Raw genomic sequence first — 56,217 nt, 5'->3', positions numbered from 1 at the left:
CGTCGACTATGCCAACAACAAGGCCGCCCACTCCCTCTGGGTGAAAGAGGTCGATGGCAAGGGCGACGGCCATCGCCTGGCCATTTCCGATGGCGGCGCCAGCACGCCGCGCTGGTCGGCCGATGGCAAGAGCCTCTATTTCATGTCCGGCCGCTCCGGCAGCCAGCAGGTGTGGAAGACGGATGCGGCTGGCACCCAGGCCACCCAGGTGACCGCGCTGCCGCTGGACGTGGGCAGCTTCAACCTGGCGCCGGACGGCACGCACATCGTCGTGTCCATGGCCGTGTTCCCGGGCACCGAGACGGGCGACAAGCCGGCCAAGCGGGCGGACATCGCCAAGTCCACCGGCGTCGTCTTCGACAAGGTCTTCGTCCGTCATTGGGATGAATGGGCCGACGGCACCCGCAACCACCTGTTCGCCCTGGCGCTGAACGGCGAGGGTGTGGCCACCGGCGCACCCGTGCCGCTGATGAAGGGCTTCGACGGCGACGCGCCGGGCAAGCCCTTCGGCGACGACGGCGAGATCACCATCAGCCCGGACGGCAAGACGGTGGTCTTCACCGCCCGCCTGGCCGGCCGGACGGAGCCGTGGAGCACCAACCTGGACCTGTGGCAGGTCCCCATGGACGGCAGCGCCGCCCCCATCAACCTGACGGCCAGCAACGCCGCCATGGACACCGGCCCGGTGTTCAGCCCGGACGGGTCCAAGCTGGCCTGGCGCGCCATGAAGCGGCCGACCTTCGAGGCCGACCGCTTCGGCATCATGGTCCGCGACCTGAAGAGCGGTGAGACGCGCGAAATCGACCCCACCTGGGACCGTTCCGCCGACACGCTGGCCTGGACGGCCGATGGCCGCTCCCTGCTGACCACCGCCTATGACGTGGGCCAGTCCAAGCTGTTCTCCGTCGACGTGAAGTCGGGTGCCGTGAAGGCGCTGACGGGTGAGGGCCATGTGACGGCCATCGACCTGGTGAAGGGCGGCGACAAGGGCGTGGTCTACATGGCCGACAGCCTGTCCGGTCCGTCGCAGGCCTACAAGGTGTCGCTGAAGGGCGGCAAGGCGGAGCAGCTGACCCATGTGGGCGCCGGGACGCTGGCCACCGTCGCGCTGGGCACTTATGAACAGTTCAGCTTCCCCGGCTGGAACAACGAGACGGTCCATGGCTATGTCGTGAAACCGGCCAACTACCAGGAAGGCCACAAGTACCCGGTGGCCTTCATCATCCACGGCGGCCCCCAGGGCTCCTTCGCCAACGCCTGGAGCTTCCGTTGGAACCCGCAGGCCTACACCGGTGCGGGCTATGCCGTGGTCATGATCGACTTCCACGGCTCCACCGGCTACGGCCAGGCCTTCACCGATGCCATCAGCCAGCATTGGGGCGACCGCCCGCTGGAGGACCTGCAGAAGGGTTGGGCTGCGGCGCTGGCCAAGTACCCCTTCCTCAACGGCGACCGGGCCTGCGCGCTGGGCGCCAGCTACGGCGGCTTCATGATCAACTGGATCGCCGGCAACTGGAACGGCCCGTGGAAGTGCCTGGTCAACCATGACGGCGTCTTCGACAACCGCATGATGGGCTATTCCACCGAGGAACTGTGGTTCAGCGAGTGGGAGAACGGCGGCAAGGTCTGGGAGAACCCGGCCGGGTACGAACGCTTCAACCCCGCCAACCACGTCGATCAATGGGTGAAGCCGCAGCTGATCATCCACGGCGGCCGCGACTTCCGCATTCCTTTCGAGCAGGGCCTGGGCGCCTTCACCGCCCTGCAGCGCAAGGGCGTGCCCAGCAAGCTGGTCTACTTCGCCGACGAGAACCACTGGGTGCTGAAGCCCCAGAACTCCGTCCAGTGGCACCAGGAGGTCCTGGGCTGGCTGAACACCTGGACGGCCGAGGCCAAGTAAGGCCGGGCCTCTGGCTGAGCTGACGAGGGCAGGGGCCGTCCGCAGGGGCGGCCCTTTTTTTGATGGCGGTTCCCTTGAAGACGGCGCCATTAATACAACCATTGCTGCCGCCTGGATCAACCGCCCATCGTGAAAACGCTATGGATCAGATGCTGCCACCGTCCACCGGGGCCAAGCTAGCCGCCTCAGCGGAGAACTTCCTCATCACGTACGCGGGCGCGCGATATGCCAGCCCTCCCGTTTCCGATCAGGCCTTCGACTGTTCCTACTTCGTGTGGCTTGTCATCAGGACCGTTAATCCGCACTTCGAACGCGAAGCGTCCGGCGCCATCGCTGCGGACCGCCTTCGCTTCCAGCCGGTGCTGGGCGCACCGGAAGCTGGCGACATCGTTTATTTCCCACCGGGCCCAGTGCCCTATGAGGTCAAGAAAGGCCATAAGCGGAATTACCCGGGACACGTTGCCATAATGGTGTCCGCTTCCGAGTTTATCGGTATGCAAAGCAGCGGCGTCGGGAGGGTTCATGTGCCCGACACTTGGTGGTGGCCCCGGACAAAGGAATTCTACCGCTACATAGGACCTATGCAATGAAGCTCGCGCTCACGATCGCTTTTCTTGTCGGCATTTCAGCATCGGTCGGCCACGCGGCCGTGGATGTAGACACCATTCCGATGGGAAATCCTCAAGGCGCCCCCGAAATGTTCGGGACCTGGACAGTCACGAAAGTCCTGTGCAAGGACTGCGCTGCCCGCCGGCCGGAGGAAGTGGGCACCAAACTCATCTTGGCCCCGACGTCGTTCACGGACCCCTTCTCAATCACCTGTACCAACGCCTCTTATCCCAACCGGGCCATACCCGGTGACCAGGTCATGAAACTCTTTGGCACCAACTTACCCAAGAGCGCCAAGAACCTTATTCCTCAGAAGGGCCCGGTTACCGATGCGCGGCTTGCCTGTGACAAGGGGCCTGTTGGTCGAGTTTTGTTTTTGGGCGGTGATAAGGCCATTTATCTCTATGAGGGCGAAGACTATTTCATGGAGCGCGCCAAGACACTGTGATTCCTCACCCCGCCCGGCGCCCTCGCCGCATCGCGCTTTCGATGTCCGGCAGGAACACCGTCAGGATGCCCAGGGCCGGCAGGTAGGCGCAGACTTTGTAGACGGTGGTGATGCTGGTCAGGTCCGCCAGCCAGCCCAGGGCCGCCGCCGCCACGCCCGCCACGCCGAAGGCCAGGCCGAAGAACAGGCCGGCCACGGTGCCGACCTTGCCCGGCATCAACTCCTGGGCATAGACGACGATGGCCGGAAAGGCGGAGGCCAGGCAGACGCCGATGACGCCGCTCAGCACGCTGGTCCAAAACAGGTTGGCGTAAGGCAGGGCCAGGGTGAAGGGCAGCACGCCCAGGATGGACCACCAGATGACGTGCTTGCGCCCGAAGCGGTCACCGATGGGGCCGCCGGCGATGGTGCCGACCGCCGCGGCGCCCAGGAAGATGAACAGGTGCAACTGCGCCGCCTTCACCGACAGGCCGAAGGTCTGGATGAGATAGAAGGTGAAGTAGCTGGTGATGCTGGCCAGGTAGACATACTTGGAAAAGATCAGCACCAGCAGGATGACGAAGGCCAGGCTGACCTGGCGCGGCGTCAGGCCGGTCAGATCCTCCTTCACCGTCTTGGCCGCCTTGGGCTTGGCGTTACGCTTGTACCACAGGCCGATGTTGGCTAGGACGATCATGCCCAGAAGCGCCGCCAGGGAGAACCAGGCGATGCTGCCCCGGCCGTGCGGCACGATGATGAAGGCGGCCAGCAGGGGCCCCAGGGCCGAACCGGCGTTGCCGCCCACCTGGAACAGCGACTGGGCCAGCCCATGGCGCCCGCCCGAGGCCATGCGCGCCACGCGCGAGGATTCCGGGTGGAAGACGGACGAGCCCGTGCCCACCAGGGCCGCCGCCGCCAGCACCAGCGGGAAGCTGGGCGCCGTGGCCAGCAGCACCAGGCCCACCAGGGTGAAGCCCATGCCGATGGACAGGGAATAGGGCTTGGGCTTGGCGTCGGTGTAGAGGCCGATCAAGGGCTGTAGCAGCGAGGCGGTGATCTGGTAGACCAGGGTCACCAGGCCCACCTGGCTGAAGCTGAGGTCGAAGCTGCCCTTCAGGATGGGGTATATCGCCGGCAGCATGGACTGCATCATATCGTTCAACAAATGGCAGAAGCTGATGGCCCCCAGCACCGAGAACACGGTGCCGCCGGCCTTGGCCCCGATCTCACCCATGGCCGTTTGCCCCATGGGGGATGGTGCCGCCGCACCCACGCTTTCAGCCTGACTCACCGGTGACACTCCCGCCGCATTGGGGCCGCGTGACGCCGCGACCTTCCGGTTTCCCAACCGGCCCCCCTTGCAAGAGATCTTGCATTCCGGCGGCCGATGGACAAGCTAGCGCGCGTGCTGGCGGCCTGCTTTCGTCTTTAGGCCAAACTATTGCGGGACTGGGCCAGCAGGGAGAGACACGTCCATGGTCCGCAATGTCCGTTCCCAGGTTTACGAGACGGCGCCGCAGCCGGTCTTCGCGCTGGGCAACGATTATCCGCCTGGGCATGTGCTGCCGCCCCACCATCATCGGCGCTGCCAGCTGCTCTACGGCATCCGGGGCGTCATGACGGTGGCGACCGCACAAGGGTCGTGGATGGTCCCGGCGGAGCGGGCCGTGTGGATCCCGGCCGGCGTGGTCCATGAGGTGGCGGTGGTGGTGGGCCCGGCCGCCATGCGCAGCCTGTACATCGATCCGGCCGTGCTGCCGGCGGCGCGCGGTCCCGACACGCTGGACCCTGGGGGCGAACGCTGCCAGGTGGTGGGCGTCACCCCCCTAGCGCACGCCCTGTTGATGGAGGCGGTGGATCTGCCGGTGGGCGACGCGCCTGCGGACAGCCGCGGGGGAATGATCATGGCCCTGCTGCTGCATGAGCTGGCGTCGCTGCCCGTGCTGCCGTTGTCCATGCCGCTGCCCACCGACACGCGGCTGGCGGCCCGCTGCCGCGCCTTCGTGACCGATCCCGACCCGCACGCCACCATTGACGGCTGGGCCAGTGATCTGGGCATGAGCCGCCGGGCCTTCACCCGTCAGTTCCGGCGCGAAACCGGCCTCAGCTTCGCCGTTTGGCGCCAGCAGGCCTGTCTGTTCGCGGCCTTGCCCCGGCTGGCGGCGGGGGAGCCGGTGACCACGGTGGCGCTCGATTTGGGCTATGACAGCCCCGCCGCCTTCACCAGCATGTTCAAGCGCCTGCTGGGCGTGCCGCCCAGCCGCTACCTCAGCTCATGAAGCGCGAATTGGGGGCAGGGGCGCAATCACGGCAAGCAAGTTTCACGCGTCGATGATGGCCACCGCCCGTGTCCAGCCGGCCGAGGCCCCCTTGATCTTGGCGGGGAAGCAGCTGACGGTGAAGCCGGTGGCGGGCAGGGCCTCAAGGTTATGGAGCTTCTCCAGGTGGCAATAGCCGATGTCGCGGCCGGCTTTATGCCCCTCCCAGATCAGGCCGACGTCCTTAGTCTCGGCGAACTTCTTGGCGGTGTGGGGGAAGGGGGCGTCCCAGCTCCACGCGTCGGTGCCGGTGACGCGAACGCCGCGTTCCGTCAGGTACAGCGTCGCCTCCCGCCCCATGCCGCAACCGGCGCCCAGGAAGTCGCCATGGCCATAGCGGGATCCGGCCCGGGTGTTGACCAGTACGATGTCCAGGGGCCGCAGGATATGGCCGACGCGGGCCAACTCGGCCTCCACCTCGGCGGCGCTGACGACGTGGCCGTCGGGCAGGTGGCGGAAGTCCAGCTTGACCCCGGGGTTGAAGCACCATTCCAGCGGCACCTCATCGATGGTGATCGCCCGCTCCCCCTTGTTCATGGTGCTGGCATAGTGCCAGGGCGCGTCCAGATGGGTGCCGTTGTGGGTGGACAGGCGCACGGTCTCGGCCGCCGCGAACTCCGCGTCCGGCATGTCATTGGGGTCCAGTTCGGGGAAGAACACCGTCAGCTCATGCAGCGTGTCCTTGTGCGTCTGGTACTCGATGTGCGGACGCATGAAGGGCGGGTCGGCCACCACGTCATTGTCGAGGGTGACGGAGATGTCGATGAAGGTGCGGGCCATGCTGCCGGTTCCTGTCCTTGACCAATGCGGATGACGGGACCGCCCTGGTTGTCCCAGGGTGCGCTGGCGTTTCTAATCCTCCCGTCTTCGGGCCGCATTAGACCGGCGGGCGGGGGTAAAAGGAAAATCGATAAAACCCATGCGTCATCATCGATAGGGCGGATAGGTCATCCCCCCTCCGCCACCCGCACGCGCGGGATCAGGGTCCGCACCAGCAGGAGGGCCAGGCCGTAGGCCACCGCGCAATAGATGAACAGCGGGTGATAGCCGCCGCGGGCCGACAGCCGACTGGTGGCCTGCAGGATCAGCACGCCGCCCAGGTTGCCGCAGAAGGCGCCGACGCCGATGGCCGTGCCCACCATGCGGACGGGGAAGGCATCGGCCGCCAGGGCGAAAACGTTGGTGGAGAACCCCTGGTGCGCCGCCAACACCAGGCCCACCAGCAGCACCGCCGGCCAGGGGCTGTCCGCCCAGAGCGCCAGCGGCAGGGGTAGGACCAGCACGGCGGAGGCCGCCATGGGTATCCAGCGCGCCCGGCTGGGCGACACGCCCGCCGCGAGCAGGCGCGCCGGCACGATGCCGCCCAGCAGCGCGCCCACAGTGGCCAGGGCGTAAACGGTGGCCACCGGCGCCCCGATGTGGCGCATGTCGAGGTCGAAGCGCTGATGGAAGAAATCCGGCATCCACAGCAGCATGAACCACCAGACCGGGTCGGTCAGGAACTTGGCGCCCGCCACCGCCCAGCAGTGGCGGTCGGTCAGCAGGCGCCGCCACGGCCAGGCCGGCTGCCCCTCCGCTGCCACCGACGGGACAGCCTGGGCCGTCGGCCGCGACGGCAGCAGGAACCACGCCCCCAGCCAGACCACGCCGGCGGCCCCGGTGATGATGAAGGTGACGTGCCAGCCCCATTCCAGCGCCAGCCAGGGCAGGGCCAGGGGCGTCAGCACCGCGCCCACGTTGGGGGCGGCGTTCATCAGGCCGATGGCGATGGAGCGGCGATCGGCCGGGAACCAGCGCGCCACCGCCTTGGCCGCCGCCGGGGTGTTGGCGGCCTCCGCCACGCCCAGGGCCAGGCGGCAGGCCAGGAACTGCCCGGTGGTGCGGGCGCCGGCGTGGGCCATGGCCGCCAGGCTCCACGCCGCCACCGCCAGGGGATAGCCCCAGCGCAGGCCCACCTTGTCGATGAACCAGCCGGCCCCGACCAAGGCCAGCATGCCGGCGGCCTGGAACGCGGTCATGACCAGGCCGTAGTCCTCCGGCGCCCAGCCCAGATCGGCGTCGATCAAGGGCTTCAGCAGAGCCATGCTTTGCCGGTCGGCGTAGTTCAGGGCCGTGGCGGCGAAGACGCAGGCCAGCACCAGCCAGGGCGCCCAGCCCAAGGGGCGGCGGGCCGCCGCGGCGGGGATCTCCGCGGAGACTCCGGTCGAAGCGGCCGGGCCGGTGTCGGTCTGCGTCGTCATGCCCATGCCTCAGAACTTCGTTCGGATACCCAGGCCCAGGATGCGCTGGGCATCGCGCGGCACGCCCAGGCGGACATAGGTGGTGGAGGGCACGGCCACGCCGTTGACCACGCTGGTGGCGCTGTCCGGCACCTTGGAGACCGTATAGAACTGGTTCAGCAGGTTCTGGGCGTACAGGCGGACGACGAAGCGATCCTCGGGGGCGGCGAAATCCACACCCAAATTCCAGATCCCATAGGCCTTCTGGATGGTGGCCGGGGATTCGCCGATGTCCATCTGCTGGTCCGACCGCCAGGAATAGCTGGTGTCGATGGTGATGCCCACGGGCACGCTGTCCGGCAGGGGCAGCTTATAGGCCGCGTCCGCCGTCAGCTTCCACTTGGGGGCATAGGGCAGGACCTTGCCATTGGGGTAGGAGCAGGTGGCCGGTGCGCCGATGGGGCAGGCGAACCGCACGATGGTGGCATCGGTGTAGGACGCGCCGCCGTTCAAGGTCATGCCGGGCAGGGGCCGCGTCAGGAAATCGAGCTCCACGCCCTGCGTGCGTACCGTGCCGGCGTTGACCAGGGTGCTGACCACGGCACCGTTGATGTTGGTGAAGCTGTTGGTCTGGAAGCCGTCGATGTCGTCGCGGAACAGCGCCAGGCTGGCCACCACCTTGTTGTCCAGGGCGGAGGTCTTCAGCCCCGCCTCATAGGCGTTGGAGGTTTCCGGCGACAGGCGGCCGGTGTTGTTGGCCGCCATGTTGAAGAAGATGTTGTAGGCTGGCCCCTTGTAGCCCTGGGAATAGGTGAAGTAGGCCATGGTGTTGGGGGCCAGGTCGTACTGCACGCCCGCCTTGGCCGAGGCGTCGTTGCGGCTGTAGTTGTTGGCGCTGGCGAAGCTGGCGCCGATGCCGGCGAACCCCGTGGCCGTGGCCACGCGCTGGAAGGTGTAGTCCAGCTCGTCATGCGTCAGGCGGCCGCCGAAGGTCAGGCGGAAATCATCGGTGATGTGATAGGTGCCCTGGCCGAACAGCGCCTCGTTGTTGGTGGTCACGCTGTCCACCGCCGTGCCGGAGGCGCGGCCGTAGGTGGAACTGCCGGACGCGCAGGGGATGTTGCCATTGCCCAGCGCCGCCAGGGTGGAGGCGGTGCAGGTGACGTCCGAGCGGGTGAAGCGTTCCTTGGTGTCGGTGTGGAAGAAGAAGAACCCGCCGACATAATCGAAGCGGCCACCCAGGTCGGAGGCGTAACGCAGTTCCTGCGAATACTGGTTCAGGTCGACGTAGCCGTGGTCGGACAGGCTGGTGCTGCCGCCGGGCACGGACGATGCCACGTAGGCCGGGTAGCTGGCGGTGAAGTCGCCATCCCGCGTTTCCACATTGTGCCAGCCGCGCCAGGCGGAAATGGAGGTGACGGTGCCCGCCGGCAGCGCCCAGTCCACCTGGACGGAAGCGCCGAAGTTGCGATCCTTGGTGCGGGGATCAACGTCGTTGTTGATGTCCTTGTTGGTGGCCGACGGATACACGGGCGACAAGGCCGGGATCAGGCCGCGCACGTTGGCGGCGCTGTTGGAAATGATCTGGATGGATTCGGCGCAGCAATTGTCGTCCGCCTCGGCATAGTCGCCGATGAAGGTCACCTTGACCGCGTCGGTGGGCGTCCACTGCAGCTTGGCCCGGGCGCCCTTGTGGTCATAGCCGTTGATGTCGTGGCCGTTGTGGACGTTGCGGCCATTGCCGTCGGCATGGCCGTAGAAGGCCGCCAGCTGGGCCACCAGGTCGCTGCTGATGGGGGTGGAGATGCTGCTGCGCAGCCGCACCTCGCCATTGTCGGCGCCGGACGCCTCGGCATAGCCGCCGAATCTGGCCTTGGGATCCGCCGTCACGATGTTGATGACGCCGGCCGAGGCGTTCTTGCCGAACAGCGTGCCCTGGGGCCCGCGCAGCACCTCCACCCGGTCGATGTCCAGCAAGTCGGTCACCGCCATGCCGGAGCGGGCGTAGACCACGCCGTCCACCACGGTGGACACGCTGGGCTCGGCGCCCGAGCTGAACGACAGGGTGCCGATGCCGCGGATGTTGAGGGCGGAGTTCTTGTTGGTGGTGCCTTTGCGGAAGGTCACGCCCGGCACCAGGTTGGGCAGGGATTCCGAGGTGCTGACGCCGGCATGGGCCAGGGCGTCGCCCGTCACCACCGACATCGCGACGGGAACGGAGGTCAGGTTTTCCCCCGCTTCTGCGCCGTCACGATGATCTCGGTCAGCGCGTCGTCGTCTGTGGACGTGGCCTCCGCCGCGTGGGCCGCGCCCGCCAGGGACAGCGCCAGGGCGGCGGTGGCCAGCAGGCGGTATGACAAACGTGCTTTACCTGACTGTCCGATGGTGGCCCCGTTGATGGTCTTCATCCCTCGAACTTCCCTTCCATGGCATTAATTAACATCTAATGATGTGTTTATTAGTGATTTTTCACGAGCATATTTGCCAGACAATTTAGGTCGGTCAATGAACTTCGTCGCCAATTTGGACAATTGGCGTATGCACGCGCAACATTCCCCACAAAAAATTAGTTGAAAGCCGCGCCTGCGGGGTGGACAGTGGGCGCGCCTGGACATTGGCCCGCCGGCCCGTCCACATCAAGTTTCCGCTTGATATTCAGATACTTAACTATTTCGTTTCCGGACATGCCCGTCAGATGGAAAGGCCTGAGCCCCCATGTCGAACACCACATCCCCGTCCTCCCAGACGTCGTTGTCAGCCGCTCCCCATTGTGAGGTGAGCTGGTTTTCCGCCCTCTGCGACGACGACTACGAATTCCTGGGAGTGCGCGATCCGGCCCTGCTTTCCAGTTTCGAGCATTGTCGGAACATCGTACTGACGGCGGAGAAGGGCGGGTACGATAACATCCTTCTGCCGTCTGGCTACAGCCTGGGCATCGACACCACCGCCTTCGCGGCCGCCATGGCGCCGCTGCTGCGCCGCCTGAAGCTGCTGGTGGCCATCCGCTGCGGTGAGATGTGGCCGCCGCAGTTGGCTCGCCAATTGGCGACGCTGGACCAGATGCTGCAGGGGCGGCTCAGCATCAACATCATTTCCAGCGACATGCCCGGCGAGACGCTGCCCAGCGCCGCCCGCTACACCCGCACGACGGAACTGATGGCCCTGTTGCGCAGCCTGTTGAATGGCGAGGCGGTGGACTTCAAGGGCGAATTCTATCAGGTCGCCGTGGAGCCGCCGCGCGTGCGGCCCGTCAGCGGCAAGGCGCCGCTGTTCTATTTCGGCGGCCTGTCGGATGACGCGCGCGAGGCCGCGGCCAAGGGGGCGGACGTCTACCTGATGTGGCCGGACCGCCTGGGCGAGGTGAAGGCCATCGTTGACGACCTGTCGGCCCGCGCCGCCCGCCACGGCCGCACGCTGCGCTTCGGCTACCGCGTCCATGTGGTCGTGCGCGAAACGGAGGCGGAGGCGCGGGTGGCGGCCGACCGCCTGCTGTCCCACCTGGACGCGGCGGAGGGGGAACGCATCCGCAAACAATCGCTGGACAGCGCCTCGCTGGGTGTCAGCCGGCAGGCGGGCCTGCGCGAGGCCTCGGACAACGACGGCTACGTCGAGGAGAACCTGTGGACCGGCATCGGCCGCGCCCGTTCCGGTTGCGGCGCCGCCATCGTTGGCGACCCGGACCAGGTGCTGGCCAAACTGCGGGCCTATCAGGCCGTGGGGATCGAGGCCTTCATCCTGTCAGGCTATCCGCATGCGCGGGAATGTGACCTGTTCGCCCGCCACGTCCTGCCACATTTGGACCATGCCCCCCTTTAAAAGGGTTCCTTGAAAGGGAACATCTGTACCCTTAACCCCAGCCGCAACGGCCGGTATACAGGCCGTCGCGGCTGGAATTGGGGATGTGTCGGCCATGCCTGTTGAGAAGTACCGGGAGCGTGTGAAGTCTGAAAAGCGCGCCGCAGCCCTGGCCGCCGCCGGCCGGGCCTTCCTGTCCCACGGCTACGACCGCACCACCCTGGCCCATGTGGCCAAGGAGGCCGGCATTTCCACCGGCACCCTGTTCAAGCACTTCCCCACCAAGGCCGCCTTGTTCGAAGGCATCATGGAGCAGCTGTGGGAGGTTGATCCGGAGCTGCAGCGCCCGCTGCCGCCGGCCGGCAACCCCGCCGCCGGGCTGACCGCCATCGGCCACGATTATGCCGGCAAGCTGCGCCAGCCCCATACCGGCCCCTTGTTCCGCGTCATCATCGCGGAGGCGCCGCGCTTCCCCGAATTGGGGCAAGCCCTGTTCCAGCGGGGCAAGGCGCCCTATCTCGACCGCCTGCACGCCTACCTGCGGTCCGAGATCGCGGCCGGCACCATGGCCATCGCCGACGTGCCCCTGGCGGCGCGCCAGTTCCTGGGCATGATCAACGACCTGATCTTCTGGCCCACCTTCCTGGCCGCCGACCTGGTGGTGGATGACGCCGAAGTGGCCCGGGTGATCGGTGAGGCGGTGCTGACCCTGCTGGCCCGCTACGGCCGCCCGGTCAAGGACGCGGCGGTACGGCCGCGTGAACGCTGATCGAGCAGCCATTCCCGCTAGCCGGGCGCCTCATTAATTACATCGGCCCTTGTTGGCGGCGCCCCACTGTCGTCAGGAGATGCGATAAGGCGGCCCGCATCGACTTGCCTGTCGCCTTATAGGTGCCGGGGTGCGCCCGGTCTCGTCGCGAGCGGATCGTGGAAGTGTCAGGCGGCGCGCAACTGCTGGACCAACAGGTCGAAGGCGCCGAACAGCGCGTTGGTGCGCACCAAGCGTCGGCCGGCATTGCCATCGACGATCAAGGCGGGGACGCCCTCGGCACCGAAGCGCGCCATCTCGGCACGCGCCGCCGACACCCGGTTCCGATAGGCCGAGAGCAGCTTTTCATCTGGCTCCTGCACCCGTTGCGCCGCTTGGGTGAAGCCGGCGCCGGCGAGGGTCTCGGTGACGACGCCGAGGTTGGAGTTGTTGCGGCCATCCTGATAGCGGGCGCGCTGCAGGATCTTCAACACGTCGAGTTCGCGCGCCGGCTCGGTGAGGCCGACGGCGACCAGGCCGAGTGTGGCCGGGGCGGAGTCGAACAGGCCCCCAGCTGCACCGAGCACATGCTCTCGATAGGCATCGGAAAAGGGCTGGCCGGTCAGGCGGGCGATGCGCTGGTCGTTCTGCCAGGCGTAGGCGGCGAAGTGCCTGTCCATCGGCCGCGAAGCCTCGCCCGCGAATAGGCCGGTCGGTGCCAGATCGAGCGTCACATCGTCGAGGTACGACAGTTTCTCAAGCGCCGGACCAGCGCCGTAGCACCAGCCGCAGAGCGGGTCGAACAGGTAGGTAATCCGCATATCCAGTTCCCCGTGTTGTCCGGAGATAGGGATAAGCGATTGGGATTGTGCTGAATATAGCGACTAATTATACACACTGTGTGCTATTAACTCACACTGGGTCTTGGCGGCATGGAGGCGATCAATCTCAATCGGCTTGCCTATTTCGTCGCCGTGGTCGACGCGGGCTCGTTCACGCGCGCCGCAGAGCGTCTTGGCATCACCAAGACGGTCGTCAGCCAGCAGGTGGCCCGGCTGGAGGCGGACCTACGAACGAGCCTTCTCCTTAGGACCACCCGTCGGGTGGAGCCGACCGAAGCCGGCCGCTTGCTGCATGCCCGGGCTGTCATCATCCTGCGCGAAGCCGAGGATGCCTTCGGCGAAGTCGCCGAGGTCACGGCGAGCCCCGCCGGGACATTGCGGATCGCCGCGCCGAATGACCTCGGCACATCGACCATTGCGCCGTTGGTGGCAAAGTTCTGCCGGACCTACCCGGCCTGCACAGCCGACCTCGTCCTGTCGGACGCCAAGATCGACTTGATCGCCCATCACATCGATGTCTCGATCCGGGTCGGCTGGCTCGACGATTCAAGCCAGCAGGCACGCCGGATCGGCACATTCCGGCAGTTGCTCGTTGCCGCGCCCGACGTCGCCCGCACGCTTTCCGCTGATGTCCCCGACGATCTTGACCAGCAGCCATTCATCGCCAATGGCGCCTTGCGCGAACCGCTGGTCTGGCATTTCTCGCGCGGCGACTTCGACCGCCGCACCATCCGTATGCGTCTGTCGATGACCATCAACGCGACGCCGGCCGTCCTTGCCGCGACGCTCGCCGGGGGCGGCCTGTCAGTGCTGCCGGATTTCCTGGTTGCCGACCCGTTGCGGAGCGGCGCGCTCGTTCAGGTTCTGCCCGACTGGTCCCTGCCATCGGGCGGCATTCACGCGGTCTATCCCGCCGCCCGGTTTCGTCCGCCCAAAGTAACGGCCTTTGTCGCCATGCTGGAAGCGGACGTGAAGCGGCCGCCGATCGCGCCCGGTAGGTCGACAGCGCCCTGACCGAACAGCACGGCCGCCCGGTCAAGGACGCGGCGGTACGGCCGGCGTGAGCCGCTGGGCGAACATCCATTCCCGCCAGCCGGGCGCCAGGATCATGTCCGGCGGCACCCGGTGCTCCATCCCTTGATAACGCACGAAGACAGGCGCGCCGCCGGCGGCGGCTACCGCTTCCGCCCAGGCATGGTCGGGGGCGTAGGGGTTCTCGGTGTCCTGGTCGCCATGCACCTGCAGGGTGGGGACGGCCGCCACCCCGGGGGCCCGCGCCCGGTCCGGCGGCACGGATGAGAAGGCGACCGCCGCGGCGAAGCGCCCGGGCTTGACCACCAGCGCGTCCAGCGCCGCCGAGGCCCCCATGGAGAAGCCCACGACGTAGATCCGGGCCGTATCCACCGGCAGATGGCCCACCAGATCATCCACCAGGGCCAGCACGGCGGGCAGGGAGGGACCGGGGTGGGACGCCAGCAACCCGTCGCCGCCGGGGGCGTAGTCGGCGCTGCGCGCATCCACCTGGGGCACCACCACATAGGCCGGGAAGCGCTGCCGCAGGTCGGGCAGGGCCCAGGCCTTGGCGAAGCCGGTCATCTGCCCCGTGTTGTCCTGGCCGATGCTGCCGGAACCGTGCAGCACCACCACCAGCGGCAGCTTGGCTGCCATGGGCTGGGCCGCCACCGTGGCCGGCGCCAGCAGGCGGTATGGCACCGTGCGGCCGTCGGGGGCGGTGAAACTCTTGGCCAAGAAATCGTCGCTCAGCGGCGCCTTGATAACCTGGTCCACCGCCTTCAGGTCGTCCGCCAGGGGCGCGTAGGGCAGGGTTCGTTCCTCGATGCGGCCGGGTTCCGCCTGGGCCCTTGAAACCAGCGCCATCATCGACAACGCCACCAAACCTGTCCGCAGCACGGCCGTCCTCTCCGTCAGTCCGCCAGCAACATGGGGGCGCGGCCATCGACCAGCAAGCGGTCGCTCTCATCCTTCAGCGCCACGCCCGTCACCTGGCGGCGCAGCGCCTGGCGCAGCAGCCAAGCCAGCTTGAAGGCCGCCAGGTCGTGGGACAGGCCGCCGTCGCGGATGTTGGACAGGCAGTTGCGCTCCGCATCCAGGCGCCCGGGGGCGGGGTTCAGGGTCAGATAGACGCCCAGGCTGTCGGGGGCGGACAGGCCCGGCCGTTCCCCGATCAGCATGGCCACGGTGCGGGCGCCCAGCGCTTGCCCCACCGCATCGCCCAGGGCCACCCGCGCCTGGGACGCCACCACCACCGGTGCCAGGCGCCACCCCTCCCGCTGGACCCAGGGCAGGAAGGCGGCCAGCAGGGGCAGGGCCTGGCGGTGCACCGCCGTCGCCGACAGCCCGTCAGCGATGACGATCGCCAGGTCCGGCCTGGTCATGGGCGGTTCCGGCAGCGCTTCCCGACTGGCCGGATCCAGCAGGCGCCCCAGATCCGGGCGATTGAGGTGGGTGGCGCGGTCGGGCGCAGCGCTATGCGCCGCCAGCGGGGCCAACCCCAGGGCCGCCAGCTGTACCATCAGTCCGGCGGCATCGAAGGGCGTGTGCACGGCATCCCGCGCCTTGGCGTGGGCCAGGGCGAAGCGCAGCACCTCCGCCGTCGGCAGGCTGTCGCCCGCACGGCCCAGGGCGATGCGCGCCGGCGTGGCGGCGGCCAGGTGCGCCCAGGCGTCGGGCGTGACCGTCGGCTTGTCCATCAGCGCCATCCCCGCAGCAAGGGCTGGCTGGGTGGCTGGGGCAGGGGCCGGCCGTCGGCGCCGGTGATGCCCATGGTGGCCAGCCAGGCCTCGAATTCCGGCGCGCGCTTCAGGCCCAACAGGCGGCGGATATAAAGGGCGTCATGGAAAGAGGTCGACTGGTAGTTCAGCATGACGTCGTCCGCCCCCGGGACACCCATGACATAGGAGACGCCGGCGGTGGCCAGCAGGGTCAGCAGCGTGTCCATGTCGTCCTGGTCGGCCTCGGCATGGTTGGTGTAGCAGACGTCGCACCCCAGCGGCAGGCCCAGCAGCTTGCCGCAAAAATGGTCCTCCAGCCCCGCGCGAATGATCTGCTTGCCGTCGTAAAGGTATTCCGGCCCGATGAAACCGACGACCGTGTTGACCAGCAGGGGCCGGAACTCCCGCGTCACGGCGTAGGCTCGCGCCTCCAGCGTCTGCTGGTCCACGCCGTGGTGGGCGTTGGCGGACAGGGCGCTGCCCTGGCCTGTTTCGAAATAGAGGGCGTTGTCGCCCACCGTGCCGCGCTTCAGCGCCTGGGCGGCCTCCATCCCCTCGCGCAGCAGGGCCAGGCTGACGCCGAAGCCCTGGTTGGCCGCCTGGGTGCCCGCCACGGACTGGAATACCAGGTCCAGCGGCACGCCGCGGTTCATCAGCTCGATGCTGGTGGTGACGTGGGTCAGGATGCAGGCCTGGGTGGGGATGGCGAAGCGCTGGATGATGCCGTCGATCAGGCGTGCCAGGTCGCCCAGCACCGACAGGCTGTCCGACACCGGGTTCAGGCCGATGACGGCGTCGCCGCAACCATAGAGCAGCCCATCCAGGATGCTGGCCGCCACGCCGCCGGGGTCGTCCGCCGGGTGGTTGGGCTGCAACCGCACGGCCAGCGTGCCGGGCAGGCCGATGGTGTTGCGGAACCGGGTGACGACGCGGCACTTGCGCGCCGCCAGGATCAGATCCTGGTTGCGCATGATCTTGGACACCGCCGCCGCCATCTCCGGCGTCAGGCCGGGGGCGAGGGCGGCCAACGTCTCCGCCGTCGCCTGGTCCGACAGCAGGTAATCGCGGAACCCGCCGACCGTCAGGTGCGACACCGGGGCGAAGGCGGCGGCGTCGTGCCGGTCCAGGATCAGGCGGGTGACCTCATCCGCCTCATAGGGCACCAGCGCCTCGGTCAGGAAGGTCTTCAGCGGCAGATCGGCCAGGCACATCTTGGCCGCCACGTTTTCCTCGGCCGACTGGGCGGCGATGCCGGCCAGCCGGTCGCCCGATCGGGGCGGCGTCGCCTTGGCCATCAGATCCTTGAGATCGGCGAATGTCCAGGTTCGGGCGCCCAAGGCGATGCGGTACGGCGCGCGTCCAACCAAGCCCACATCTCCCCTGACAGGCATCATGGCGGGGCCGATCATGACATCGAATGGGGGCGTGGAGAAGGTGCCCGCGCGGCGAGTGGCCCCAGCCTGGCACGGCCAAGCGGCCTACGGCGCCGGACCTGTGCCCTGGTATTTTGGCGGAGTGACTGACGGGAGGCGCGGGCATGAACGGATCGAAGTATTCCGCTGTCGTGGGGGCGTGGCTTTTCCTGGCTGTGCCGGCCTGGGCCCAGGCCGGTATGGCCCAGGCTCCGGTGTCGCTGGCGCTCGACACGTCGGAGGCGGACGAGGCCCTGCGCATCCTGGACAAGAGTACGGCCCGTGAGCCGGTCACGGCGGCGGATTGGAACCGACTGTTCGCGACGCGGCCCTATCAGTGGCTGAAGGCCCGGGAGGCGGCCATGGGCCGCCCCCTTTCCGATGAGGACTTCCAGCGCTTCCTGTTGTCGCCAGAGGCGGCGGCGCAGCGGTCGGATTGGGCATCGGCCTTGACCGCCATGAAACAGGCGGACATGGCGCGGCTGGGCGCCGGGGTCCTGGCCTGGCTGCCGCCGGGCGCCAGCATCCACGCCCAGGTGTTTCCGGAAATCAAGCCGCAGCGCAACAGCTTCGTCTGGAAAAAGCCCGCCACGGCGACGGCGGGTGAGGACGGCGGCCCGGCCATCTTCCTGGCCGTCAACCGGCAATCGCGCGACCAGTTCGAGAACACGGTGGCCCACGAATGCCACCACATCGGCCTGGAAAGCCTGGCGGCGCGGCAGGAAGAAGTGCAGGCGGGGCTGCCCGCCAACGTGAAGCGAGCCGTGACCTGGCTCAGCGCCTTCGGGGAGGGGGAGGCCATGCTGGCGGCCGCCGGCGCCGACCGGCATCCCCATTGGGAGGACGACGCCCCGGTCCGCGCCCGCTGGGACGGCGACATGCAGCGCTTCGCCACCGACCTCGACGCCATCCAACAGCTGCTGCTGGACATCCTGGACGACAAATTGATCCAGGACGCGGACATCATGAAGCGCGCGGCCCCGTTCTGGGGCGATGCCCAGGGGGCCTGGTACACCGTGGGCTATGAGATGGCCGTGCTGGTGGAAAAGCGCTTCGGCCGCGCGGCCTTCGACGATTGCCTGCTGGACCCGCGCAAGCTGCTGGAGCTCTATAACCAGGTGGCGCGGGAGGCCAACGCCCGGGGCGCCCGGCTGGCCACCTGGTCGCCGGATCTGCTGAAGCGGCTGCAAGGCGGTTGACCGGCCAACCGGGCATCGAACGGGGCGCACCAAACGGGCCTATGGAACGGGCGCGACAGTCGCGAAGTTATTGTGTACCAATGCCTTGGTAGACACCGTTCAAGGAGTGCGCCAATGACGACCCATGAGGATGAACCGCCGGCGCCATCGTCGGTTTCCCGGGCCCTCATCCTCTTCGTCGTCCTGGTCCTGGGCATAGGATTGGCCATCGGCTACCTGACGGTGCCGGGCCAGTGGTATTTGCACTTGGCCAAGCCTGGCTTCACGCCGCCCAATTGGGTGTTCGCGCCCGCCTGGACCATCCTTTATGTGCTGGTCGCCATCGCCGGGTGGCTGGTATGGCGGCGGGACAGGGACAGCCGGCCCATGCGGCTGTGGTGGATCCAGATGCTGCTGAACTTCTGTTGGTCGCCCATCTTCTTCGCCGCCCACCTGACGGGCCTGGCGCTGGCGGTCGTCCTGTTGCTGCTGATCACCATTCTGGCCTTCATCGCCACGGCCTGGCGTGGCGACCGTACCGCCGCCCTGCTATTCCTGCCCTATGCCGCCTGGGTCGCCTTCGCCTCGGCGCTGAACGCGGGGATCTATTTCCTGAACTGAGATGTGCGACAAATTCTCCCGCACGCGCATGAGGGGTGACGAGACGTGGGCGATCAATAGGATGGGGGCGTTTCCTCATCCTGGACAGCCTGACGCCCCATGCCACGCGCCCTGACGCTTCTTGCCGGTGCCTGCCTGCTGATCAGCACGGGGGCGCGGGCCGCCGATGCCGGGCCCGCGCCGCTCGACCACGGGCAGGTGGCGGATACGGTGGCGGCCATCAGCCGCCTGCTGCGCGACCACTATCCTTTGCCTGATATTTCCGTGCGGTACGGGAAGGTGCTGGCGCGAGAGTTGAAGGCCGGGCGCTACGACGGCCAGGCGGCGTGCCCGCTGGCCAAGAGGCTGACCGAGGACTTGCGGGCCGAGCATGCCGACCTGCACCTGGCCGTTCGGTGCGACGCCGCGCCTGGCGGCGGCCCGGGCGTGGAGGAGGTGGCCGGGCCCTACCACGGAATCGCCGCCGTCACCGTCGACCCCGACCTGCCGGTCACGACCATCCGCTCACCCGGGCCTTGGACCGCCAATGAGGCCGGCTTCGCCAGCGCCGCCGCCGCCATGGCCCTGGCCGCCCGGTCGCACTACGTCATCATCGACGTGCGCGGGAACGGCGGTGGCAATGGCGAGATCGGGGTGTTCCTGGCGACGTACTTCTTCCCCGTGGGGCAGGAGCGCCTGTTGGTCCGGGGGGTGCATCGTGACCCCGGCCGTGAGGAGCAGGAGTGGACCTACGGCTACGTCCCCGGCCGCCGCCTGGCCGATGCCAAGCTCTACATCCTGGTCGATGCCCATACCGGCTCGGCGGCGGAAGGTTTCGCCTTCGGTCTGCAGCGGGCCGGCCGGGCCACCATCGTTGGGCAGACGACGGCGGGCGCCGGCATCGCCGGCCATCTGGAGGACCTGCCCGGCGGCCTGTCGCTGTTCCTGCCCACCAAGCTGCTGCGGGCTGCGGATGGCGGTGACGGCTGGGAAGGGGTGGGGGTGCGGCCCGACGTGGTGACGGAGCCCGGCCAGGAAAAGGCCGCCGCCTACGACCTGATCCGCGCCGACTGGCCCACAGCGCGCCAGAACCCGGACTTCGCCCTGACGACCACGCTGCCGCCCGATCAGCGTCCCCCGCTGGACGCGGCAGCCGCGCCCTGGGACCTGGGGCAGGCGACGCTGCCCCAGGTGGAGCGCTGCCGCCATACCGAGCCCGATCCGGACGACTCCGGTGTACGCCTCATGACGAATGTCTGTCCCCAGCCCATCACCCTGGAACAGCGCCGCAGCACCAACCCGAACACGCTGCGCCTGGACACGCTGGACAGCGGCCAGACCCTGGCCACCAGGGCCACGCCGCGCGGCGGCTGGCGCATCATGGCCGTGTGCCCCGCTGGCTATCGCAGCAGCGTGCCGGTGACGGTAGACAACATCACTGCCATTTCCAACAGCACCTATGAGTGCGTGCGGGAGTAGGGTGCCCTATCGCCCCAGCGGCCTGGTTATCGGCGGCCCGTCGCGGGGGAAAATCCTCGGCGCGCAGTGTCCCGGCACTGCAGCAGGACCACGCCGCCGGACCCGGATTCCAGCGGGCCGGCGGCGATTAGATTGCACGTCGTGACTTCCCATGAAGCCGAACGTGGCCTCCAGGTAGTTCTTCTGGAAATCCATGGCCGTGAAGGGGCCGCTTTGATAAAGCCGCACTATCGTCACGGATTGCCCTTGTATGTCGAGGCTGCGGTCGCCTGCAGCAGACGCCAGAGTGCCGACGCTGCCGGCCCATGAACGCGTCCGGCCTGACGCGCGGCGACGAGCTCAATCACGCCGCCGCGAAAATAACCGTTGGCCAGAGAGATCAACCGGCCTTCCTGCAATTCGGTATCGACAAGGAAATCCGGCATGTGGCCCCAGCCAAGACCCTGCAAGATAACTTCCTTCTTCATCAGTTGATCACTAACCGTGCAGGTCCGCGCACCTTCGATGACGTAGTAGTTTCTTGCGGGCAAATTCTCCGCGCTATCTCGAATGACGCACTGAACCAAGTCCCGCATTCGTTCAGGCGACGCCTCCTCCACCGGAAAGGGCAGGAAATTCGGGGCGATGACGGGGATCAACCGAACGCGGCGAAGGTCGATCGTTTCAAAGCGCGGATCGCTCTGATCGACGTGATGCAGGATCAGATCCGCACGATCCTCCAACAGCAGTTCCCAAGGGCCGGAAATCGCGGCGAACTGAAGGTGCAAACGGGTGGCGGGACGTCCGTCAAAGAAGTCGCGCAGGAGCCGCAGCATTTCGGGAAGCGGCGACAGATCGCCGATAACGACCCGTAACTCGCTTTCCTCGCCGGCGGCAAGCTGGGCCGCGTAGACCTGAAGGTCCGCCATTTCCGTGAGCACGCGTCTGGCGCGCGCCAGGAATGCCTCTCCAGCGGGCGTAAGGACCATGCGGTATCCGGCTCGATCAAACAGGGGAAAACCAATCTGACGCTCAACGTTGGTGATGGCCGTATGCAGGGTAGGGTGGGTACGGCCGAGCCGCAGCGCGGCGGCTTGCAGTGATCCTTCCGAGACAACGGCGTCGATCGAGCGGAGCTGGGCGAGCGTCAAACCATGCATGGGGCTAAAATCTACAATGTTGGAAGAAATTTTGTAAAATAATTTTATGCCGAACGCATGTAGATCCCCTGGGAAGAAAGAAGGAGGCCCACATGCGTGCTATCGTCATAACCCGACCCGGCGGTCCCGAAGTTCTCAGTCTCGCCGAACGCCCGAAACCGGAGCCACGATCAGGCGAAATTCTGATCGCGGTCAAAGCCTTCGGCTTAAACCGGGCGGAGCTTTATTTTCGGAGCGGCGCCTGGGGCGAAGTGGCGGAGATCAGCGGCATCGAATGCGCCGGTGTCATTCAGACTGATCCCGAGGGTGGCTTTGCGCCCGGCCAAAAGGTCGTCGCTCTCATGGGCGGGATGGGACGTACACGTAACGGCTCCTACGCTGAGTTCGTGAGCGTGCCGCGCGAAAACGTTGTTGCCATCAACACCGATCTGCCTTGGGAAGAACTCGCAGCACTTCCTGAATCCTACGCCACCGCCTGGACCTGTCTGGTTGGGAATCTCCAACTGGCTTCCGCCCAGACGCTGGTGATCCGAGGGGCGACTTCCGCGCTGGGTCAAGCGGCCCTGAACATCGCGAATGGTCTGGGAGTCAGAACGGTCGCCACTACTCGTCGGGCGGAACGGGCCGAGATGCTGTGCCGACTTGGTGCGGCGCATGTCCTGATTGGCGCCAGCAAGTTGGCTGCCGAGGTGCGAGACATCGCGCCGACCGGCGTGGATGCGGTGCTGGATCTGATCGGCACAACGAGCGTGCTCGACTCTCTGGCAGCACTCCGGCGGGGTGGTCGAGTTTGCCTGGCTGGGTTTCTTGGCGGTGGCGCGCCGTTGGACAAGTTTGATCCCGTCTTCCAAATGCCGAGCGGCGTCCATCTCAGCACATTCGCCAGCGCGTTCGCCTTCGGCACCCCGGAGTATCCGCTCGGAGTGATTCCGTTCCAGGACTTCGCCGACAATGTCGCCCGAGGGGCCTACCAGGCCAGGCCTGCCCGTGTATTTGGTTTTGCCGACATCCAGGCGGCGCATCGGCTGATGGAGACGGACGCGGCCGGCGGGAAGGTGGTCTTGCGAGTTTAAAGATGGAGGACAACATCCAACTGATATTAAAAGAATGTCGCACTTCACTTTTGAGTCCACCCCACCTATATGCGTGTTTCAACCGGATAGAAGTGTCAGGGTATCCTGCAAAGTAGAACTGTCAGTGCGGGGGTGGGGCGGGCCGCGAAGCCAGCGGCGGAGCGGACCGGCCCACCCCCGCAGGGCGCCCCGGCAAACCCCGCTTGCGCCCCGCTTTGCCCCCGGTCTGGACATAGCCAACGCGCTCACTGTTGGTCTGGACCTTCGGTGCCGGCATCGCCTCCTGCGTCTCCCGGATCTCAGCCAACACCGCCGACAGCCGCTTATTCTCAACCACCGCCGCGTGGCTGACCCGCTGGTTCTTGTCAAACGCGGTGTAGGGCAGGGCCACTCCCTGCCAGCGGAACTCCAGCCGCCCGTCCGCAAAGGCGTAGCTGTCCACATACTGCCCCACCAGGCCCCGCGTCACCGCCGTCTCCGCCAGCATCACCCGCCGCCGCTCATAAGACAGCGTCAACTGCCGCCCCACATACCGCCGCTCCCGCCAGCATAGAATGTCCCGCAGCCGCTCCGTCGACACCGTCAGCGGACGGTGCACATCCTCCGGCCGGGCAGGGGCCACCGCAAACCGCCCGTTGAACCGCTCCATGAACCCGGGCAAAAAGGCGTTCCCCGCCGCCATGTCGCTGATCCCCGCCAGCCGCAACTCCTTCACCAGCCGGTCCTGCAGCGTCCGGTTCACCCGCTCAACCCGCCCCTTCGCCTGACTGGAGTTCGCGCACAGGATCTCGATCCCCAACTCCGCCAAGGCCCGACCGAACTGCGTCATCCCTTGCCCCGTCCGCGCCTCCGTCTTCGCCACCCGGAACACCGTGTGCTTGTCGGAGTAAAACGCCACCGGCCGGCCATGTCGCGTCACGTATCCCTCCAGCGCCGCGAAGTAGCTGAACGCGCTCTCCGACGCCGCAAACCGCAGTTCCATCAATCGGCCCGTCGCATCGTCGATGAACACCAGCAGGCTGCACGGGCCAGCCCGGTCCTCAAACCACCGATGTTCGCTGCCGTCGATCTGAACCAGTTCGCCCAAGCGCTCCCGGCGCAGGCGAGGGCGATGGAACTGACGCCGCTGATGCCGCGATACCCACAACCCCGCCGCGGACATCCACCCCCGCAGCGTCTCCCGCGACACAACCAGGCCGTGACGCTCCGCCAACTGCTCCGCCGCCAGCGTCGGACCGAAATCCGCATAGTGCCGCCGCACCAGCTCCAGCGCCAACTCGCGCAGCCCAGACCCCAACGTGCGGTTCGACGGCCGACCCCGCGCCCGGTGCACAAGAGCACCACCTCCGCCCGATCGATACCGGCTCAGCAACCGCCATACCTGACGCTCGCTCAAGCCCAAAACAGCTGCCGCTGAGCCAGCTGTCAGACGGCCACCCACAACATCCGACAGCACCTCAACCCGACGAACGTCCCGTTCGCTCATCACGACCCAGCCCACCGCAGCCTCCCACGTCGGACACAGCCAACCGGAAGACTGACAGTTCTACTTTGCACAAGTCTGACATTTTAACTTTGCGCCTACAATGCGAAAACCGATAATCTATCTTATGGAAATTAAATCATGCCATTGGAAGGGACCCCGTTTCCGGTGATCCCCTCCAATCGCCTTAGCTTATAAGGTTCAGGGTCACTGGGCCGGCTGCACCATCAGGCTGATCTTCTGGATCGTCAGGCCCGCGTCGGCATTCATCGTCGGCTTCTCGCCCGTGCCCGTACGGCCGGTGGTGGCTTCGAAGCTGACGGTGACGTCGGACAGGCTGGCCTTGCCGCCGGCGACCTCGCGCAGGGCGTCGGTGACGTCGAAGTCGTCGGTCTTGGGCGCCTGGTGCTCGGCATGCTTGGCGGCCGCGGCGCCCGACAGGCTGAAGAAGCTGATGGTGCCCACCTGCACGCGCTTCTTGGGGTCCTTGCTGTTCTCCAGGAACACGTCGAACATGGTGCCGGGGTGCGCCTTGTAGCTGATACCCTCCAGGATCAAATGGGTTTCGGTCGCCGCCGCGTTCCTTGGGGCCAGCGCGAAGGCCTGCAGCCGCGCCTTGTCACCGCCCTGGGGCATGGTGATCTTCACCTTGGTCTTGGCCTGCGTCAGCGCCAGCGGCTGGGAGGGCGCGTTCAACGGTTGGGGCTCCGCAAGCAGGCTTTCGGTGGCGGGCGCGCTGGGCGGCAACGGGTTGGGCGGCTGGTCGCCGGCCTTCACCGTCGCGGCGGCCAGCGCGACCGTCGAACCGGCACTGGCCACCAGCGTCTCGCCGGCACCGCGGGCGCAGTTCGTTTCCTGCTCATATTTGTAGTCGACGATGGTGCCGTTGAACAGGTCGCGGACGGTGACCGTGAATTCCTTGCCGCTGGTGTCAACGAAGGAATACGGCTGGTTCAGGAAGGCGTCGGTGTCCGGGTTCTGGTGGCCGCTGATATTGCTCCAGCAACTCCACATCCGGTCGATGTTGGCGTGATGCGACCAGAACACCGGATCGTTGGAGGAATAAGGCACCGAGCCCATGTCCACCACCGGGCAGGTCACGCCCACGGTGCAGTGGACATAACCGTGCACCCTGCCCTCGATATAGTTCTGGTAGGCGGTGAACTGCTTCAGCTTCAGCGCGGAATTGATGTTTGTGGAGTTGCCGTTCAGCGTGGCCTTGCCGGTCAGCCAGCCGGGGGCGCGGCGGGCCTCATACAGCGGGTTCGGCTGGGTCTTGCCCGAACCGTCGACGTAGGTCTTGTCGATGAAGGCCGCCGGCATGGCCAGTTCGGCCGGGTTGCTGTAGTCCCAATACGGCAGGCGCAAGGTCGGGTCGCCCGCGGCCGCCTGCAGCTGCTTTTCGAAATACAGCAGGTACAGGCGGTGCCAGGCGAAGAACCAGGGCGTGCCGTGCTGGCAATTCGCCCAGACGTCCTTGGCCACCTGGTCGGGCGGGGTCGTGTCCTGAATACCCTTGAAATAGACCAGGTATTGCTGGGGCAGGCCCTGCGTGTTGTCGGCCACCGTGCCGAAGGGGGAGTCCGGGCCGAAATAGCCATGCATGTTGGCCCAATATTCCCAGCTGGTGCGGTACTCGGCGCTGGCGTGGTCCGCGCTGTTGCGCGCCTTCATGACCGCCACCGCCTTGCGCAGGCTGGCGACCTTGGCCGGGTCCTTGGCGAAGTCCTGCCAGCTGAGGCGGATGCCGTCCGGGGTTTTGGCCGGGGTTTTGGCCGGAGCCTTGGCCGCTTCCGCGTTCGCCTCGGCATGGGATAGGGATGGGACGGCGAATGCCGTGGCGATGGCGAGGGTCGCCGCGCCGATCAGACGACGGGCGGCACGCGATGATGTGGTGATGCGCATTTCACAACCCCTGGGTGAAATCGATGCGCGACTCATATCTCGACCTGCGGGCTTTGTCACTATGGATATGCACGTATTAATAGTAAATAAACGGGGTGAATCTGAGCGTTTCTGCGGGCAATGACGGGCAAGCGGCCGCAACTAATCCGGAAGACATACTCTTTTTACGCGTGTATCGAAGCGGGCACCGCGCGCCCGTCGGAACCACGCCGGCGCCTAAGGGGTTGAAGGCGCGGGGAAGATTATGGAGAGGAGCGGCCATGCCCAGCGACATCACACGATCAACCGTCCAGGGGACGCCGGTGCATCTGACCACCGTCGAAAGCACGACCACCGAGGTGGTGCGACACCCCCTCTACCCCATGCTGGTCCCCTTCCCCAGCGTCTGCTTCGTCGGCGCCTTCTTCACCGACCTCGCCTACTGGGGCACGGCGGAAATGATGTGGGCGGACTTTTCCGCCTGGTTGCTGTTCGCGGGCGTGGTCTTGGGCTGCCTGGCCCTGGTCGCCGGCTTGGTGGACCTGGGGCAGCGTCGCTACGTCGTGACCCAGGCGCCCATCTGGCCGCATGTGCTGGGAAACCTGGTGGCCCTGGGATTGGCCACCCTGAATTGTTTCGTGCACAGCCGCGACGCCTGGACCTCCGTCGTGCCTCAGGGCCTGATCCTGTCGGCCCTGGCGCTGATCGTCGTGCTGACCAGCAACTGGATCGGCTGGTCGGTGCTGGTCTACCGCCGCCGGGTGGTGGAGGTGCGGCCATGAAGCGGCATACCCTTCGCCTGCTGGCCTTGGCCGGTGTGGCCGCCTTCACCCTCAGCGCCTGCGACGACGGCAGCCAGGGCACCGACCCCAACGCCCAGATCGGCGCCAACCCCACCCTGCCCAAGCAGCAGCAATACCTGTTGCCGCCGATGAAGGTGGCCAAGGTGGTCGGTTGGAAGGATGGAGAGAAGCCAGCCGTGGCCCAGGGGTTGAAAATCCAGGCCATGGCCACCGGGCTGCACCATCCCCGATCCCTCACCGTGCTGCCCAATGGTGACGTGCTGGTGGTGGAATCCGTGGCGCCCAAGGGCGAACCCATCAAGCGGCCCAAGGATCTGATCATGCATTGGGTGGAATCGCTGGCCACGTCCGGCGGTGAAACCAAGGACAGCAACCGCATCACCCTGTTGCGCGACGCCGATGGCGATGGCGTGCCGGACTCCCAGAGCGTTTTCCTGGACCACCTGAATTCCCCCTTCGGCGTGGCCCTGGTGGGCAACGACCTCTATGTGGCCGACACCGACGCCATCATCCGCTACCCCTACGCCGAGGGCGACACCCAGATCACGGCGGAGGGCACCACCCTGACGCCGCTGCCCGGCGGCCCGATCGACCATCATTGGACCAAGAGCCTGGTGGCCAGCCAGGACGGCACACGCCTCTATGTCGGCGTCGGATCCAACAGCAACATCACCGAGAACGGCATCGAGGCGGAAAAGAATCGCGCCGCCATCTGGGAGGTGGACCGCGCCACCGGCCGCTGGCGCATCTACGCCGATGGGCTGCGGAACCCGAATGGCCTGAGTTGGGAGCCGCAGACCGGTGCCCTTTGGACGGTGGTGAACGAACGCGACGAACTGGGCCCCAATTTGGTGCCGGACTACATGACCTCGGTGAAGGAGGGCGGCTTCTACGGCTGGCCCTACAGCTATTACGGCCAGAACATCGACCCGCGGGTGAAGCCGCAGCGCCCCGACCTGGTCGCCCGCGCCATCGTGCCGGATTACGCCCTCAGCACCCACGTCGCCCCGCTGGGCATGGTCTTCTACACCGGCAGCAGCCTGCCCAGCAGCTACCAAGGCGGCGCCTTCGTGGGTGAGCATGGCAGTTGGAATCGAAAGATTCCAAATGGCTACAAGGTAATCTTCATACCATTCAGCAACGGCCAGCCCAATGGCCAGCCGGTGGACGTGGTCACCGGCTTCCTGGACCAAGACGGCAAGGCCCACGGCCGGCCGGTGGGCCTGGCGGTGGACAAGACGGGCGCCCTGTTGATCGCCGACGATGTGGGCAACACCGTCTGGCGGGTGACGGCGCAATAGGTCGCGGCCCGCAGTTAGGCGGCGACAAATGGACCGGGCGGCGGCATAGCTGGGGGCACCCTTCCCCAGCCCGTGCCGCCGCCCATGCCTATTCTCTCCCTCCCCGATGCCCACATGCTGACCGTCCAGGCGTTGGCCGCCTGCGGCACCCTGCCCGCCGCCGCCGACAGCGTGGCCCGCGCCCTGGTGGCGGCCGAGGCTGATGGCCAAACCGGCCACGGACTGGCTCGGGTGCCGTCCTATGCCGCGCAGGTGCGCGCCGGCAAGGTCGACGGCCGGGCCCTGCCGCGCCTGACCCAGACTGCCGCCGCCAGCCTGCGGGTGGATGCCGCCGGCGGCTTCGCCTATCCCGCCGTGGACATGGCTGTGGATGCGTTGGCCGCCCTGGCGCGTCAGATGGGCACGGCGGGCGCGGGCATCCACGCCTCCCACCACGTCGGCCAAGTGGGCCTGGTGGTGGAGCGGCTGGCGGACAGGGGCCTGGTGGCCCTGGTCATGTCCAACACCCCGGCCGCCATGGCGCCAGCGGGCGGGCGGCGCGCGCTGTTCGGCACCAACCCGCTGGCCTTCGCAGCACCGGTGGCGGGGCGGGCGCCGCTGGTCATCGACATGGCGCTGTCCCTGGTCGCCCGGTCCAAGATCGTGGCGGCGCAGAAGGCCGGGCGCCCCATCCCGGCCGACTGGGCGGTGGACGCCGATGGCCATCCCACCACGGATCCGGCGGCGGCGCTGAAGGGCGCGTTGGCGCCCATCGGTGGCCCCAAGGGCGCCGCGCTGGCCCTGATGGTGGAAATCCTCTGCGGCGCGCTGGCCGGCGGGCGGTACGGCTGGCAGGCCAGTTCCTTCCTGGATGACCAGGGGCCGAGCCCCGCCGTGGGCCAGGTCATCATCGCCTTCGATCCCGCCGCGTTCAGCGGCCCCGACTTCGCCGGCCGCATGGGGGAGCTGGTTCAGGCCATCGTCGCGGACGGCGCGCGCCTGCCCGGTGACCGCCGCCTGACCGCCCGCGCCCAAGCGCGGGCCCGGGGGCTGGAGGTGCCGGCGGCGCTGCTGGAAGACCTCCAGTCCCTGGCGTCCGGCGGATAAAAGGAGGGGGACCGGCAGCGGATGGAACCGGTCCCCCTTTCCCCGGCGGCTTTATCGCGTCGCCCACAGGGAACTGAAAATTCAATTACTTAGAACGACACCTTCACACCACCATAGAAGGTGCGCGGCGCGCCCAGGGTCAGGGTGCGGGCGTCGCTCAACGTGCGGCCCAGGATGTCGCTGGCGCCGGCCGTGTCGAAATAGGTGCCGTAACTGGCATAGCGGCGGTCGAACAGGTTGTTGACGCCGCCGATCAGCTGGATGTTGGACAGGATCTGGTAGGACGTGCGCAGGTCCATGGTCCAATAGGGCGTCAGCTGGGAATTCTGGTTGGCGTCGTCGCCCACCAGGTACTGGCTGCCATAGTACTGCACGGCGCCGCCCACGCTCCACGCGTCGGTCACCGCCACGTCCCCGCCCAGCTTCACCTGGTGGCGGGGGATGCCGGGAATGCGGTCGCCGCTGTGCACGGTGATGGTGCCGGCGTCATCCGCCTGCGGGTTGTTGGGCGAGGCCAGCACGCCGTCGAACTGATAGGTGGCGTCGACGAAGCTGTAGTTCAGGTAGACCTGCCAGCGCTCGGCGGCGAAGGTCAGGCCGGCGTCCACGCCCTGGCGGCGGGTCCCGGGCACGTTGGTGTAGTAGCCGCGTCCCTGGATGGTGCTGGCCAGGGCCACGATGTCGTGGTCACTGTCAGTGCGGAACAGGCCCACGGTCCAGTCCAGCCGGCCGGAGAGGACGCCCTGGGTGCCGCGGACGCCGGCTTCATAGGTGTCGGCCACCACTTGGCGCAGCGGCGGATCCGCCACCAGGGAATTCTCCAGCAGGCAGGGGCGCAAGGGGTCGGCGCAGTCCAGCTCCAGCGGCGTGGGCGCGCGGTTGGATTGGGAATAGCCGCCATAGACGCTGACCCCGCCGCCCAGCTGGTAGGTCAGGCCGGCCTGCGGGTTCCAGTGGGTATAGCGGTTGTCGCCGTTCAGCTCAGGCGCCGCCCCGCCCCGGTCGCGGGTGCTGATGTCGGCCACGTTCAGGCGCAGGCCGGCGGTCAGCGACAGGGCCGGCGTCAGGTCCAGCGTATCGGTGACATAGGCGCCGTAATAGTCGGTGGTGCCGGACAGCCAGACGGGGGCGTAGCCCAGGTTGCCCAGGGTGCGGATGATCAGGCCGGCGCCCGGGACATCGCCGGCGTCGCCGCCTTGTGTCGTCACCGACAGGTCGGGGTTGATGATGCCCAGCGTGCTGGTGGCGGTGAAGCGGATGTCGCTGTGGTCGATGCTGCCGCCGACGGCGAAGCGGTTGCCCAGGCCCATCAGCGGCCGGTCGCTGGTCAGCTGCAACGACCCGCCCACGGCGGTGGTGTCGGTGGCGCTACGGTCCAGGGTGCCGTAGGTGGCGTCGCCGTCGAAGGGGAAGGTATGGCCGGCCAGGTCGGTGATGACGAACTGGTTGCGGAAGGCCGTGGTCTTGCCGCCCGCCGGCGTGCCGAAGGCGTCATCCTCCAGGCACAGCTGGCCACCGTAGGAAGAACGGCGGCTGCAGCTTTCGAAATCGCTGTCGTTGCCATCCACATGCTTCTGCCCAAAATGGCGGCCATAGACATTGCCCTGCAGGGCCCAGCCGGGGGCGATGTCGGTCCTGCCGTTCAGGGCCAGCATGCCGCTGTCGTTCTTGGTGGTCTGCGGCCAGGTGTAGATGGCGGTCTCGTCCGCCTGGATCATTTCCAGCGGCGTGGGGCCGACGACGCCTAGGCTGGAGCGCGCGGCGGCGGCGATCAGGTGCACCTCCGCCGTCTCGCCGCGCCAACCGGCATCGGCGTAGAAGCGCTCGACATCGGAAGCCGACTGCTTGCGCCAGCCGTCATCCTTCTCCGCCTCCGCCGCCAGGTACAGGCTGAAGGCGCCCGACTGCCAGCCGAACTCGGCGGAGCCCTGGACCCGGCCGTTGCTGCCGCCCAGCAGCTCGGCGTTCGCCCCCTGGAAGGTGAAGCCGTTCTTCATCTCCAGGGTCACCGCCCCGCCCAGCGCGTTCAGCCCATAGGCCGGATTGTTGGTGGCCAAGGTCAGGCGGTCGATCGCGACCTCGGGCGCCAGATCCCAGTTCACCGTGTCGCCGAAGGCCTCGTTCAGGCGCACGCCGTTCTGATAGACGGCGATGCCTTGGGGCGTCCCCTGCAGGGGGGAGACGGTGAAGCCGTGGTAGCGGACATCCTGGAACAGGGCGTTGCCCTGGGTGTCGGACAGGGCCAGCCCCGGCACCCGCTGCGCCATGCCGTCCAGGATGGAGACGGAATGCAGGCGGGCCAGGTCATCCGCCGACAGGGTGCTGGCGGCGGCCGGCACCTTGTCCAGCGCCACGTTGGCGCCGGGCAAGGGGGTTACGCCGATGACGATGATGTCGCTCAAGGTCGGCGGGGCGCCATCGGGGGCCGGATCGGGCTCGGCCGCCCCGGCCAGGGTGGAAAGGGCCAGGGTGGAAAAGCCCAGGGTGGAACAGGCGGTGCAGAGCAGTGCCAACAAGCCGGCCGGGATGTTTTTCATTATGGGGGCGCACCGATGGGATGGAGCTGACCTTAGGCTAGCCCCGAGGCCCTCGCCCGGCCATAGGCCCCCTTCCCGATTTTCCCGGGAAAAATTCCCGATATCACGGCGGTTGTTGCACCCGGCCCCCGGGCGCCTGTTAGATAGGGTCGGGAGGTGCCGCCCGAAGACGGGCGGCCTCATTTTCGGGCCGCCTCATTTTCGGACTGACGGGGAACCAACCTCATGTCGCTACGCATCCGCCTGGTCCTGAGCATCGCCCTGCTGTTGCTGGTCAGCCTGGCCACCGGCGGGGCCGCCGCCTGGCTGCGGGCGGAGCGGTCGGTGCGCACGGAGATGGAGGCGGCCTTGTCCGTGGGCCAGCACACGGTCGGCAGCGCGCTGGCCCACCTGGCCAACAGGCCGGCGCCGCAGGATCGCAGCGACGAGGACATCACCGCCATGCTGACCCGGCTGGTGGTCGCCTTCAACGGCGACCGCCACCTGAAGGTCAGCCTGCGCCAGCCGGGCGGCGGGGTGGTGGCCAGTTCCCGCCTCGCCGTGCCCGACCATCCGGCCCCCGCCTGGTTCGTGGACTCGCTGGACGTGCCGCAACTGAGCGCCGAGGTGCCCCTGCCCGGCTTTTCCGGCCAGGGCCTGTGGCTGCGCCTGGAAACCGATCCGTCGGGCGAGGTGTCGGAGGTGTGGGGGGAACTGGGCGACGACGCCGTCATGATGCTGCTGTTCAGCGCGCTGGCCTTGCCCATGGTCTATTGGACGCTGGGCCGGGCCCTGCGCTCCGTCGACCGGCTGTCCAAGGCCTTCGCCCAGGTGGCGGAAACCGGCATGGAGACGGCGCGGCCGGTGGCGGAGGCCGGGCCGCCGGAGTTGCGCCGCCTGGCCGTGGGCTTCAACCGAATGATCGAGCGCCTGGCGGCGGCGGAGGCGCGCAACCGCCGCCTGCACGAGCAGTTGCAAACCATCCAGGAGGAGGAGCGCGCGGACCTCGCCCGCGACCTGCATGACGAGGTCGGCCCCTACCTCTTCGCCATCAATGTCGATGTCACCGCCTTGATGGCCGCCGCGGAGCGGGCGGACGACGCCGTGATGCGCGACCAGGCCCGCTCCGCCCGCGAGGCGGTGGCCCATGTGCAGCAGGAGGTAAAGGCCATCCTGGCCCGCCTGCGCCCGCCGGGTCTGAGCGACCTGGGCCTGGGGGCGGCGCTGGAGAACCTGGCCGCCTTCTGGCGCGCACGCCGGCCGGACGTGGCCATCGCCGTCACCGTGGCGCCTGGCCCGCACCTGGGCGATGCGGGGGACACCGCGATCTACCGCGTGGTGCAGGAAAGCCTGAGCAACGCCATCCGCCACGGCCGGCCCCGGGCCGTCAGCGTCGGCGTGGCGTCCTCGGCCAGCGGCGTCACCATCGACATCGCGGATGACGGCGACGGGCTGCCGGCCGGCGCGCCGTCCGGCACGGGCTATGGCCTGCGCGGCATGGCGGAACGGGTGGCGGCCCTGGGCGGCAGCCTGACGGTGGGCAACCGGCCGGAGGGGGGCGTGCGGGTGCACGCCGTGCTGCCTTCGGCCGCTGGCCTATCGGCCTTGGCGGCCTCGGAAGCGGCGTGATGAGGACGACTGCCCCATGAAGCTATTGCTTGTCGACGACCACGCCATCGTGCGGTCCGGCCTGCGCCGCCTGCTGGCCCCCCTGCCCGGCGTCGCCATCGCCGAGGCCGCCACAGGCCGCGACGCCCTGGCCCGCTACCGCGAGGACAGGCCGGACATCGTGCTGCTGGACCTGAACCTGCCGGGCGTGGGCGGGCTGGAGCTGCTGCAGCGCCTGCTGATCGAGGATCCCACGGCCTGCGTGCTGGTGTTCAGCATGCATGCCGAGGCGCTGTACGCATCGCGCGCGCTGGCGGCGGGCGCCAAGGGCTATATGAGCAAGAACGCCGATCCAGACGAACTGCTGGCCGCCATCCGCCGCCTGGCCGAGGGCGGCCGCTATGTGGAGAACGAGATCGCGCAGGAACTGGCGGTGCACGGCATGCCCGCCAGCCACCCGGCCCAGCGCCTGACGGAACGCGACCTGGAAATCCTGCGCCTGCTGGGCGAGGGCCGGGCGCTGGCGGAAATCGCCAGCGAACTGGGCGTGGGATACAAGACCATCGCCAACACCTGCACCGCCATCAAGGCCAAGCTGGGCGTGGCCCGCACCGCCGACCTGATCCGCCTGTCCATTGAAATGGGGGTGAGCTGACCGGCCCGTTCGCGCGTATCCTGAACCGGATGCAAGCGACGGAAAGGGGCATGAGGATGGTGACGGGACGACAGGCCGCGATTCTGGTTCTGCTGGGGGGCATGTTCTGGTTGTCGGCGCTGGCCTATCTGCGCGGCCTGCCCCAGCTTTTGACCGACCCCTTCTGGAATCCGCTGAACTTCGCCAGCACCGTGTCGGTCGCCTGGACCGCGGTATACCTCATCCGGCGGCTGGCGGGGCTGGCACCGGAACAGCTGATGGCGGGCGTGGGGCTGGTGGGTGCCGTGGTCATGGCCGCCGATGGGCTGGTCCTGAACTGGTTTCCCCGGGTCTACGGACCGGACGATACCGTCAGCCGCCTGGCGGGCGCCTGGCTGCTCTGGGGCTATGGCTTCAGCTTGGCGGCGGCCCTGCTCATGGCGCGGACCGCGAAGGGGGCCGCCGCGTCCGGCGACGGCTCCCCTTCCCAGTCGCATGCCGCCGTCACGCCGCCTTGATGGTGGCGACGAAGCCGCTGACCACCGAGCGCAGGGTATCGGCCTCGCGGCCCAGCACGTCGGAGGAGCTGAGCACGCTGCGCGCGGCGGAGCCCGTCTCATCGGCGGCGGTGCGCACGCCGGTGATGTTGGACGACACCTCCTGCGTGCCGACGCTGGCCTGCTGAACGTTGCGGGCGATTTCCCGCGTGGCGGCGCCCTGCTCCTCCACCGCCGAGGCGATGCCGGTGGTGATCTGGCTCATGCTGGCGATGGTGGCGGTGATGCCGTCGATGGCGGCGGCGGCGCGCGCCGTCTCCTCCTGGATGGCGCCCACCTGGGCCTGGATCTCCTCCGTCGCCTTGGCCGTCTGGTTGGCCAGGGCCTTGACCTCGCTGGCCACGACGGCGAAGCCCTTGCCGGCTTCACCGGCCCGCGCCGCCTCGATGGTGGCGTTCAAGGCCAGCAGGTTGGTCTGACTGGCGATGTCGGTGATCAGCTTGACCACGTCGCCGATGCGCTGGGCGGCGCCGACCAGCCCGTCGATGGACTGCTTGGTGGTCGAGGCCTCGCGCACCGCCGCTTCGGAGGTGGTGGTGGCGCCCACCATCTGGCGGGCGATCTCGCTGATGGACTGATTCAGCTCCTCGGCCGCCGCCGCCACCGTCTGCACATTGGCGGAGGTCTCCTCGGCGGCGCCGGCCACGGTGTTGGACAGGCTGATGGTGTCACCGGCCGAGAGGGTCAGGCTGTCCGCCGCCCCGCGCAACGAGCGTTCGGCCCCGGAGAATCCCTCCACCACCTGGTCGATGGAGGTCGCGAATTCCCGCGTCGCCGCCTCCAGGCGCAGGCGGCGCTGTTCCTTGGCGGCCTCCTCCGCCCGCTGGCGATCGGCCATCATGTCGGCCTCCTTGGCATTCACCCGCAAGGTCGAGATGGCGCCCGCCATCTCACCGATCTCATCGCGGCGTTCCGTCAGGGGAACGGCCAGGTCATGATCGCCACCGGCGATCTTCATCACCACCTGCGTCAACACCGACAGCGGGCCGGTGACACGGTGGCCGACCAGCCAGACGATGCCGCCCAGCACGCCGCCGGCGGCCAGCAGCAGCAGGGTGACCAGCAGCAGGGCCCGGCTGGCGCTGGCGTGCTGCTCATCGGCCAGGCGGGTCGCCTCGGCGATGGCGGCGTCGCGGATGCCCAGGATGCTGGCCAGCTGGGGCACGCTGGTCTTGCGGTATTCCGTCACGTCGACGGGATAGGGCGTGCCGGCGGCGCTGGCCTCCAGCACCTTGGCGCGCATGGCGCCGAAGATGCCCTTGTAGCCCTGGCGCGCCACCTCCGCCGCCTTCACCAGGCCGTCGGGCGTGCCGGCCAGGGCCAACTGGCCGTCCAGCCGCCCTTCCAGGTCATCCAAATGCCCCTGCATGACCTGCACGTCGCGCGTGGCCTGCGGGCTCATGGGCTTGCCGCTGTTCAGGGCCTGCAACAGCATGGAGGACTGGCGGCCGGCATAGTCGCGATAGGACCAGGCCATCACGGCGATGTTGGCATAGTGCCCGGCTTCCGGCGCGCGCTGCAGCAGCGACCGGCCGGTGGCGTTCAATTCGGCGCCAAGGTCCGCCATGATGGCGAACATGCCCTTGACATAAGTGTCGACCTCGGTCGCCGAACGGTCGGCCACCGGCTTGACCACCAGGGCGTCGACGATGCCGCGCTGGGTGGCCAGCCGGCCGTCCAGCGTGGCCATGACCGCCTTCAGGCTGTCCTTGGTATCGAAATCCTCCGTGGCCATCAGGTCGGCCAGGGCCTTGCGCACGGCATCGGACTTGGCGCGCTGCTCTTTCATGGGGACCAGTGTCGCCGGATCGGCACTGCCCAGCGCCACCAGCGTGGGACCACGCTCGACCGCCAGGTTCTCCGTCATGCGGGTCAGCGCGGCCATGACGCGGGCCAGGCCCTGGGCATCCGCCGCCGCAGCCGCCACCCGCCATTGCTCCACCGCCACGACGGCGCCCAGCACCAGCATCAGGATGGCGACGCCGCCCAGACATGATGCGATCAACTTTCGTATGGTCATCGGACGTCTCCCCTCACGGTCCTTGGGGCGACCGGTCCCGCACCCGACGAAACCGCGCCCGCACCACGGCCGCCATCCCGCAATGGCTAGCCGTAATGGTTAATCCCTAGCGTGAGATTGAGCGCAAACCCTTCAACAAACGGTTAAGGGTCGACGGCGCCGGCCTTTGGCCGCCTACTTCTGGCGCGGCGGGCGCTGATCGTCACCGGCGGCCACCTGCCGGCCCTGGCGCGTGGCCGTCACGGCCTGGCCCAGGGCGCGGGCGGCGTTGCGCACCTCTTCCTGCACCGCCTCGTCCGCGTCCAACTCCTGGTGGTTGGTGGCGTAGGGCTTCCAGTAACCGATGTAGCGGTCCAGCTCCGCCTGGGGCCCCGCCGGCACCAGCCGCATGAAGCGCAGCCAGTCCGACAGGCTGCGCCTCACATTCTCCGCCCCCTCCACATCGCCGTGGACGATGACGGAATACAGGCGGCCGGCCAGGTGGCGGGGATAGTCCCAGCCCGCCAGTTCCACCGCCTTGGCCCGCTGCGCGTCCTTGCCCTGGGTCAGGGTGGGATCGGGATTGCCGCCGTCGGCGCAGACCAGGCGGTCCATCATCAGCTTGACCGGTGAGGACACCTGGTACCAGTTGACCGGCGTCACGATCATCACGCCATGGGCCCGCACCCACATGGGGTAAATCTCGTTCATCCAGTCCTGGGCCTGTCCCAGCGAATAGTTGGGATAGCAGGAACAGGGCCAATGGCAGAGCGGTGCGGCGGTGGAGAAGCAAGCCTTGCACTGGTGGATGTGGCGGCCATACTCCGCGGCCAGGCGATGCAGTTCCAGCACCTCCACCACCGTGTCCGGCCACCCCTCCAGCACCGAGCGCGCCAACTCCACCAGGCGGTGGGACTTCGACATCTCCCCCGGGCAGGTGTGCTCGCTGCGCGATGAGCCGCTGATCAGCAGGAAGCGGCTGGGGCCGGCGGCATCGTCATGCTGAACCTGGGCCGCCCGGATGGCCTCGCGGGCCGCGATCCAGTCGGTCGACAGATCATAGCCGGGATCATGGAAGCCAGGGCCTGCCTTGCGGGTGCGCGGGCTTTTGCGGTGGTGGCTGTAGGCGTCCCAGGCCGCGGCGGCGATGCGGTCCAGTTCCCCGCCCAGGGTGTCGAAGGCCGGATCCTGGAAGGGCGCCAGGAAGCGGCGACGGAACTCCCCCTCCGCCAACTCGGGGCTGGGGGTGCCTTCGCGGGGGTGGGTGGGATCCGGCATCGCGTCCATCGCAGCGGGGAAACCCGCACAACCGCCGGGGGCGGCGGCCGGTTCCTGCCTCAGGTCACCAACCGGCGGCGCAGCAGGCGCCACGGATGCGCGTACCACAGCAGCGCCAGGACCAGCAGGACGGCACCGCCGGCTACGGCGCCGGCCAGGACCGAGTCCAGGATGAAGCCGATGGTGACGGCGGCGTCGGCCGCCATGCCCGCGCCCAGCGGCAAGGTCGCGGCCGTGACCAGGCGGCTGGCCACCGTCAGGAAACGGGGGCTGGCCTCGCCCGCGTAGACCAGGCGGTGATAGGCGGCCGGCGCCATCAGCAGGACGATGGACAAGGCGACGCAACCCAGCGCGGCCGCGTGCATGGCCTTTTCCGGTGGCGACAGGCCGGCGAAGGCCTTGGTCAGGACCACGGCCAGCTGAAAGCCCAGCATGGCCTGGGCGCCGGGCAGGATGGTCCGTGCCTCCGTCATCATGAAGGTGATCTTCTGCGACACGTTGGCGGTCTCATCCCCGCGCAAATCGGCCATATCCCGCTCCTTCCGGCCATGATGCGCCCGTGCCAGCAGGCCCCAGCCCAACCACGCGCCCAGCGCCAGGGCGGTGCACATCAGGCCCGCGACCACCCCGGCCATGGTGCCGTAGATCCGTTCGGCGCCGATCAGCACGTCCAATCCCAGCGACAGGGCGAAGGGCGGCAAGGCCCAGTCCGCCATGCGGCTGGTCATGCGCGCGACATCCCGCGTCGCCTGGTGGTCGCCGTACAAGGCGTGATGGATGCCCGGCGCCATCAGCAGGCCCACCGCCAGGATCATCAGCAGCAGGCCCGCGATGTTGGCCGCCTTGGCATGGTCCGGCAGGCCGGCGAACAGCTCCTGGAAGACGGCCTGGAACTGGAAGCCCACCAGGACCTGGCAGCCCAGGGTCAGCATGCGGAGCTCATCCAACCCCGCCTTCACCTTGTGCGTCAGGTCCATGGCGTTCTTCGGGGCGTTCTTCGGCGGGCATCGTGATTGTTACGGAAGGATGAACGCCGCAGGGCGGTGCTTGTTCCTGCCGCGCCAAAGCCTCGTCCGGCCGCCGGCGCGACAGGACGCCGCAGGCCGGGAACCAAACTGGCCGGGCGCCGGTTCAGGGGGCGGCTCGGTTCAGCTCCCCTTCGTTCAGCTCAGGTCCCGAAGCCCAACACCCGAATAAGGGGGGATCCCCGCCCCATGCCCCAGATCTTCACGGCATCCGCCGATACCTGGCTGCGCGCCGGCGTGCTGCTGGCGGCGCTGTGCGTGTTGGGCACGGGCCTGCTGTGGGATGGGGCCATCGGATCCAGCTATATCACCGCCGTGGGCTGGGTGCGCGACCAGCCGGTGCCCTTCAGCCACAAGCACCATGTGGGCGACGTCGGCATCGACTGCCGCTATTGCCACACCACGGTGGAGACGGGGCCGCACGCGGGGTTTCCCGCCACCCATACTTGCATGACCTGCCATTCCCAGCTGTGGACCAGCGCCCCCGCCCTGGCACCGGTGCGCGAAAGCCTGGCCACCGGCACGCCCATCCGCTGGCAGCGGGTGGCGCGCCTGCCGGACTACGTCTATTTCAACCACAGCATCCATGTGGCGCGCGGGGTGCCCTGTGTCACCTGCCATGGGCGGGTGGACCAGATGCCCTTGATGATGCGGGCCCAGCCCTTCCAGATGCGCTGGTGCCTGGACTGTCATCGCGATCCCGCCCCCCACCTGCGCCCACCCGACCAGGTGACGCGCATGGATTGGCGCGCTTGGGATGGTAAGGACCATGCCGACTACGGGCCCCACCAGGCGGCGCTGTTCGGGATCAAGCCCGAACGCATGACCGACTGCACCCTGTGCCACCGGTGACGCCCATGGACCGCACGGCACGCGACACCGTCACCCAGGCCCTGAGCGGGCGCGCCGGCTGCGGCCTCTGGCGCAGCCTGGAGGATCTGGCCGACACCGCCGCCTTTCGCGACCTGCTGGCGGCCGAGTTCCCCGCCCTGTTGCCCGCGCTGGCGCCCGGTGGCCTGAGCCGCCGCGCCGCGCTGAAGGCCGTGGCCGCCAGCCTGGCGCTGGCCGGCTTGACGGGCTGCGACGGCCGGCCGGACGAGACGGCCCTGCCCTATGTCACCGCGCCGGAGGGTGACGTGCCGGGTGTCGCGCGCCACTACGCCACCGCCGTGCGCCTGGGCGGCTATGCCCAGCCGGTTCTGGGCAAGACCCACAGCGGGCGGCCGGTGAAGCTGGAGGGCAACCCCAGCCACCCCGCCACCGGCGGCGGCACCGACCTGTTCACCCAGGCGGCCTTGCTGGACCTTTACGACCCCGACCGCTCGCAGGGCCCGCTCCTCCGCCACCAGCCCACGACCTGGGGTGCCTTGGACACCGCGCTGGGCGAAGTGGCGCGGGCGGCGGACGCCAGCCAGGGTGAGGGCCTGCGCCTGCTGACCGGCCCCACCACCTCACCCACGCTGATCCGCCAGATCACGGCCCTGGTCCAGCGCTGGCCCAAGGCGCGCTGGCACATGCTGGACCCGGTGGGTGACGCCGCGCGGCTGGAGGCGGCGCGCCTGGCCTTTGGTCAGCCCGCGCAGGCGCATCCGCTGTTGGATCAGGCGGACGTGGTGGTGTGCCTGGATGATGACCTGCTGGGTGCGGGCCCCGCCCAGGCCACCCTGGCCCGGCGCTGGGCGCGGCGACGCCTGGCCAGCCAGACGGGCCAAGGCCCATGCCGCCTGTTCGTGGCCGAACCGACGCCCACCCTGACCGGTGCCCGCGCGGACCGGCGTCTCGTGGCCGGGGTGCAGCGGCTGTCGGCCCTGATGCGCGCCCTGGGCGGCGAAATGGCGGACTTGAGCCCGCAGGAAGCCCGCTGGGCGGACGAGGTCAAGGCGGCGCTGGGGGCCCATCCCGGCCGCGCCCTGGTCACCGTGGGGCCCTGGCATGACCCGGCGCTGCAGGCCCAGGCCCTGCACTTGAACGCCCGGCTGGGCGCCCTTGGCGGCTGCCTGCGCTTCACCGAGCCGCTGGTGGCGATGGCCGCCCCGTGGCACGACCTGGTGCGGGACATGGCGCAGGGCCAGGTGCGCGCCCTGCTGGTGCTTGAGGCCAACCCGGCCTATGCCGCGCGCGAGGCGGCCACCTTCCCCGACGCCCTGCTTCGGGTACCCTTCAGCCTGCATGCCGGAACGCTGGTGGATGAGACCGCCGCAGCCTGCCGATGGCATGCCCCCCTGGCCCATGACCTGGAAAGCTGGGGCGATGCGCGCGCCGTGGACGGCACGGTCAGCCTGATCCAGCCCTTGGTGCGACCGTTTTACGACGTGCGCGGCCGCCACGCCCTGCTGGATGGCTTGATGGGCGGCGGCGGCGTCGACCGGGAGGTGGTGCAAGCCACTTGGCGCGCCGCCTGGGGCGATGGTTTCGAGCGGCGCTGGACCGACGCGCTGGTGCGCGGTTTGATTCCCGACAGCGCCCCGGCCTGGGTGACGCCTCAGCTTGCGAATAGTCCCGTCCCCACCCAGGCGGCAACTTCCGGCGGCCTGACCTTGCTGATCCGGCCGGATCCCACCCTGTGGGATGGCGCCTCTGCCAACAACGCCTGGCTACAGGAAACGCCCAAGCCGCTGACCAAGGTCACCTGGGGCAACGTCGTGCACATCAGCCCCCGGCTGGCGGCCGAGCGCGGCCTGGAGAACGGCGATGAGGTGCGGGTGACGGCGGGCGGCGCCAGCCTCACGGGTCCCATCTGGGTCCTGCCCGGGCAAGAGGCGCTGACCATCACCCTGACGCTGGGCTATGGCCGCCGCCTGCCCGGCCAGACAGCCGATGGCCTGGGCCACGACGCCTATCCGCTGGCGCCCGGCCCGGCGTCGCTGGAGGCCACGGGCCGGCGGCTGGACGTCGCCAGCACCCAGCGCCACCACGCCATGGAAGGCGGGGACTTCGTGCGCACGGTGCCGGCGGATCACCCCACGGTGCCGCATGAGGAACCCACGCCCAGCTTCTACCCCGACGCGCCACGCGAGAGGCCGTCCTGGGGCATGGCCATCGACCTGGACCTGTGCATCGGCTGCAACGCCTGCGTCGTCGCGTGCGTGGCGGAGAACAACGTGCCCATGGTGGGGGCAGAGCTGGTGGCCATGGGGCGCGAGATGCATTGGCTGCGCGTCGACAGCTATCACGCGGGCGACGCGGCGGCACCAGCGACATATTTCCAGCCCGTGCCCTGCATGCATTGCGAACAGGCGCCGTGCGAGATGGGCTGCCCCGTGAACGCGGCGGTGCACAGCCACGACGGCCTGAACCTGCAGGTCTACAACCGCTGCATCGGCACGCGCACCTGCTCGTCCTACTGCCCGTACAAGGTGCGGCGCTTCAACTGGTACGACTATACCGCCGACGCGCCTGAATCCGTGAAGGCCCAGCGCAACCCGGACGTGACCGTGCGCCAGCGTGGCGTCATGGAAAAATGCACCTACTGCGTCCAGCGCATCAGCGCCGCCCGCATCCAGGCCAAGCTGGAGGGAGGGGTCATCCCAGACGGCACCGTTGTGCCCGCCTGCCAGCAGGCCTGTCCCACCCAGGCCATCACCTTCGGGGACGTCACCGACCCCAGCTCCGCCGTCAGCCGGCAGAAGGCCAGCCCCCGCAATTACAGCCTGGTGCCCGAGGCCGGGACCCGCCCACGCACCACCTACCTCGCCCGCATCGAGCCCGCCCCCATGGACCCCGCCTCCATGAATAAGGACCGGGGGCCCGCATGACGGATACGACTGACACCCAACGGACCGACACCCAACAGGCCGCGGCCTACGCCCATGTGACGGCGGAGGTGACGGGCATCCCCCTGCACTATCCCCGGCCCCGCGCCTGGTGGCTGTGCTTCCTACCCGCCTGCGGCCTGCTTGCCCTGTTCTTCATGGCGCTGGGCGTCCTGCTGTGGAACGGCGTGGGCGTGTGGGGCCTGAATATCCCGGTGAATTGGGGCTTCGACATCATCAACTACATCTGGTTCCTGGGCATCGGCCACGCCGGCACCCTGATCTCGGCCATGCTGTTGCTGCTGAACGTCCACTGGCGCAATTCGCTCAACCGTTTCGCGGAGGCGATGACCCTGTTCGCCGTGGTCTGCGCCGGCCTTTACCCGCTGATGCATCTGGGCCGGCCCTGGCTGTTCTACTGGGTGGCGCCCTATCCCAACAGCATGACGCTGTGGCCGCAGTTCAAGAGCCCGCTGACCTGGGACTTCTTCGCCGTACTGACCTACCTGACCGTCTCCGCCCTGTTCTGGTACATCGGCATCGTGCCGGACCTGGCCGCCACCCGGGACAGGGCCCGGGGCCGACTGGCGCAGGTGCTGTACGGCCTGGGCGCCCTGGGCTGGCGCGGGTCCGCCCAGCACTGGGCGCGCTGGGGCCAGGCCTATCGCCTGACGGCCGCCATCGCCGTGCCGCTGGTGGTGTCGGTGCATTCGGAAATCTCGCTGTTGCTGGCGGCTGGGCCCGTACCGGGATGGAGTTCCACGGTCTTCCCGCCCTATTTCGTGCTGGGGGCCGCCTTCTCCGGCTTCGCCGTCGTTTCCATGATCGCGGTGGTGTTGCGCGGCGCGCTGGGGCTGCAGGATCTGGTTCGGCCCCTGCACCTGGACATGCTGGGCCGCCTGCTGCTCGCGACCGGCCTGATGACCGCCTACGGCTACGCGGCGGAGGTGTTCGACGCCCTCTACGGCGGGGAAAAGCCGGAGCTGTCCCTGCTGGCCGACCGGCTGGCCGGCCCGTTCGCCTGGAGCTATTGGGGCGCCGTCATCGCCAATTTCGTGCCGCTGCAGCTGTTGTGGTGGCGGGGGGTGCGGCGCCACCCGCTGGCCCTGTTCCTCATCGGCTTTTCCGCCATGGTGGGCATGTGGTGCGAGCGCTTCATGCTGTTGGCCACCAGCCTGCATCACAGCTGGCTCCCGTCCAGTTGGCGGCCCTACACCCCCAGCTTTTGGGAGGTGGCGCTGTTCGCCGGCATGCTGGGCGTGTTCCTGGTGCCCTTCCTGCTGTTCGTCCGCTTCCTGCCCGTCATCTCCGCCTTCGAGGTGAAGGAAGCGCTGTTCGAGGAGAGTGAGGAGAAGGGGGGCGGCAATGCCGGAGCGTAAGGCACCCTTGCCACCCTTCGGCGTGATGGCGGAGTTCGACGACGCCGAACGCCTGGTGGACGCCGTGAAACAGGCGAAGGACGCGGGCTTCCGGCACCTGGACGCCTACACCCCCTTCCCCGTGGCGGACCTGATGGAGGCCTTGGGCATCCGGGACAACCGTGTCCCGTGGCTGACCCTGGCCGGCGGGATCATGGGCGCCGCCGCCGGCTTCGGCCTGCAGGTGTGGAGCAACCTGGACTATCCCATTCCCGTGGGCGGCCGGCCGCTGGTGGCCCTTCCCGCCACCCTGCTGATCACCTTCGAGCTGACGGTCTTGGGCGCCGTGCTCAGCGCCATCCTCGGGATGCTGGTGCTGAACCGCCTGCCCCGCTTGCACCACCCGGTGTTCGGCGTGCCGGATTTCCACCTGGCCAGTTCCGACAAGTTCTTCCTGGTGATCCTGGGCGAGGACGCCCGCTTTGGCGAGGCGGCCCGCTTCCTGGGCGGTCTGGCGCCCGTGCGGGTGGTGGACGTGCCACAAACGGAGGGGCCGGAATGAGATACCTGCTGCTGCTGGCCCTGTTCGCGGTCCTGATCATCCTGCTTGTCGGCTGTGATGAGATGACCCACCAGCCCCGTTACCAGGCGGCGGGGCCTGGCCGGCTGTTTCCCGATGGCAAGGCGATGCAGGCCCCGCCGGCCGGCGCCGTGGCGCAGGACGACCCCGCCCGCGCCACGGCCCTGGACCGGCGCCCGGCCATGAGCACGGCGCTGCTGGCGCGCGGGCGCCAGCGCTATGACATCTATTGCAGCCCTTGCCATGACGTTGCCGGCACCGGCCACGGCGCCGTGCCGGCCCGGGGATTTCCGGCCCCACCGAGCCTGCATGAACCCCGCCTGGTGCGGGCGCCCTCCCGCTATTTCGTGGAGGTCATCACCAACGGCCACGGCGTCATGTACAGCTACGCCGACCGGGTGGCTCCGGCCGACCGCTGGGCCATCGCCGCCTACATCCGCGCCCTGCAACTGAGCCGCGACACACAGGCGGACGCGCTGGACGCCGCTGACAGGGCCAAGCTGGATGGGGGGGCGCCTTGACCGCCCGCCGCTATTTCCCCGCCGTCTGCGGCTTGCTGCTGTGCGGTGCCGTGCTGGCCTACACGGCGATGGAGCCCGCCGTGGCGCTCGGCGGGTGGTTGGCGGCCTTCGCCTTCTGCAGCGGCCTGCCCATCGCGGCGCTGATCCTGCTGGCCATGACGCGCCTCATCCCCGGCGTATGGCGCCAGGGCTTGGCGCCGGGGGCGGAAGCCGCCCTGCCCCTGCTGGCCTTGGCGGCGCTGGCCCTGCTGCCCATGCTGATCGCGCCGCGGGTGCTTTACCCTTGGGCGGATGAGGTCATGGCCGGCTTTCGCGGCTGGTACCTGTCGTCCTGGCCCTTCCGCCTTCGCGGCGCGCTGTTTTTCGCCCTGGCGGGCTTGCTGGCCTGGGAGCTGACGCGGCGACCGCCGGCGGTGCCGGTGGCCATCCTCACCCTCATCCTGCTGGTTCCCTTCCAGGATGTGGTGGCCACCGACTGGCTGATGTCGCTGGATCCGGACTTTCATTCCTCCGGCTTCGGGCTCTACATCCTGTCCATCCAGATGGTGACGGTACTGGCCGTGCTGATCCCCCTGCGGGTGATGGCGGACGAGACGGCGCCCACGGGGGTGCTGGCGGGGGTCTGGCTGACGGCCCTGCTGCTGTGGGCCTACCTCGCCTTCATGCATTATTTCATCAGCTGGTCCACCGACCTGGCGCCGGGTGTGCGCTGGTACCAGCGGCGTGGCGAGGGCGCCTGGGCCGTGGTGGAGTGCGCCGTGGCCGTGCTGGGCCTGCTACCCCTGTTCCTGCTGTTCTTCCCGCCCATCCGCCACAGCCGGCTGGCCCTGGCCGGAATGGCGCCCTTCGTGCTGCTGGGCAAGGTGCTGGAAACGGCCTGGCTGGTGCTGCCCGACTTGCCCCGGGGCCAGGGGCCGGCGGCGGTGGCTGGCGTTCTAGCGCTGCTGGGACTGGGCCTGCTCAGCTGGGTCGGCCTCCGTTGGCGGGAGGTGCGGGCATGAGCCGGACGCCGGAAGTCCATGTGCCCGAGACGCGGGACATGTCCCCCCGCGCCGTGCTGTGGTCGGCGGCGGGCCTGGTGGCCTTCGTCGCCGTGGCGCTGGGCCTTGTGGCCGGACTGGTCCATCTGCTGGGCCATGGCCGGGGTCCGACGCCGGTCACCGCCCCGCCACCCATGGCCGGCGGCGCGCCGCTGGATGAGGTGCCCTACCTTGGCGGCGCCCAAGTTCGGGCGCGGGCCGAGGCCGAGCTCACGCGCTATGGCTGGGCCGACCGCGACGCCGGCCGCGCCATCATCCCCATCGACCGCGCCATGGACTTGCTGGCCAGGAAGGGATGGCCGGACCCGGACGACCGGAACGGGGACGACCGAAATGCCGGGGGGCCGGAATGAGGCGCACCTTGGCCCTGGTCGCCGCCGCGTTCTGGCTGGCGGCCTTCGATCCCTTCCAGGCGGCGGGCATAGACCCGCGGCTGGGTGCCCGCATCCCCCTGGACGGCACCTTCCGTGAGGCCGATGGCCGGGCGATCAGCCTGGGTGGGCTGGCGGACGGCAAGCCGCTGGTCCTGGTCCCGGTGTTGCATCGCTGCCCCAACATTTGCGGCGTCACCCTGGCGGGCTTGGCGCAGGCCATCCTGGCGCAGAGGCTGCGTCCGGGCCGCGACTTCACCCTGGTCGCCTTCGGCATCGACCCGCGCGAGGGGCCGGCGGAGGCCACGTCCGACTTGGCCGACCTGCGGCGCTCCTTCCCCGCCTTGCCCGCCGACGGCGTCCACGCCCTGACCGGCACCGGCGCGCAAATCCGGGCGGTGACGGATGCCCTGGGCTACCGCTACGCCTGGGACGCCGGCATCGGGCAGTATGCCCATGTGGCGGCGGTAGCCGTCCTGCGCCCGGACGGGACGCTGAACCATTGGCTTTATGGCCTGACGCCGGCACCCGACGCACTGGAACGGGCGCTTGACGAGGCGGCGCGGGGCCGGGCCGGCGACTGGGGCCAGCGCATCCTGCTGCTGTGTTTCCACTACGATCCCATGACCGGCCGCAACGGTCCGTTGGTCTGGACCCTGCTGCGCACCCTGGGCGCGCTGGTGGCGCTGGGCGGCGGGGGCTGGATCGCCTGGGCCCTCTGGCGCGACCGCACCGCGGCGGGGCGTCCATGACGCGGCTGCTTACCTTCTGGGGCGGCCAGGCCTCGCACCACGCCCACCAGGTGGACACGCTGTTCCTGGGGTTGGCGGCCCTGGCCGTGCTGCTGTCGGCGCCGGTCTTCATCCTGATCCCCTGGTTCGCGGTGAAGTACCGGCGGGGCAAGCCGGCCGACCGCACCCATGCCGCGAACCGCAGCGTCTGGCTGGAGGTGTCGTGGGCCGCCATCCCCTTCCTGGCCACCCTGGCCTTCTATGTCTGGTCCACCCGCCTGTACATCGAGCTTTACCAGCCGCCGGCGGAGGTGCTGGCCATCAACGCGGTGGGCAAGCAATGGATGTGGAAGTTCCAGCACCCCGGCGGCCAGGCGGAAATCAATGAGCTGCACGTGCCCGCAGGCCGTCCGGTGGCGGTCACCCTGGCCTCCCAGGACGTCATCCACAGCCTGTTCGTGCCGGCGCTGCGCCTGAAACAGGACGTGGTGCCCGGCCGGTACACCCGCCTGTGGTTCACCGCCGACACACCCGGCAGCTACGCCCTGGTCTGCGCCCAGTTCTGCGGCACCGACCACGCCGTCATGGGCGGCCGGCTGGTGGTGCAGACGCCCGCCGACTACGCCCGCTGGCTGGAGGGCATGGGCACCGACGGTTCGCTGGCCGCGCAAGGGGCCGTGCTGTTCCGCACCCGGGGGTGCAGCGGCTGCCACGGCGCGGCCAGCACGGTGCACGCCCCGCCGCTGGAGGGGCTGTACGGCCGGCCGGTGCCCCTGGCCGACGGCAGCGTGGTGACGGCGGATGACCAATACCTGCGTGACAGCATCCTGCTGCCGCAGGCCCAGGTGGCGGCGGGCTACCCCGCCATCATGCCCACCTTCCAGAACGTGCTGGGGGAGGAGGATGTGCTGAAGCTGGTCGCCTACATCAAGTCCCTGGCGGACGCGCCGGCGCCCCTGAGGGATGACGCGAGGGATGGCCACAACGGGGGATCGCCATGACCGAGGTCAGCTACCTGGAGCATGGCCACAGCCTGAAGTCCTGGCTGCTGACCACGGACCACAAGCGCATCGCCATCCTCTATTTCCTGTCCATCACCTTCTTCTTTTTCGTGGGCGGGGCGGCGGCGGCGCTGATCCGCATCGATCTGCTGACGCCCGAGGCCGACCTGATGAGCAACGAAGGCTACAACCGCGCCTTCACTTTGCATGGCGTCATCATGGTGTGGTTCTTCCTCATCCCTTCCATTCCCAACACCTTCGGCAATTTCCTGGTGCCGCTGATGATCGGCGCGCGGGACCTGGCGTTTCCCCGGCTGAACCTGCTCAGCTGGTACATCTACATGCTGGGCGGCCTGTTCACCCTGGCCGTGCTGGTGCTGGGTGGGGTCGACACGGGCTGGACCTTCTACACGCCGCTGTCGTCCATGTTCGCCAACGGCAACGTCATCCTGGCCGCCACCGCGATCTTCGTGGTGGGCTTCTCCTCCATCCTCACCGGCCTCAACTTCATCGTCACGGTGCACCGGATGCGCTGCCCGGGCATGACCTGGGGGCGGCTGCCGCTGTTCGTGTGGTCGATCTACGCCACCTCGCTGATCCTGGTGCTGGCGACGCCGGTCCTGTCCATCACCCTGGTGCTGATCGCGGCGGAACGGCTGTTCGGCGTCGGCGTCTTCAACCCGGCGCTGGGCGGCGACCCGCTTCTGTACCAGCACCTGTTCTGGTTCTACAGCCACCCGGCGGTCTACATCATGGTGCTGCCGGCCCTGGGCGTGATCAGCGAACTGGTGGCCGCGGCGGCGCGCAAGCCGGTGTTCGGCTACCGCTTCGTGGCCGGTTCCTCCATCGCCATCGCCATCATCGGCTTCCTGGTCTGGGGTCATCACATGTTCGTGGCGGGGCAATCCATGTACGCCAGCGCCGTCTTCAGCTTCCTCAGCCTGGCCGTGGCCGTGCCCTCGGGCATCAAGGTCTATAACTGGACGGCCACCCTCTATAAGGGCCACATCGCCCTGGACCCGCCCTTCCTGTTCGCCATGAGCTTCATCGGCCTGTTCGTGGTAGGCGGCATGACGGGCCTGATCCTGGCCATGTTGGCGGTGGACGTGCACGTCCACGACACCTATTTCGTCATCGCCCATTTCCACTACATCATGGTGGGCGGCACGGTATCGGCCTACTTCGGCGCCCTGCATTACTGGTGGCCCAAGATGATGGGCCGCTGGCTGCCCCTGGTGTGGGGGCGCCTGTCGGCCATCTTCATCTTCCTGGGCTTCAACCTGACCTTCTTCCCCCAATTCATCCTGGGGTACCTGGGCATGCCCCGGCGCTACCATGTCTATCCAGCGGAGTTCCAGACGCTGCACGTCCTGTCGTCGGCCGGGGCCAGCGTGCTGGGCCTGGCCTACCTGCTGCCCTTCACTTACCTGCTCTACTCCCTGCGCCATGGGGAAAAGGCGCCGCCCAACCCCTGGGGCGCCACCGGGCTGGAATGGACCGTGCCCTCGCCCCCGCCCCAGCACAATTTCCATGAACTGCCCACGGTGGATGGCCCGCCGTATCAATACCCGGTGGAACCGGACCGCGAGCGGGAGGCCATCCATGGCTGACGTCGCCCCCGGCCGGCAGCGCGACACCACGCTGATGGGCATGTACCTGTTCCTGGCCAGTGAGATCATGCTGTTCGGCGGGCTGTTCGCCGTGGCGCTGGCCCTGCGCCTGCTGCACCCGCAGGAGGTGGTGGCCGCGTCCCGCCGCCTGCATTACGGCATCGGGGCGGCCAACACCGTGGTGCTGCTGACCTCCAGCCTGGCGGTGGCCCTGGCCGTGGCGGCGGCGGAGATGGGGAAGGTCAAGGGCACCGCGGCGGGGTTGCTGGCCGCCGCCGGCCTGGGCCTCGGCTTCCTGGCCCTGAAGGCGGTGGAGTACGGGATGGAAATCCGCGAACAGTTGCTGCCGGCCTTCACCCCGGCCGAGGCGTTCGAAAGCCCGTCAGCGCATCTGTTCATGGATCTCTACCTGGTCGCGACGACGCTGCACGTCGTGCACGTGACGGTGGGCGTGGGCCTGCTGGCCGGCCTGGCCTGGCGCGTCCACCGCCGCAGCCTGACCCTGCCGCGCAGCGCCATGGGGGTGGAGGTGGTGGGCCTCTACTGGCACCTGGTGGATGTCATCTGGGTCTTCCTCTACCCCGTCCTCTACCTGGTGCGATGAGATGAGGATGGCCTATCCCCGCCTCTGGCCCCTGCTGGCCGTCTGGGCCGCCCTGCTGGCGCTGCTGGGCCTGACCGTCGGCGCCAGCCTGGTGCTGACCGGCACGCCCAGCCTGGTGGCCAGCCTGGGCATCGCCACCGCCAAGGCGGCGCTGATCGCCTGGGTGTACATGCGACTGCGCCGTGAAGGCGGCCTCCTGCGCATCATGGCGCTGGGGGCCGCCTTCTGGCTGCTGATCTTGCTGGGCTATCTGGCGCTGGATTACCTGACGCGTTGAACGGCTGACGGACCGCCGGTCAGTGCTTGTGGGCCGTTCCCGGGGCGGCCATGCCGCGGTGCTGCTCCGCCAGCATCTCCGCCGGCATGATATTGGCCAGGGTCGCCTGCAGCTTGTTCTTCCAGCCGCTGACCACGTCGGCTTCGCCCTTCATCAGGGCGTCGAAGCCCTCCCGCGCGACCTTGGCCGGGTCGTCCTTCTTGGCCGTGCCCATTTCGGTATCCAGCAGCTCCGCACGGCGGAAGAAGTCGGTCTCCGTTGGCCCCGGCATGAGGCAGGAGACGGTGACGCCCGTGCCCTCCAGCTCATTGCGCAAGGCGTAGGCGAAGTTGTCCAGGAAGGCCTTGCTGGCGTTGTAGACGGCCTGGTAGCTGCCCGGGATGAAGCCGGCGATGGATCCGGTGATGAGGATGCGCCCGGAATTGAGCGCCCGCATGTCGCGACCCACCAGATGGATCAGATGCACGGTGCCGGTGACGTTGGTATCGATCACCCGTTTGGCCTTGATGAAGTTCTGGTCCAGGAAGCCTTTGCCCAGGCCCCGGCCGGCATTGGCGAACAGGGCGTCCACCGGTCGGCCCTGGGCCTGGATGGCGGCATACAGGGTGTCGACGCCGTCCAGCGTGGCGAGATCGGCCTGCACCGCCTCGACATGCGCGCCCAGGGCGCGGAAGGTCTCGGCGGCGTCATGGATTTCGGGTTCATCGGCGGCGACCACCAGGTCGAAGCCGTTCTGGGCGCACAGCTTGGCGAGTTCGTAGCCGATGCCGGTGGAGGCACCGGTGACGACGGCCAAAAGCCGCATGGGCGCGCGGGAAGCAGCCATGGCGTTTCTCCTTTTTTGGGGATGGGCACAGGGGGAGAGGATCAGGGCTTCATCACCACCTTGATGCAGCCGTCCTGCTTGTCGCGGAAGGTCTTGTAGAGTTCCGGCCCCTCCTCCAGCGACGCGCGGTGGGTGATGACGAAGGACGGGTCGATCTCCCCCTCCTCGATGCGGCGCAGAAGGTGGGGCAGGTAGCGCTGCACCGGCGTCTGGGCCATGCGGAAGGTCAGGCCCCGGTTGATGGCGGACCCCATGGGGATCTTGTCCAGCAGGCCGCCGTAGACGCCGACGATGGAGACGGTGCCGAAGTTGCGGCAGCACATGATGGCCTGGCGCAGCACGTGCGGCCGGTCCGTCCCCATGAAGGTCGCGACCTTGATGCGGTCGACCACGGCATCGAAGCCGCTGCCGATGTCGGGTTCCGTCCCCACGGCGTCGATGCAGGCGTCGGCACCCCGGCCCTGGGTCAGGTCCATGAGGCGGTCGTAGATGTCCTCCTCCTTGAAATCCAGGGTCATGGCGCCGCCCTGCCGGGCCAGTTCCAGCCGCTCCGGCACGTGGTCGATGGCGATGACCCGCTCCGCGCCCAGCAGGTAGGCGCTGCGGATGGCCATCTGCCCCACCGGGCCGCAACCCCAGATGGCGATGGTGTCGCCCGGCTGGATGTTGCAGAAATCGGCGGCCATATAGCCTGTGGGGAAGATGTCGGACAGGAACAGCGCCTGCTCGTCCGTCAGGCCGCCCGGCACCTTCAGCGGGCCGACATCGGCATAGGGCACCCTCAGGTATTCCGCCTGCCCGCCGCTATAGCCACCCAGCAGGTGCGAGTAGCCGAACAGGCCCGCCGGGGAATTGCCCCACAGTTTGGTCGCCTTGGCCTTGTCGGGGTTGGAGCGTTCGCAGGCCGAGTAATAGCCGCGCTTGCAGAAGAAGCACTCGCCGCAGGAAATGGTGAAGGGCACCACCACGCGGTCACCGACCTTCAGGTTGCCGACGCCGCTGCCGACCTCGACCACCTCCCCCATGGTTTCGTGGCCCAGCACGTCGCCGCTTTCCATGGAGGGGATGATGCCGTCGTACAGATGCACGTCCGAACCACAGATGGCGCAGGCCGTCACCTTGATGATGCAGTCGCGGGCGTGCTCGATCGTCGGATCGGGAACATGCTCGCAACGAACATCGCCCTTGCCGTGCCAGGTCAGCGCTTTCATGGGGTATCCCTTCCAAGGTCGATCACGGATTGAACGGGAAGACCTCTCCGGCGCCGCCGCGAGCGGGGTAGCGCCCGCCGCCAGGGACGGCGCGGGCTTCAGCGAGGGTGGTTCCCGAGTGCGGGATCAATCCGGACGGGACGGCGGGGTTCCGCTTATGGCGCGAAATTTTCCCCGGGGACGGCCGCGGTCAGGCCAGCGCCTTCTGCTTGGCCACCAAGGCCAGCATGGTGGCCATGAAGGCGTCCTGCCGCACCGGCTTGGTCAGTACCGGGACGCCTGGATATTTGGCCTGCATGCCGGGCGACAGCATCTGGCCGCTGTAGAAGAAAAAGGGAATGCCGCGTTCGGTCAGGATGTCGGCCACGGCTTCGGACGTTTCGCGCCCCAGCCGCACGTCCAGGATGGCGGCGGTCAGGCGGGGGTTGCGGGCGGCGACGATGGCCTGCGGCACGGTGGCGGCGCTGAGGATGTCGGCGCCGGCATCCCGGAAGGTTTCCTCCAGGTTGATGGCGATCATCACCTCGTCATCCGCGACCAGGATGCACATGCCGGCCAGCGGCAGCCCGGGATCAGCTGTCGTCCCCATCCTGCTCTTCCTCCTCCAGGTCGATTTCCATGGTGCACACCAGGCCCGCGGGCTCGAAAAGCCGGGTCACGGCGGCACCGGGCATACCCCGCTCAATCAAAACTCCGCCGAAGCCGTGATGTTCCGGCGGAACGACGGTGGGGCCGTCGAATTCCCGCCAGACCACCGTCAGGAAGGGGCGGCCCTCGCGGGTCACCTGGGTCCAGCCCAATTCCACCCGTCCCCCGGCGACGGAAAGGGCGCCGTACTTGGCGGCGTTGGTGGCCAGTTCGTGCAACACCAGGCCAAAGGGGGTGGCCAGGTGGGGTGGCAGCAGCACGTGGGCGCCCTCCAGGCGGAGGCGTTGCGGGTCGGCGCTGATATAGGCCGCCAGCTGGATCCGGGCCAGGGCCATCAACTCCGCCCCCTCCCACTGGCAATCGACCAGCAGGGTATGCGCCCGGGCCAGCGCGGTCAGGCGGCCCTCGAACAGGTCGACGAAGCGGTCGCTGGATCCGGCCGTGCGCAAGGTCTGCCGGGCCAGCGACTGCACCACCGCCAGGGTGTTGCCCACGCGATGGCGCAGTTCACCCAGCAGCAGGCGCTGGCGGCGTTCCCATTTCTTCCGGTCAGTGACGTCGCGCGTGCTTTCCAGCACCAGCCGCCGGCCGCCGACGCTGATCATCTCGATCTGGCTTTCCACCGTCAGCACCCGGCCGTCCTTGGTGGTGTGCCGCAACTCGCCACTCCAGGCGCCCTTTTCCGCCAGCGCCTGGCGCACGGTGTCGAAGCTGCCGTCCACCAGCGTCGACCGCAGCAGCGCCGCCACCTCCTGGCCCTTGGCCTCCTCGCGGGAATAGCCGTACAGCTCCTCGCTGCCCCGGTTCCACTGGACGATGCCGTCGTCGTACTCCCAGACGAAGATGGGCGCGCGGGAGAATTCCACCAAGCGCATTTCCTGCTTCAGCCGCGCCTCGCTGTCGCGCAGGGCCTCTTCCACCCGGCGGCGCTCGGTGATGTCGAAGAATGTCACCACCACGCCGTCGATGCGGTCGTCCACCGTGCGGTAGGGCCGGATGCGGACCAGGTACCAGCCGCCGCCCCGGCTTTGCACCTCATGCTCCAGCAGCGTCAGCTCCCGCAGCACGGCGTGGGCGTGGTCCGCCAGCTGGTCGTAATCCAGCTGGTGCGTGAAGTCGGTGATGGGCCGGCCCGCGTCGGTGGCGGTGATGTTGAACAGCTCGGTCACGCGGGGCGTGAAGCGCTTGATGCGCAGCGAGGGATCCAGGAACAGGGTGCCGAAGTCCGCCGCCGCCATCAGGTTCTGCAGGTCGCTGTGCGCGCGGGACACGCTGGCCAGCTTCTGCTTCAACTCATTATTGACGGTCTGCAACTCCTCATTGGTGGATTGCAGCTCTTCCTTGCTGGTCTCCAGCTCTTCGGAGGTCGAGCGGTATTCCTCGTTGATGGACTGCAGTTCCTCGTTGGCGGCCCGCAACTCCTCGTTCGTCGCTTCCGACTCCTCCCGCGTCGCCCTCAGGCGGTTTTGCGCCAGCTGCAATTCCTCCTGCAACTGGCGGATGGTCTCGTTGGATGGCTCGCGGCTCTGGCCGCCCTCATCCCCGTCGTCATCCGCCCGCACCGTCTCTCCCTCGATGAACAGCACCAGGGCGTAGCGGCTGGGGTCGCCCTCCTCCAGAACCGGTTTCACCTGCAGATAGACGCGCTGGGGCTGGCCTTCGAATTTCACCACCAGCGGGCGGGTCAGCGTCGCCTCCTTCCGGTCGAAGGCGCGGTGCAACGCCGCCTCGAGGTCGAAGCGCAACTCGGGCCGCACCATGTCGGTGGCCACCGTGGTGACGGGCCCGCCGGACGGCTGCAGGAAGCGGCCGGCGGTTTCGGACAGATGGATGGCGCGGTGCGTCTCATCCACCAGCATGCTGGGCGGCGCCACGCGTTCCAGCATCTGGCGGTGCAGGGCCACGTCGCCGCCCGGGCCCAGGGGCCGATGCGCGGGCGCCCCACGGCTGGGTGCCGCATGGTGGGTGCTGGGCATGATGGGCAGGGCCGTCCGCCTTTCCCCGGTGTTGGGGATCATGCGGTAGATGCGCGCGTCGCGGTCCAGGGCCCGGAACAGGCCGGGAGGATGGTCGGCGTTCTCCGACGCGCCCAGGAACAGGAAGCCGCCGGGGTTCAGCGCGTAGTGGAAGGTGGTGCAGACCTGATGCTGCAGTTCCCGGTCCAGATAGATCAGCAGGTTGCGGCAGGACACCATGTCCACCCGGGCGAAGGGCGGGTCGCGCAGAATGCTGTGGCTGGCGAACATGACGGTGTCGCGCAACTCCCGCCGCACTCGGTAATGGTCGCCCTCGCGCTGGAAGTAGCGGCGCAAATGCTCCTCGGGCACGTCCTGCTCGATCGTCAGGGGAAAGCACCCCTCCCGGGCGATCACCAGCGCGTCGGCGTCCAGGTCGGAGCCGAAGACCTGGATTTCGGGCCGGAAGTCACGCCGCGCCGCCTCCTCCAGCAGCAGGATGCCAATGGTGTAGGCCTCCTCGCCCGTGGCGCAGGCGGGGACCCAGATGCGGATGGTGTTGGCCGCCTCCTTCCCCTCGAACAACTGGGGAATCACCAGGGCCGCCAATTGGTCAAAGGCCCGCTTGTCGCGGAAGAAGGTGGTGACCGAGATCAGGAAGTCGGTGAACAGGGCATGGGCCTCGTCCGCGTGCTCCCGTAGGTAGGTGTAATACTGGCTCAGCGTCTCCTGCTGCGTGACCTGCATGCGCCGGGTGATGCGACGGGCGATGGTGGCGCGCTTGTACTGGCTGAAATCATGGCCCACCCGCACCCGCACATGGGCCAGGATGCGGCGCATCATGTTCTCGTCGTCGTCCGGCGCGGTCGGCACCTCGCCGTCTTTCCGGTTCCGCAACAACTCCGCCAGCTGCCGGGCCAGGTCGCGCACGGGCAGGACGAAGTCGGCGGCGTCGGTGGCGATGGCGTTGCGGGGCATGGAGGCGAATTCCGCCTCGTCCGGGTCCTGCACCAGGACGATGCCGCCCACCTCCTTGATGGCCCGCACGCCCACGGCACCGTCGGCCCCGGCACCCGTCAGGATGACG

General features: G+C 68.3%; 49 protein-coding genes (2 of these 49 running past the window's edge). 29 read left to right on the top strand and 20 right to left on the bottom strand.

Annotation, left to right across the window (positions count from 1 at the left end; translation table 11 throughout):
• From UAJ10_RS04505 to UAJ10_RS04495, 3 genes are all read left to right on the top strand, one after another.
• Window positions 1–1,900 carry the 3' portion of a S9 family peptidase gene (locus UAJ10_RS04505; RefSeq protein WP_322914164.1) on the top strand. The gene continues 197 nt to the left of window position 1, outside the view, so 1,900 of the gene's 2,097 nt are visible here — the last part of the coding sequence; its start codon lies beyond the left edge, outside the window; it ends in the stop codon at window positions 1,898–1,900.
• 140 nt (window positions 1,901–2,040) lie between these two features.
• Window positions 2,041–2,490 carry an NlpC/P60 family protein gene (locus UAJ10_RS04500; protein WP_322914163.1) on the top strand — a complete coding sequence of 150 codons (450 nt, stop codon included), beginning with the start codon at window positions 2,041–2,043 and terminating at the stop codon, window positions 2,488–2,490.
• Window positions 2,487–2,957, top strand: coding sequence for a hypothetical protein (locus tag UAJ10_RS04495; protein WP_322914162.1), 471 nt, complete (start codon window positions 2,487–2,489; stop codon window positions 2,955–2,957). The genes UAJ10_RS04500 and UAJ10_RS04495 overlap by 4 nt, the downstream gene beginning before the upstream one ends.
• Window positions 2,958–2,961: 4 nt before the next feature.
• Here the strand turns inward: UAJ10_RS04495 and UAJ10_RS04490 are convergent, their stop codons facing one another.
• Window positions 2,962–4,227 (bottom strand): MFS transporter, encoded by a 1,266-nt coding sequence (locus tag UAJ10_RS04490; RefSeq protein WP_322914161.1) that lies wholly within the window; start codon window positions 4,225–4,227, stop codon window positions 2,962–2,964.
• 184 nt (window positions 4,228–4,411) lie between these two features.
• Between UAJ10_RS04490 and UAJ10_RS04485 the strand changes: the two genes are divergently transcribed.
• On the top strand, window positions 4,412–5,215 hold the full coding sequence (locus tag UAJ10_RS04485) for an AraC family transcriptional regulator (RefSeq protein WP_322914160.1): 804 nt from the start codon (window positions 4,412–4,414) through the stop codon (window positions 5,213–5,215).
• A 42-nt stretch (window positions 5,216–5,257) separates the two neighbouring features.
• Here UAJ10_RS04485 and UAJ10_RS04480 read toward each other — a convergent pair whose 3' ends face one another.
• The 4 genes from UAJ10_RS04480 to UAJ10_RS04465 form a co-directional block, all read right to left on the bottom strand.
• On the bottom strand, window positions 5,258–6,034 hold the full coding sequence (locus UAJ10_RS04480; protein WP_322914159.1) for a cyclase family protein: 777 nt from the start codon (window positions 6,032–6,034) through the stop codon (window positions 5,258–5,260).
• A 167-nt stretch (window positions 6,035–6,201) separates the two neighbouring features.
• Window positions 6,202–7,494 carry an MFS transporter gene (locus UAJ10_RS04475; protein WP_322914158.1) on the bottom strand — a complete coding sequence of 431 codons (1,293 nt, stop codon included), beginning with the start codon at window positions 7,492–7,494 and terminating at the stop codon, window positions 6,202–6,204.
• 9 nt (window positions 7,495–7,503) lie between these two features.
• Window positions 7,504–9,699, bottom strand: a complete 2,196-nt coding sequence (locus tag UAJ10_RS04470; protein ID WP_322914498.1) for a TonB-dependent receptor — start codon at window positions 9,697–9,699, stop codon at window positions 7,504–7,506.
• Window positions 9,696–9,881: a hypothetical protein gene (locus UAJ10_RS04465; protein ID WP_322914157.1), complete on the bottom strand. Its 186-nt coding sequence runs from the start codon at window positions 9,879–9,881 to the stop codon at window positions 9,696–9,698. Before UAJ10_RS04465 ends, UAJ10_RS04470 begins: the two co-directional genes overlap by 4 nt.
• A 367-nt stretch (window positions 9,882–10,248) precedes the next feature.
• Here UAJ10_RS04465 and UAJ10_RS04460 point away from each other — a divergent pair, with 367 nt between their 5' ends.
• Window positions 10,249–11,289 carry an LLM class flavin-dependent oxidoreductase gene (locus UAJ10_RS04460; RefSeq protein ID WP_322914156.1) on the top strand — a complete coding sequence of 347 codons (1,041 nt, stop codon included), beginning with the start codon at window positions 10,249–10,251 and terminating at the stop codon, window positions 11,287–11,289.
• Between the two features lie 94 nt (window positions 11,290–11,383).
• The gene (locus UAJ10_RS04455; RefSeq protein WP_322914155.1) at window positions 11,384–12,037 is read left to right on the top strand and encodes a TetR/AcrR family transcriptional regulator; all 654 of its coding nucleotides are present in this window, start codon (window positions 11,384–11,386) and stop codon (window positions 12,035–12,037) included.
• A 167-nt stretch (window positions 12,038–12,204) separates the two neighbouring features.
• Here UAJ10_RS04455 and UAJ10_RS04450 read toward each other — a convergent pair whose 3' ends face one another.
• Window positions 12,205–12,837: a DsbA family protein gene (locus UAJ10_RS04450; RefSeq protein WP_322914154.1), complete on the bottom strand. Its 633-nt coding sequence runs from the start codon at window positions 12,835–12,837 to the stop codon at window positions 12,205–12,207.
• Window positions 12,838–12,948: 111 nt separating this feature from the next.
• Between UAJ10_RS04450 and UAJ10_RS04445 the strand changes: the two genes are divergently transcribed.
• Entirely contained in the window at window positions 12,949–13,872 is a 924-nt protein-coding gene (locus UAJ10_RS04445) for a LysR family transcriptional regulator (RefSeq protein ID WP_322914153.1), read from the top strand.
• Between the two features lie 21 nt (window positions 13,873–13,893).
• Here UAJ10_RS04445 and UAJ10_RS04440 read toward each other — a convergent pair whose 3' ends face one another.
• From UAJ10_RS04440 to UAJ10_RS04430, 3 genes are read right to left on the bottom strand one after another with little or no spacing between them, the layout of a single operon-like run.
• Window positions 13,894–14,769 (bottom strand): carboxylesterase family protein, encoded by an 876-nt coding sequence (locus tag UAJ10_RS04440; protein WP_322914152.1) that lies wholly within the window; start codon window positions 14,767–14,769, stop codon window positions 13,894–13,896.
• A gap of 14 nt (window positions 14,770–14,783) precedes the next feature.
• Entirely contained in the window at window positions 14,784–15,569 is a 786-nt protein-coding gene (gene eutC / locus UAJ10_RS04435) for an ethanolamine ammonia-lyase subunit EutC (protein WP_322914151.1), read from the bottom strand.
• Window positions 15,569–16,885: an ethanolamine ammonia-lyase subunit EutB gene (locus UAJ10_RS04430; RefSeq protein ID WP_416235346.1), complete on the bottom strand. Its 1,317-nt coding sequence runs from the start codon at window positions 16,883–16,885 to the stop codon at window positions 15,569–15,571. The genes eutC and UAJ10_RS04430 overlap by 1 nt, the downstream gene beginning before the upstream one ends.
• Window positions 16,886–17,127: 242 nt before the next feature.
• Between UAJ10_RS04430 and UAJ10_RS04425 the strand changes: the two genes are divergently transcribed.
• The 3 genes from UAJ10_RS04425 (at window position 17,128) to UAJ10_RS04415 (ending at window position 20,259) form a co-directional block, all read left to right on the top strand.
• Entirely contained in the window at window positions 17,128–18,201 is a 1,074-nt protein-coding gene (locus tag UAJ10_RS04425) for a DUF5700 domain-containing putative Zn-dependent protease (protein WP_322914149.1), read from the top strand.
• 114 nt (window positions 18,202–18,315) lie between these two features.
• The gene (locus UAJ10_RS04420) at window positions 18,316–18,801 is read left to right on the top strand and encodes a TspO/MBR family protein (protein ID WP_322914148.1); all 486 of its coding nucleotides are present in this window, start codon (window positions 18,316–18,318) and stop codon (window positions 18,799–18,801) included.
• Window positions 18,802–18,900: 99 nt separating this feature from the next.
• Entirely contained in the window at window positions 18,901–20,259 is a 1,359-nt protein-coding gene (locus UAJ10_RS04415; protein ID WP_322914147.1) for a S41 family peptidase, read from the top strand.
• Between the two features lie 233 nt (window positions 20,260–20,492).
• Here the strand turns inward: UAJ10_RS04415 and UAJ10_RS04410 are convergent, their stop codons facing one another.
• On the bottom strand, window positions 20,493–21,398 hold the full coding sequence (locus UAJ10_RS04410; protein ID WP_322914146.1) for a LysR family transcriptional regulator: 906 nt from the start codon (window positions 21,396–21,398) through the stop codon (window positions 20,493–20,495).
• A 92-nt stretch (window positions 21,399–21,490) separates the two neighbouring features.
• On the opposite strand from UAJ10_RS04410, the gene UAJ10_RS04405 reads away from it, so the two are divergent.
• A complete protein-coding gene (locus tag UAJ10_RS04405; RefSeq protein ID WP_322914145.1) occupies window positions 21,491–22,471 on the top strand; it encodes a zinc-binding dehydrogenase in 981 nt (326 codons plus the stop codon).
• Between the two features lie 121 nt (window positions 22,472–22,592).
• Here UAJ10_RS04405 and UAJ10_RS04400 read toward each other — a convergent pair whose 3' ends face one another.
• Entirely contained in the window at window positions 22,593–23,972 is a 1,380-nt protein-coding gene (locus UAJ10_RS04400; protein ID WP_416235340.1) for an ISNCY family transposase, read from the bottom strand.
• A 189-nt stretch (window positions 23,973–24,161) separates the two neighbouring features.
• Window positions 24,162–25,859, bottom strand: coding sequence for a tyrosinase family protein (locus UAJ10_RS04395; RefSeq protein ID WP_322914144.1), 1,698 nt, complete (start codon window positions 25,857–25,859; stop codon window positions 24,162–24,164).
• A gap of 260 nt (window positions 25,860–26,119) precedes the next feature.
• On the opposite strand from UAJ10_RS04395, the gene UAJ10_RS04390 reads away from it, so the two are divergent.
• The 3 genes from UAJ10_RS04390 (at window position 26,120) to UAJ10_RS04380 (ending at window position 29,028) form a co-directional block, all read left to right on the top strand.
• Complete coding sequence (locus UAJ10_RS04390; protein WP_322914143.1) at window positions 26,120–26,620, top strand: DUF2231 domain-containing protein; 501 nt, start codon at window positions 26,120–26,122, stop codon at window positions 26,618–26,620.
• Window positions 26,617–27,942, top strand: a complete 1,326-nt coding sequence (locus UAJ10_RS04385) for a PQQ-dependent sugar dehydrogenase (protein WP_322914142.1) — start codon at window positions 26,617–26,619, stop codon at window positions 27,940–27,942. Before UAJ10_RS04390 ends, UAJ10_RS04385 begins: the two co-directional genes overlap by 4 nt.
• Window positions 27,943–28,026: 84 nt before the next feature.
• On the top strand, window positions 28,027–29,028 hold the full coding sequence (locus UAJ10_RS04380; RefSeq protein ID WP_322914141.1) for an Ldh family oxidoreductase: 1,002 nt from the start codon (window positions 28,027–28,029) through the stop codon (window positions 29,026–29,028).
• A gap of 89 nt (window positions 29,029–29,117) precedes the next feature.
• On the opposite strand, the gene UAJ10_RS04375 is transcribed toward UAJ10_RS04380, so the two are convergent.
• Window positions 29,118–31,565 carry a TonB-dependent receptor gene (locus tag UAJ10_RS04375; RefSeq protein ID WP_322914140.1) on the bottom strand — a complete coding sequence of 816 codons (2,448 nt, stop codon included), beginning with the start codon at window positions 31,563–31,565 and terminating at the stop codon, window positions 29,118–29,120.
• Window positions 31,566–31,790: 225 nt separating this feature from the next.
• Between UAJ10_RS04375 and UAJ10_RS04370 the strand changes: the two genes are divergently transcribed.
• Genes UAJ10_RS04370 through UAJ10_RS04360 form a run of 3 tightly spaced genes read left to right on the top strand, consistent with a single transcriptional unit; the run spans window position 31,791 to window position 34,304 of the window.
• Window positions 31,791–33,173, top strand: coding sequence for a histidine kinase (locus tag UAJ10_RS04370; RefSeq protein ID WP_322914139.1), 1,383 nt, complete (start codon window positions 31,791–31,793; stop codon window positions 33,171–33,173).
• 16 nt (window positions 33,174–33,189) lie between these two features.
• The gene (locus UAJ10_RS04365) at window positions 33,190–33,807 is read left to right on the top strand and encodes a response regulator (protein WP_277906435.1); all 618 of its coding nucleotides are present in this window, start codon (window positions 33,190–33,192) and stop codon (window positions 33,805–33,807) included.
• Window positions 33,808–33,857: 50 nt separating this feature from the next.
• Window positions 33,858–34,304: a hypothetical protein gene (locus tag UAJ10_RS04360; RefSeq protein ID WP_322914138.1), complete on the top strand. Its 447-nt coding sequence runs from the start codon at window positions 33,858–33,860 to the stop codon at window positions 34,302–34,304.
• On the opposite strand, the gene UAJ10_RS04355 is transcribed toward UAJ10_RS04360, so the two are convergent.
• From UAJ10_RS04355 to UAJ10_RS04345, 3 genes are all read right to left on the bottom strand, one after another.
• A complete protein-coding gene (locus UAJ10_RS04355; protein ID WP_322914137.1) occupies window positions 34,291–36,363 on the bottom strand; it encodes a methyl-accepting chemotaxis protein in 2,073 nt (690 codons plus the stop codon). The two genes, UAJ10_RS04360 and UAJ10_RS04355, sit on opposite strands and share 14 nt — an antisense overlap.
• A gap of 174 nt (window positions 36,364–36,537) precedes the next feature.
• Entirely contained in the window at window positions 36,538–37,620 is a 1,083-nt protein-coding gene (locus UAJ10_RS04350; protein WP_322914136.1) for a flavodoxin family protein, read from the bottom strand.
• A 59-nt stretch (window positions 37,621–37,679) separates the two neighbouring features.
• The gene (locus tag UAJ10_RS04345; protein WP_322914135.1) at window positions 37,680–38,597 is read right to left on the bottom strand and encodes a DUF6328 family protein; all 918 of its coding nucleotides are present in this window, start codon (window positions 38,595–38,597) and stop codon (window positions 37,680–37,682) included.
• A gap of 237 nt (window positions 38,598–38,834) precedes the next feature.
• Between UAJ10_RS04345 and UAJ10_RS04340 the strand changes: the two genes are divergently transcribed.
• Genes UAJ10_RS04340 through UAJ10_RS04285 form a run of 12 tightly spaced genes read left to right on the top strand, consistent with a single transcriptional unit; the run spans window position 38,835 to window position 50,490 of the window.
• Complete coding sequence (locus UAJ10_RS04340) at window positions 38,835–39,497, top strand: cytochrome c3 family protein (protein WP_322914134.1); 663 nt, start codon at window positions 38,835–38,837, stop codon at window positions 39,495–39,497.
• A gap of 5 nt (window positions 39,498–39,502) precedes the next feature.
• The gene (locus UAJ10_RS04335; RefSeq protein WP_322914133.1) at window positions 39,503–42,400 is read left to right on the top strand and encodes a TAT-variant-translocated molybdopterin oxidoreductase; all 2,898 of its coding nucleotides are present in this window, start codon (window positions 39,503–39,505) and stop codon (window positions 42,398–42,400) included.
• Window positions 42,397–43,776 carry an NrfD/PsrC family molybdoenzyme membrane anchor subunit gene (nrfD, locus tag UAJ10_RS04330; protein ID WP_322914132.1) on the top strand — a complete coding sequence of 460 codons (1,380 nt, stop codon included), beginning with the start codon at window positions 42,397–42,399 and terminating at the stop codon, window positions 43,774–43,776. The genes UAJ10_RS04335 and nrfD overlap by 4 nt, the downstream gene beginning before the upstream one ends.
• Window positions 43,763–44,317, top strand: a complete 555-nt coding sequence (locus UAJ10_RS04325; RefSeq protein ID WP_322914131.1) for a DUF3341 domain-containing protein — start codon at window positions 43,763–43,765, stop codon at window positions 44,315–44,317. The genes nrfD and UAJ10_RS04325 overlap by 14 nt, the downstream gene beginning before the upstream one ends.
• The gene (locus UAJ10_RS04320; RefSeq protein ID WP_322914130.1) at window positions 44,314–44,856 is read left to right on the top strand and encodes a c-type cytochrome; all 543 of its coding nucleotides are present in this window, start codon (window positions 44,314–44,316) and stop codon (window positions 44,854–44,856) included. The genes UAJ10_RS04325 and UAJ10_RS04320 overlap by 4 nt, the downstream gene beginning before the upstream one ends.
• Entirely contained in the window at window positions 44,853–45,857 is a 1,005-nt protein-coding gene (locus tag UAJ10_RS04315) for a hypothetical protein (RefSeq protein ID WP_322914129.1), read from the top strand. Before UAJ10_RS04320 ends, UAJ10_RS04315 begins: the two co-directional genes overlap by 4 nt.
• On the top strand, window positions 45,854–46,249 hold the full coding sequence (locus UAJ10_RS04310; RefSeq protein ID WP_322914128.1) for a hypothetical protein: 396 nt from the start codon (window positions 45,854–45,856) through the stop codon (window positions 46,247–46,249). Before UAJ10_RS04315 ends, UAJ10_RS04310 begins: the two co-directional genes overlap by 4 nt.
• Window positions 46,246–47,019, top strand: coding sequence for an SCO family protein (locus UAJ10_RS04305; RefSeq protein ID WP_322914127.1), 774 nt, complete (start codon window positions 46,246–46,248; stop codon window positions 47,017–47,019). Before UAJ10_RS04310 ends, UAJ10_RS04305 begins: the two co-directional genes overlap by 4 nt.
• A complete protein-coding gene (gene coxB / locus UAJ10_RS04300) occupies window positions 47,016–47,999 on the top strand; it encodes a cytochrome c oxidase subunit II (protein ID WP_322914126.1) in 984 nt (327 codons plus the stop codon). The genes UAJ10_RS04305 and coxB overlap by 4 nt, the downstream gene beginning before the upstream one ends.
• Window positions 47,996–49,609, top strand: coding sequence for a cytochrome c oxidase subunit I (gene ctaD / locus UAJ10_RS04295; protein ID WP_322914125.1), 1,614 nt, complete (start codon window positions 47,996–47,998; stop codon window positions 49,607–49,609). Before coxB ends, ctaD begins: the two co-directional genes overlap by 4 nt.
• Window positions 49,602–50,213 (top strand): cytochrome c oxidase subunit 3, encoded by a 612-nt coding sequence (locus UAJ10_RS04290; protein WP_322914124.1) that lies wholly within the window; start codon window positions 49,602–49,604, stop codon window positions 50,211–50,213. Before ctaD ends, UAJ10_RS04290 begins: the two co-directional genes overlap by 8 nt.
• A gap of 7 nt (window positions 50,214–50,220) precedes the next feature.
• The gene (locus tag UAJ10_RS04285; protein ID WP_322914123.1) at window positions 50,221–50,490 is read left to right on the top strand and encodes a cytochrome C oxidase subunit IV family protein; all 270 of its coding nucleotides are present in this window, start codon (window positions 50,221–50,223) and stop codon (window positions 50,488–50,490) included.
• Between the two features lie 19 nt (window positions 50,491–50,509).
• Here UAJ10_RS04285 and UAJ10_RS04280 read toward each other — a convergent pair whose 3' ends face one another.
• The 4 genes from UAJ10_RS04280 to UAJ10_RS04265 form a co-directional block, all read right to left on the bottom strand.
• The gene (locus UAJ10_RS04280; RefSeq protein WP_322914122.1) at window positions 50,510–51,316 is read right to left on the bottom strand and encodes an SDR family NAD(P)-dependent oxidoreductase; all 807 of its coding nucleotides are present in this window, start codon (window positions 51,314–51,316) and stop codon (window positions 50,510–50,512) included.
• Between the two features lie 41 nt (window positions 51,317–51,357).
• Window positions 51,358–52,527: a zinc-dependent alcohol dehydrogenase gene (locus UAJ10_RS04275; RefSeq protein ID WP_322914121.1), complete on the bottom strand. Its 1,170-nt coding sequence runs from the start codon at window positions 52,525–52,527 to the stop codon at window positions 51,358–51,360.
• A gap of 190 nt (window positions 52,528–52,717) precedes the next feature.
• Window positions 52,718–53,116: a response regulator gene (locus tag UAJ10_RS04270; protein WP_322914120.1), complete on the bottom strand. Its 399-nt coding sequence runs from the start codon at window positions 53,114–53,116 to the stop codon at window positions 52,718–52,720.
• Window positions 53,100–56,217, bottom strand: partial view of a chemotaxis protein CheB gene (locus UAJ10_RS04265; protein ID WP_322914119.1) — the 3' portion only. It continues 371 nt past the right edge of the window; only the last 3,118 of its 3,489 coding nucleotides appear in the window; its start codon lies beyond the right edge, outside the window; the stop codon is at window positions 53,100–53,102. Before UAJ10_RS04265 ends, UAJ10_RS04270 begins: the two co-directional genes overlap by 17 nt.

The sequence above is a fragment of the Nitrospirillum guaranorum genome, from assembly GCF_034653275.1.
Lineage (GTDB): Bacteria > Pseudomonadota > Alphaproteobacteria > Azospirillales > Azospirillaceae > Nitrospirillum.
This window is presented reverse-complemented; position numbering and strand designations above follow the sequence as displayed.

Excerpts from the sequence above, each read along its gene's own strand:
- UAJ10_RS04335 (WP_322914133.1), top strand. The coding sequence starts at position 39,503 with ATGGACCGCACGGCACGCGACACCGTCACCCAGGCCCTGAGCGGGCGC.
- UAJ10_RS04275 (WP_322914121.1), bottom strand. The coding sequence starts at position 52,527 with ATGAAAGCGCTGACCTGGCACGGCAAGGGCGATGTTCGTTGCGAGCAT.
- eutC (WP_322914151.1), bottom strand. The coding sequence starts at position 15,569 with ATGGACAAGCCGACGGTCACGCCCGACGCCTGGGCGCACCTGGCCGCC.
- UAJ10_RS04445 (WP_322914153.1), top strand. The coding sequence starts at position 12,949 with ATGGAGGCGATCAATCTCAATCGGCTTGCCTATTTCGTCGCCGTGGTC.
- UAJ10_RS04405 (WP_322914145.1), top strand. The coding sequence starts at position 21,491 with ATGCGTGCTATCGTCATAACCCGACCCGGCGGTCCCGAAGTTCTCAGT.
- UAJ10_RS04350 (WP_322914136.1), bottom strand. The coding sequence starts at position 37,620 with ATGCCGGATCCCACCCACCCCCGCGAAGGCACCCCCAGCCCCGAGTTG.
- UAJ10_RS04390 (WP_322914143.1), top strand. The coding sequence starts at position 26,120 with ATGCCCAGCGACATCACACGATCAACCGTCCAGGGGACGCCGGTGCAT.
- UAJ10_RS04430 (WP_416235346.1), bottom strand. The coding sequence starts at position 16,885 with ATGGCCAAGGCGACGCCGCCCCGATCGGGCGACCGGCTGGCCGGCATC.
- UAJ10_RS04415 (WP_322914147.1), top strand. The coding sequence starts at position 18,901 with ATGCCACGCGCCCTGACGCTTCTTGCCGGTGCCTGCCTGCTGATCAGC.
- UAJ10_RS04310 (WP_322914128.1), top strand. The coding sequence starts at position 45,854 with ATGAGCCGGACGCCGGAAGTCCATGTGCCCGAGACGCGGGACATGTCC.
- UAJ10_RS04480 (WP_322914159.1), bottom strand. The coding sequence starts at position 6,034 with ATGGCCCGCACCTTCATCGACATCTCCGTCACCCTCGACAATGACGTG.
- UAJ10_RS04375 (WP_322914140.1), bottom strand. The coding sequence starts at position 31,565 with ATGAAAAACATCCCGGCCGGCTTGTTGGCACTGCTCTGCACCGCCTGT.
- UAJ10_RS04320 (WP_322914130.1), top strand. The coding sequence starts at position 44,314 with ATGAGATACCTGCTGCTGCTGGCCCTGTTCGCGGTCCTGATCATCCTG.
- nrfD (WP_322914132.1), top strand. The coding sequence starts at position 42,397 with ATGACGGATACGACTGACACCCAACGGACCGACACCCAACAGGCCGCG.
- UAJ10_RS04280 (WP_322914122.1), bottom strand. The coding sequence starts at position 51,316 with ATGGCTGCTTCCCGCGCGCCCATGCGGCTTTTGGCCGTCGTCACCGGT.
- UAJ10_RS04285 (WP_322914123.1), top strand. The coding sequence starts at position 50,221 with ATGGCCTATCCCCGCCTCTGGCCCCTGCTGGCCGTCTGGGCCGCCCTG.
- UAJ10_RS04455 (WP_322914155.1), top strand. The coding sequence starts at position 11,384 with ATGCCTGTTGAGAAGTACCGGGAGCGTGTGAAGTCTGAAAAGCGCGCC.
- UAJ10_RS04420 (WP_322914148.1), top strand. The coding sequence starts at position 18,316 with ATGACGACCCATGAGGATGAACCGCCGGCGCCATCGTCGGTTTCCCGG.
- UAJ10_RS04370 (WP_322914139.1), top strand. The coding sequence starts at position 31,791 with ATGTCGCTACGCATCCGCCTGGTCCTGAGCATCGCCCTGCTGTTGCTG.
- UAJ10_RS04485 (WP_322914160.1), top strand. The coding sequence starts at position 4,412 with ATGGTCCGCAATGTCCGTTCCCAGGTTTACGAGACGGCGCCGCAGCCG.
- UAJ10_RS04385 (WP_322914142.1), top strand. The coding sequence starts at position 26,617 with ATGAAGCGGCATACCCTTCGCCTGCTGGCCTTGGCCGGTGTGGCCGCC.
- UAJ10_RS04290 (WP_322914124.1), top strand. The coding sequence starts at position 49,602 with ATGGCTGACGTCGCCCCCGGCCGGCAGCGCGACACCACGCTGATGGGC.
- UAJ10_RS04425 (WP_322914149.1), top strand. The coding sequence starts at position 17,128 with ATGAACGGATCGAAGTATTCCGCTGTCGTGGGGGCGTGGCTTTTCCTG.
- UAJ10_RS04340 (WP_322914134.1), top strand. The coding sequence starts at position 38,835 with ATGCCCCAGATCTTCACGGCATCCGCCGATACCTGGCTGCGCGCCGGC.
- UAJ10_RS04380 (WP_322914141.1), top strand. The coding sequence starts at position 28,027 with ATGCCTATTCTCTCCCTCCCCGATGCCCACATGCTGACCGTCCAGGCG.
- UAJ10_RS04270 (WP_322914120.1), bottom strand. The coding sequence starts at position 53,116 with ATGGGGACGACAGCTGATCCCGGGCTGCCGCTGGCCGGCATGTGCATC.
- UAJ10_RS04475 (WP_322914158.1), bottom strand. The coding sequence starts at position 7,494 with ATGACGACGCAGACCGACACCGGCCCGGCCGCTTCGACCGGAGTCTCC.
- ctaD (WP_322914125.1), top strand. The coding sequence starts at position 47,996 with ATGACCGAGGTCAGCTACCTGGAGCATGGCCACAGCCTGAAGTCCTGG.
- UAJ10_RS04495 (WP_322914162.1), top strand. The coding sequence starts at position 2,487 with ATGAAGCTCGCGCTCACGATCGCTTTTCTTGTCGGCATTTCAGCATCG.
- coxB (WP_322914126.1), top strand. The coding sequence starts at position 47,016 with ATGACGCGGCTGCTTACCTTCTGGGGCGGCCAGGCCTCGCACCACGCC.
- UAJ10_RS04500 (WP_322914163.1), top strand. The coding sequence starts at position 2,041 with ATGGATCAGATGCTGCCACCGTCCACCGGGGCCAAGCTAGCCGCCTCA.
- UAJ10_RS04360 (WP_322914138.1), top strand. The coding sequence starts at position 33,858 with ATGAGGATGGTGACGGGACGACAGGCCGCGATTCTGGTTCTGCTGGGG.
- UAJ10_RS04450 (WP_322914154.1), bottom strand. The coding sequence starts at position 12,837 with ATGCGGATTACCTACCTGTTCGACCCGCTCTGCGGCTGGTGCTACGGC.
- UAJ10_RS04365 (WP_277906435.1), top strand. The coding sequence starts at position 33,190 with ATGAAGCTATTGCTTGTCGACGACCACGCCATCGTGCGGTCCGGCCTG.
- UAJ10_RS04355 (WP_322914137.1), bottom strand. The coding sequence starts at position 36,363 with ATGACCATACGAAAGTTGATCGCATCATGTCTGGGCGGCGTCGCCATC.
- UAJ10_RS04395 (WP_322914144.1), bottom strand. The coding sequence starts at position 25,859 with ATGCGCATCACCACATCATCGCGTGCCGCCCGTCGTCTGATCGGCGCG.
- UAJ10_RS04345 (WP_322914135.1), bottom strand. The coding sequence starts at position 38,597 with ATGGACCTGACGCACAAGGTGAAGGCGGGGTTGGATGAGCTCCGCATG.
- UAJ10_RS04410 (WP_322914146.1), bottom strand. The coding sequence starts at position 21,398 with ATGCATGGTTTGACGCTCGCCCAGCTCCGCTCGATCGACGCCGTTGTC.
- UAJ10_RS04325 (WP_322914131.1), top strand. The coding sequence starts at position 43,763 with ATGCCGGAGCGTAAGGCACCCTTGCCACCCTTCGGCGTGATGGCGGAG.
- UAJ10_RS04305 (WP_322914127.1), top strand. The coding sequence starts at position 46,246 with ATGAGGCGCACCTTGGCCCTGGTCGCCGCCGCGTTCTGGCTGGCGGCC.
- UAJ10_RS04465 (WP_322914157.1), bottom strand. The coding sequence starts at position 9,881 with ATGAAGACCATCAACGGGGCCACCATCGGACAGTCAGGTAAAGCACGT.